At 72.2% G+C, this 55,848-nt stretch carries 53 protein-coding genes (1 of these 53 only partly in view); 31 read left to right on the top strand and 22 right to left on the bottom strand.

Annotated elements, in window-relative coordinates; all coding sequences use genetic code 11:
- On the bottom strand, window positions 1-1,186 hold the 5' portion of the coding sequence (locus tag AB0I16_RS11430) for a SulP family inorganic anion transporter (RefSeq protein ID WP_363249089.1). It extends 320 nt beyond the left edge of the window; the window shows 1,186 of its 1,506 coding nt (coding positions 1-1,186); its start codon is at window positions 1,184-1,186; the stop codon falls past the left edge of the window.
- Window positions 1,187-1,584: 398 nt separating this feature from the next.
- On the opposite strand from AB0I16_RS11430, the gene AB0I16_RS11425 reads away from it, so the two are divergent.
- Window positions 1,585-1,998 carry a MerR family transcriptional regulator gene (locus AB0I16_RS11425; protein ID WP_363249088.1) on the top strand — a complete coding sequence of 138 codons (414 nt, stop codon included), beginning with the start codon at window positions 1,585-1,587 and terminating at the stop codon, window positions 1,996-1,998.
- A gap of 56 nt (window positions 1,999-2,054) precedes the next feature.
- Here the strand turns inward: AB0I16_RS11425 and AB0I16_RS11420 are convergent, their stop codons facing one another.
- Window positions 2,055-2,939, bottom strand: a complete 885-nt coding sequence (locus AB0I16_RS11420; RefSeq protein WP_363249087.1) for a sigma-70 family RNA polymerase sigma factor — start codon at window positions 2,937-2,939, stop codon at window positions 2,055-2,057.
- Between the two features lie 86 nt (window positions 2,940-3,025).
- On the opposite strand from AB0I16_RS11420, the gene AB0I16_RS11415 reads away from it, so the two are divergent.
- Entirely contained in the window at window positions 3,026-3,484 is a 459-nt protein-coding gene (locus AB0I16_RS11415) for a carboxymuconolactone decarboxylase family protein (protein WP_363249086.1), read from the top strand.
- A 42-nt stretch (window positions 3,485-3,526) separates the two neighbouring features.
- On the opposite strand, the gene AB0I16_RS11410 is transcribed toward AB0I16_RS11415, so the two are convergent.
- Window positions 3,527-3,943 (bottom strand): DUF6011 domain-containing protein, encoded by a 417-nt coding sequence (locus tag AB0I16_RS11410; protein ID WP_363249085.1) that lies wholly within the window; start codon window positions 3,941-3,943, stop codon window positions 3,527-3,529.
- A 223-nt stretch (window positions 3,944-4,166) separates the two neighbouring features.
- Between AB0I16_RS11410 and AB0I16_RS11405 the strand changes: the two genes are divergently transcribed.
- The 8 genes from AB0I16_RS11405 (at window position 4,167) to AB0I16_RS11370 (ending at window position 13,775) form a co-directional block, all read left to right on the top strand.
- A complete protein-coding gene (locus AB0I16_RS11405; RefSeq protein WP_363249084.1) occupies window positions 4,167-4,700 on the top strand; it encodes an EF-hand domain-containing protein in 534 nt (177 codons plus the stop codon).
- A gap of 263 nt (window positions 4,701-4,963) precedes the next feature.
- Window positions 4,964-5,719: a (5-formylfuran-3-yl)methyl phosphate synthase gene (locus AB0I16_RS11400; RefSeq protein WP_363249083.1), complete on the top strand. Its 756-nt coding sequence runs from the start codon at window positions 4,964-4,966 to the stop codon at window positions 5,717-5,719.
- A 7-nt stretch (window positions 5,720-5,726) separates the two neighbouring features.
- Window positions 5,727-6,833 carry an NAD(P)-dependent alcohol dehydrogenase gene (locus AB0I16_RS11395; RefSeq protein ID WP_363249082.1) on the top strand — a complete coding sequence of 369 codons (1,107 nt, stop codon included), beginning with the start codon at window positions 5,727-5,729 and terminating at the stop codon, window positions 6,831-6,833.
- Window positions 6,834-6,883: 50 nt separating this feature from the next.
- A complete protein-coding gene (locus AB0I16_RS11390) occupies window positions 6,884-7,792 on the top strand; it encodes a class I SAM-dependent methyltransferase (RefSeq protein ID WP_363249081.1) in 909 nt (302 codons plus the stop codon).
- A 339-nt stretch (window positions 7,793-8,131) separates the two neighbouring features.
- Window positions 8,132-9,466 (top strand): extracellular solute-binding protein, encoded by a 1,335-nt coding sequence (locus tag AB0I16_RS11385; RefSeq protein ID WP_363249080.1) that lies wholly within the window; start codon window positions 8,132-8,134, stop codon window positions 9,464-9,466.
- Window positions 9,467-9,561: 95 nt separating this feature from the next.
- Window positions 9,562-10,413 (top strand): sugar ABC transporter permease, encoded by an 852-nt coding sequence (locus AB0I16_RS11380; protein ID WP_363249232.1) that lies wholly within the window; start codon window positions 9,562-9,564, stop codon window positions 10,411-10,413.
- On the top strand, window positions 10,410-11,324 hold the full coding sequence (locus AB0I16_RS11375) for a carbohydrate ABC transporter permease (RefSeq protein WP_363249079.1): 915 nt from the start codon (window positions 10,410-10,412) through the stop codon (window positions 11,322-11,324). The genes AB0I16_RS11380 and AB0I16_RS11375 overlap by 4 nt, the downstream gene beginning before the upstream one ends.
- 78 nt (window positions 11,325-11,402) lie before the next feature.
- Entirely contained in the window at window positions 11,403-13,775 is a 2,373-nt protein-coding gene (locus AB0I16_RS11370) for a glycoside hydrolase family 3 N-terminal domain-containing protein (protein ID WP_363249078.1), read from the top strand.
- Window positions 13,776-13,824: 49 nt separating this feature from the next.
- Here the strand turns inward: AB0I16_RS11370 and AB0I16_RS11365 are convergent, their stop codons facing one another.
- Window positions 13,825-14,868, bottom strand: a complete 1,044-nt coding sequence (locus AB0I16_RS11365; RefSeq protein WP_363249077.1) for a LacI family DNA-binding transcriptional regulator — start codon at window positions 14,866-14,868, stop codon at window positions 13,825-13,827.
- Between the two features lie 95 nt (window positions 14,869-14,963).
- Window positions 14,964-15,533 carry a class I SAM-dependent methyltransferase gene (locus tag AB0I16_RS11360; protein WP_363249076.1) on the bottom strand — a complete coding sequence of 190 codons (570 nt, stop codon included), beginning with the start codon at window positions 15,531-15,533 and terminating at the stop codon, window positions 14,964-14,966.
- A gap of 63 nt (window positions 15,534-15,596) precedes the next feature.
- Between AB0I16_RS11360 and AB0I16_RS11355 the strand changes: the two genes are divergently transcribed.
- Together AB0I16_RS11355 and AB0I16_RS11350 are read left to right on the top strand one after the other, a co-directional pair.
- Window positions 15,597-16,067 (top strand): pyridoxamine 5'-phosphate oxidase family protein, encoded by a 471-nt coding sequence (locus AB0I16_RS11355; RefSeq protein WP_363249075.1) that lies wholly within the window; start codon window positions 15,597-15,599, stop codon window positions 16,065-16,067.
- Between the two features lie 158 nt (window positions 16,068-16,225).
- Window positions 16,226-16,660 (top strand): hypothetical protein, encoded by a 435-nt coding sequence (locus tag AB0I16_RS11350; RefSeq protein ID WP_363249074.1) that lies wholly within the window; start codon window positions 16,226-16,228, stop codon window positions 16,658-16,660.
- Between the two features lie 55 nt (window positions 16,661-16,715).
- Here AB0I16_RS11350 and AB0I16_RS11345 read toward each other — a convergent pair whose 3' ends face one another.
- The 5 genes from AB0I16_RS11345 to AB0I16_RS11325 all read right to left on the bottom strand — a co-directional run bounded on the left by AB0I16_RS11345 (window position 16,716) and on the right by AB0I16_RS11325 (window position 24,081).
- Window positions 16,716-17,048, bottom strand: a complete 333-nt coding sequence (locus tag AB0I16_RS11345) for an urease subunit gamma (protein WP_363249073.1) — start codon at window positions 17,046-17,048, stop codon at window positions 16,716-16,718.
- Between the two features lie 243 nt (window positions 17,049-17,291).
- The gene (locus AB0I16_RS11340) at window positions 17,292-17,672 is read right to left on the bottom strand and encodes a CU044_2847 family protein (protein WP_363249072.1); all 381 of its coding nucleotides are present in this window, start codon (window positions 17,670-17,672) and stop codon (window positions 17,292-17,294) included.
- Window positions 17,673-17,697: 25 nt separating this feature from the next.
- Entirely contained in the window at window positions 17,698-21,978 is a 4,281-nt protein-coding gene (locus tag AB0I16_RS11335; protein ID WP_363249071.1) for a trypsin-like peptidase domain-containing protein, read from the bottom strand.
- A 152-nt stretch (window positions 21,979-22,130) separates the two neighbouring features.
- On the bottom strand, window positions 22,131-23,411 hold the full coding sequence (locus tag AB0I16_RS11330) for a YeeE/YedE family protein (RefSeq protein ID WP_363249070.1): 1,281 nt from the start codon (window positions 23,409-23,411) through the stop codon (window positions 22,131-22,133).
- Between the two features lie 436 nt (window positions 23,412-23,847).
- Entirely contained in the window at window positions 23,848-24,081 is a 234-nt protein-coding gene (locus AB0I16_RS11325) for a hypothetical protein (protein WP_363249069.1), read from the bottom strand.
- Window positions 24,082-24,268: 187 nt separating this feature from the next.
- On the opposite strand from AB0I16_RS11325, the gene AB0I16_RS11320 reads away from it, so the two are divergent.
- Together AB0I16_RS11320 and AB0I16_RS11315 are read left to right on the top strand one after the other, a co-directional pair.
- Window positions 24,269-24,739, top strand: coding sequence for a PaaI family thioesterase (locus tag AB0I16_RS11320; RefSeq protein ID WP_363249068.1), 471 nt, complete (start codon window positions 24,269-24,271; stop codon window positions 24,737-24,739).
- A gap of 147 nt (window positions 24,740-24,886) precedes the next feature.
- Complete coding sequence (locus AB0I16_RS11315) at window positions 24,887-25,501, top strand: class I SAM-dependent methyltransferase (RefSeq protein WP_363249067.1); 615 nt, start codon at window positions 24,887-24,889, stop codon at window positions 25,499-25,501.
- A gap of 88 nt (window positions 25,502-25,589) precedes the next feature.
- Here the strand turns inward: AB0I16_RS11315 and AB0I16_RS11310 are convergent, their stop codons facing one another.
- Window positions 25,590-26,456: an alpha/beta hydrolase gene (locus AB0I16_RS11310; protein WP_363249066.1), complete on the bottom strand. Its 867-nt coding sequence runs from the start codon at window positions 26,454-26,456 to the stop codon at window positions 25,590-25,592.
- Window positions 26,457-26,578: 122 nt separating this feature from the next.
- On the opposite strand from AB0I16_RS11310, the gene AB0I16_RS11305 reads away from it, so the two are divergent.
- Both AB0I16_RS11305 and AB0I16_RS11300 read left to right on the top strand, forming a co-directional pair.
- Window positions 26,579-27,211 (top strand): hypothetical protein, encoded by a 633-nt coding sequence (locus tag AB0I16_RS11305; RefSeq protein ID WP_363249065.1) that lies wholly within the window; start codon window positions 26,579-26,581, stop codon window positions 27,209-27,211.
- Between the two features lie 393 nt (window positions 27,212-27,604).
- On the top strand, window positions 27,605-29,002 hold the full coding sequence (locus AB0I16_RS11300) for a M64 family metallopeptidase (RefSeq protein ID WP_363249064.1): 1,398 nt from the start codon (window positions 27,605-27,607) through the stop codon (window positions 29,000-29,002).
- A 151-nt stretch (window positions 29,003-29,153) separates the two neighbouring features.
- Here AB0I16_RS11300 and AB0I16_RS11295 read toward each other — a convergent pair whose 3' ends face one another.
- Window positions 29,154-30,368, bottom strand: a complete 1,215-nt coding sequence (locus AB0I16_RS11295; RefSeq protein ID WP_363249063.1) for an MFS transporter — start codon at window positions 30,366-30,368, stop codon at window positions 29,154-29,156.
- 101 nt (window positions 30,369-30,469) lie between these two features.
- Between AB0I16_RS11295 and AB0I16_RS11290 the strand changes: the two genes are divergently transcribed.
- Window positions 30,470-31,048 carry a sugar O-acetyltransferase gene (locus AB0I16_RS11290; RefSeq protein WP_363249062.1) on the top strand — a complete coding sequence of 193 codons (579 nt, stop codon included), beginning with the start codon at window positions 30,470-30,472 and terminating at the stop codon, window positions 31,046-31,048.
- 33 nt (window positions 31,049-31,081) lie between these two features.
- Entirely contained in the window at window positions 31,082-31,630 is a 549-nt protein-coding gene (locus AB0I16_RS11285; protein WP_363249061.1) for a TetR family transcriptional regulator, read from the top strand.
- Here the strand turns inward: AB0I16_RS11285 and AB0I16_RS11280 are convergent.
- Window positions 31,627-31,968: a hypothetical protein gene (locus tag AB0I16_RS11280; protein WP_363249060.1), complete on the bottom strand. Its 342-nt coding sequence runs from the start codon at window positions 31,966-31,968 to the stop codon at window positions 31,627-31,629. The genes AB0I16_RS11285 and AB0I16_RS11280 overlap by 4 nt on opposite strands.
- 142 nt (window positions 31,969-32,110) lie before the next feature.
- Between AB0I16_RS11280 and AB0I16_RS11275 the strand changes: the two genes are divergently transcribed.
- The 3 genes from AB0I16_RS11275 (at window position 32,111) to AB0I16_RS11265 (ending at window position 33,828) form a co-directional block, all read left to right on the top strand.
- Window positions 32,111-32,608 (top strand): DinB family protein, encoded by a 498-nt coding sequence (locus AB0I16_RS11275; RefSeq protein ID WP_363249059.1) that lies wholly within the window; start codon window positions 32,111-32,113, stop codon window positions 32,606-32,608.
- A 126-nt stretch (window positions 32,609-32,734) separates the two neighbouring features.
- A complete protein-coding gene (locus AB0I16_RS11270; protein WP_363249058.1) occupies window positions 32,735-33,430 on the top strand; it encodes a hypothetical protein in 696 nt (231 codons plus the stop codon).
- 65 nt (window positions 33,431-33,495) lie between these two features.
- Window positions 33,496-33,828, top strand: coding sequence for a glyoxalase superfamily protein (locus AB0I16_RS11265; RefSeq protein WP_363249057.1), 333 nt, complete (start codon window positions 33,496-33,498; stop codon window positions 33,826-33,828).
- A gap of 94 nt (window positions 33,829-33,922) precedes the next feature.
- Here AB0I16_RS11265 and AB0I16_RS11260 read toward each other — a convergent pair whose 3' ends face one another.
- Together AB0I16_RS11260 and AB0I16_RS11255 are read right to left on the bottom strand one after the other, a co-directional pair.
- Window positions 33,923-34,801: an alpha/beta hydrolase gene (locus tag AB0I16_RS11260; RefSeq protein WP_363249056.1), complete on the bottom strand. Its 879-nt coding sequence runs from the start codon at window positions 34,799-34,801 to the stop codon at window positions 33,923-33,925.
- 81 nt (window positions 34,802-34,882) lie between these two features.
- A complete protein-coding gene (locus tag AB0I16_RS11255) occupies window positions 34,883-35,656 on the bottom strand; it encodes a TetR family transcriptional regulator (protein ID WP_363249055.1) in 774 nt (257 codons plus the stop codon).
- Window positions 35,657-35,765: 109 nt separating this feature from the next.
- Between AB0I16_RS11255 and AB0I16_RS11250 the strand changes: the two genes are divergently transcribed.
- The 5 genes from AB0I16_RS11250 (at window position 35,766) to AB0I16_RS11230 (ending at window position 42,967) form a co-directional block, all read left to right on the top strand.
- On the top strand, window positions 35,766-37,205 hold the full coding sequence (locus AB0I16_RS11250) for a cytosine permease (protein WP_363249054.1): 1,440 nt from the start codon (window positions 35,766-35,768) through the stop codon (window positions 37,203-37,205).
- Between the two features lie 74 nt (window positions 37,206-37,279).
- Window positions 37,280-39,103 (top strand): amidohydrolase family protein, encoded by a 1,824-nt coding sequence (locus tag AB0I16_RS11245; RefSeq protein ID WP_363249053.1) that lies wholly within the window; start codon window positions 37,280-37,282, stop codon window positions 39,101-39,103.
- The gene (locus AB0I16_RS11240; RefSeq protein WP_363249052.1) at window positions 39,100-40,224 is read left to right on the top strand and encodes a C45 family peptidase; all 1,125 of its coding nucleotides are present in this window, start codon (window positions 39,100-39,102) and stop codon (window positions 40,222-40,224) included. Before AB0I16_RS11245 ends, AB0I16_RS11240 begins: the two co-directional genes overlap by 4 nt.
- A gap of 277 nt (window positions 40,225-40,501) precedes the next feature.
- Window positions 40,502-41,836: a cellulase family glycosylhydrolase gene (locus AB0I16_RS11235; protein WP_363249051.1), complete on the top strand. Its 1,335-nt coding sequence runs from the start codon at window positions 40,502-40,504 to the stop codon at window positions 41,834-41,836.
- Window positions 41,837-41,947: 111 nt separating this feature from the next.
- Window positions 41,948-42,967, top strand: coding sequence for a LacI family DNA-binding transcriptional regulator (locus AB0I16_RS11230; protein WP_363249050.1), 1,020 nt, complete (start codon window positions 41,948-41,950; stop codon window positions 42,965-42,967).
- Window positions 42,968-43,010: 43 nt separating this feature from the next.
- Here the strand turns inward: AB0I16_RS11230 and AB0I16_RS11225 are convergent, their stop codons facing one another.
- Entirely contained in the window at window positions 43,011-43,634 is a 624-nt protein-coding gene (locus AB0I16_RS11225; protein ID WP_363249049.1) for a tryptophan 2,3-dioxygenase family protein, read from the bottom strand.
- Window positions 43,635-43,791: 157 nt separating this feature from the next.
- Between AB0I16_RS11225 and AB0I16_RS11220 the strand changes: the two genes are divergently transcribed.
- Entirely contained in the window at window positions 43,792-44,997 is a 1,206-nt protein-coding gene (locus AB0I16_RS11220; RefSeq protein ID WP_363249048.1) for an ABC transporter substrate-binding protein, read from the top strand.
- A gap of 34 nt (window positions 44,998-45,031) precedes the next feature.
- Here AB0I16_RS11220 and AB0I16_RS11215 read toward each other — a convergent pair whose 3' ends face one another.
- The 4 genes from AB0I16_RS11215 to AB0I16_RS11200 form a co-directional block, all read right to left on the bottom strand.
- On the bottom strand, window positions 45,032-45,781 hold the full coding sequence (locus AB0I16_RS11215) for a VOC family protein (protein ID WP_363249046.1): 750 nt from the start codon (window positions 45,779-45,781) through the stop codon (window positions 45,032-45,034).
- Window positions 45,782-45,872: 91 nt separating this feature from the next.
- Entirely contained in the window at window positions 45,873-47,609 is a 1,737-nt protein-coding gene (locus AB0I16_RS11210) for a PP2C family protein-serine/threonine phosphatase (RefSeq protein WP_363249231.1), read from the bottom strand.
- Between the two features lie 227 nt (window positions 47,610-47,836).
- On the bottom strand, window positions 47,837-48,916 hold the full coding sequence (locus tag AB0I16_RS11205; RefSeq protein WP_363249045.1) for a medium chain dehydrogenase/reductase family protein: 1,080 nt from the start codon (window positions 48,914-48,916) through the stop codon (window positions 47,837-47,839).
- A gap of 169 nt (window positions 48,917-49,085) precedes the next feature.
- Window positions 49,086-49,649 (bottom strand): TetR/AcrR family transcriptional regulator, encoded by a 564-nt coding sequence (locus AB0I16_RS11200; protein ID WP_363249044.1) that lies wholly within the window; start codon window positions 49,647-49,649, stop codon window positions 49,086-49,088.
- A gap of 236 nt (window positions 49,650-49,885) precedes the next feature.
- On the opposite strand from AB0I16_RS11200, the gene AB0I16_RS11195 reads away from it, so the two are divergent.
- A complete protein-coding gene (locus tag AB0I16_RS11195) occupies window positions 49,886-51,331 on the top strand; it encodes a Fic family protein (protein ID WP_363249043.1) in 1,446 nt (481 codons plus the stop codon).
- On the opposite strand, the gene AB0I16_RS11190 is transcribed toward AB0I16_RS11195, so the two are convergent.
- The gene (locus AB0I16_RS11190) at window positions 51,265-52,083 is read right to left on the bottom strand and encodes an isocitrate lyase/phosphoenolpyruvate mutase family protein (RefSeq protein WP_363249042.1); all 819 of its coding nucleotides are present in this window, start codon (window positions 52,081-52,083) and stop codon (window positions 51,265-51,267) included. The genes AB0I16_RS11195 and AB0I16_RS11190 overlap by 67 nt on opposite strands.
- 559 nt (window positions 52,084-52,642) lie before the next feature.
- On the opposite strand from AB0I16_RS11190, the gene AB0I16_RS11185 reads away from it, so the two are divergent.
- Both AB0I16_RS11185 and AB0I16_RS11180 read left to right on the top strand, forming a co-directional pair.
- On the top strand, window positions 52,643-54,079 hold the full coding sequence (locus AB0I16_RS11185; protein ID WP_363249041.1) for an FG-GAP and VCBS repeat-containing protein: 1,437 nt from the start codon (window positions 52,643-52,645) through the stop codon (window positions 54,077-54,079).
- Window positions 54,080-54,190: 111 nt separating this feature from the next.
- On the top strand, window positions 54,191-54,631 hold the full coding sequence (locus AB0I16_RS11180) for a VOC family protein (protein WP_363249040.1): 441 nt from the start codon (window positions 54,191-54,193) through the stop codon (window positions 54,629-54,631).
- Window positions 54,632-54,640: 9 nt separating this feature from the next.
- Here the strand turns inward: AB0I16_RS11180 and AB0I16_RS11175 are convergent, their stop codons facing one another.
- Window positions 54,641-55,219: a TetR/AcrR family transcriptional regulator gene (locus AB0I16_RS11175; protein ID WP_363249039.1), complete on the bottom strand. Its 579-nt coding sequence runs from the start codon at window positions 55,217-55,219 to the stop codon at window positions 54,641-54,643.
- Between the two features lie 91 nt (window positions 55,220-55,310).
- Here AB0I16_RS11175 and AB0I16_RS11170 point away from each other — a divergent pair, with 91 nt between their 5' ends.
- Window positions 55,311-55,757, top strand: a complete 447-nt coding sequence (locus tag AB0I16_RS11170) for a DUF1772 domain-containing protein (protein ID WP_363249038.1) — start codon at window positions 55,311-55,313, stop codon at window positions 55,755-55,757.
- Window positions 55,758-55,848: the final 91 nt, after the last annotated feature.

Genomic DNA, 55,848 nt, shown 5'->3' with positions numbered 1-55,848 from the left:
CGAAGATGACCATGGCGGTGACGGACCCGACGACCACGCCGACGGCGAGGTTGTGGCTGACGACCACGCAGGCCACCGTGATGACCATGACGGCGATCTCGCCGGCGGGCATCCGCTTCAGGGTCTTCGGCGCGATGGAGTGCCAGTCGAACGTCGCGAAGGACACCATCACCATGACGGCGACGAGGGCGGCCATCGGGATGTCGGAGACGACGGGGCCGAAGACGACGCAGAGCACCATCAGGAACGAACCCGCGAGGAAGGTCGACAGGCGGGTGCGGGCGCCGGACACCTTCACGTTGATCATCGTCTGGCCGATCATCGCGCAGCCGCCCATGCCGCCGAAGAACCCGGTGACGATGTTGGCGACGCCCTGCCCGATCGACTCGCGGGTCTTGGAGGAGCGGGTGTCGGTGATCTCGTCGACCAGCTTGGCGGTCATCAGCGACTCCATCAGACCGACCAGCGCCATCGCGAGCGCGTAGGGGGCGACGGTGGTCAGGGTGTCCACGGTGAAGGGCACGTCGGGGAGGCCGGGCACGGGCAGGGAGGAGGGCAGCTCGCCCTTGTCGCCCACGGTCGGTACGGCGATGCCGGCGGCGAGGGTGATCGCGGTGAGGACGGCGATGGAGACGAGCGGCGCGGGGACCACCTTGGTGACCCTCGGGAAGGACACCATGAGCGCGAGACCGCCGACGATCAGCGGATAGACGGCCCAGGGCACGTCGTGCATCTCGGGGACCTGCGCCATGAAGACCAGGATGGCGAGGGCGTTGACGAAACCGACCATCACGCTGCGCGGCACGAAGCGCATCAGCCTGGCGACCCCGAGCGCCCCGAGGACGATCTGGAAGACACCGGCCAGGATCACGGCGGCCACCAGGTACCCCAGCCCGTGCTCCCGGTTGAGCGGGGCGATGACCAGGGCGACCGCGCCGGTCGCCGCGGAGATCATCGCGCGGCGACCGCCGACGATCGAGATGGTCACGGCCATCGTGAACGACGCGAACAGGCCGATCGCCGGGTCGACGCCCGCGATGACCGAGAACGAGATCGCCTCGGGGATCAGCGCGAGAGCGACCACGAGGCCGCCCAGGACCTCGGTGCGCCAGACCTTCGGGTCGTGCAGCCAGTCGGGGCGCAGGCCGCGCAGGCGCGCCGCCGGGGACAGTGCGGAGGGGGACAAGGGCAGTTACCTGTCGTGCTCGGGCACGCCCCACCATGGGCGGGGGCGTGCGTAAGGGCACGGAAGGGCCGGGGCGGCCGTCCGTGGGGCCCGGATGCGGCGGGTCGAAGTTCGGGGGCGCAGCAGGCGGCGGGCGCTGCGTCAGCGGTGCGGGATCACGGCGGGCAGGCGGCGGCGCCGGGCACGGGGGGCATGCGCACGCTCTCTCCTGCGGACGTCGGTCTCCACTGCGGGGGCTCCGTCGGCCCCGGCACGGCTGACAGGCGCGGAAGCGGGCCCGCACCAGGGGAGCGGGGCGGCACGGAACAACCCCGACGAACCCGTACTCTACCCTAACGTTAGAGTAGAGATCGGCATGGCCGCCCGCAGGCCCTGACGATCACGAGAAAGGGCCCCACGTGAGCAGCGAGCACATGCAGATCGGCGAGGTCGCCGCACGGACCGAGCTGTCGCTGCGCACCATCCGGCACTACGAGGAGACGGGCCTCGTGATCCCCTCCGCGCGCTCGCAGGGCGGCTTCCGCCTCTACACCGAGGCCGACGTGGCCCGCCTGATGGTCGTCCGCCGGATGAAACCGCTCGGCTTCACCCTGGACCAGATGCGCGACCTGCTGGAGGCCACCGGCCGCCTCGACTCCGGCGACGGACTTCCCGCCGAGGAGCGGGAGCAACTCCTGCGGCGGGTGCGCGAGTACGAGCGGGCCGCCGTCCGCAAGATCGACGAACTCCGGGTCCAACTGGGGCGCGCCGAGGAATTCGCCGCCACGCTGCGCGCCCGCCTCAAGCCCGCGGAGCCCGGGCCGCGGACCTGACAGCATCTTCCGGCCGAGTCCCTGACCGACTGCCGGGGCCCTGGTTCCGGGCCGGGTCACGCGGGGCCGGGCAGCCCCATGCGAGCGAGTTCTGCCGGGTCGACGACCGCGGTGATCCCGGTGATACGGCCTTCGGCGACCGTGAAGGCGAGCAGGGCGCGCGGGGTTCCGTCCGCGTGCCAGGAGAGGACGCCGGGGCGGCCGTCGACGGTCGCCGCGTGCCCGTGCGCCGAGCCGCCGGCCAGGCGCGCACGGCCGGCGACCTCGGTGGCCCCGATCGTGACGAACCGGCCGTTCGGCGTGTGGACGGTGAACTCCACCTCCGGATGGAGAACCCGCAGCAAGTCCTCGAACCGGCCCTCACCGGCCGCGGCCAGGAAGGCCCGCACCACCTCGCGCTGCTCACGCGCGCCGCTCGCGGGCTGCCGCGCGGCCCGCACCTTCCTGCGGGCGCGGCTCGTGAGCATCTTCGTGGCGTCGGCGGACTTGCCGAGGATCGCGCCTGTCTCCGCGTGGGGCACGGCGAACACGTCGTGCAGCACGAACGCGAGCCGCTCCTCGGGCCGCAGCGAGTCGAGGACCGTGAGGAGCGCGAGGCCGACGGAGTCCCCGAGCGCCACGAGTTCCTCAGGGGCGGGAGCGTCGTCGAGCGTCACGGTGAACTCCGGCAGCCGGTCGTCGAGGGCGACTTCGGGGCGGGCCCGGCCCGACCGCAGGACGTCGAGGCTGATGCGGCCGACCACGGTGGTCAGCCAGCCGCCGAGGTTGTCGATGGTGTCGGTGTCCTGGCGGGAGAGCCGCAGCCACGCCTCCTGTACGACGTCCTCCGCGTCGGCGTGCGAGCCGAGCACGCGGTAGGCGACGGCGCGGAGCCGGTCGCGGTGGGTCTCGAAGGCATCGGCGACCGGGCCGACCGGCTCCGCGGGGTGGATCTCGGGCATGTCGTTACCTCTCTGGAAGCTGCTCCGTCATAGGGGTGACGGGCACCAGCCCCGGAACGTAACCCCGACCAAGGAGAACACTCCTCATGGAGAACAGGCTCAAGAACAAGAACACCGGCAACCCCGATGTGTGGACGGCGATCCAGCACCTGCACAAGGCGATCGCCGCCGGGGGTGTCGACCCGAAGCTCCTCGCGCTCGTCCACCTCCGCGTCAGCCAGATCAACGCCTGCTCCGCGTGTGTCCACGCCGGTGCCGCCGGGGGCAAGAAGGCAGGCGACACCGACGAGCGGCTGCACAACGTGGCGGCGTGGCGCGAGGCGCCGTTCTACACCGACGCGGAACGCGCGGCCCTGGCGCTCGCCGAGGGCGCCACCCGGCTGCAGGACGGCGCGGAAGGTGTCACCGACGCGATCTGGGCGGAGGTCGACGCCCACTTCACCGAGGAGGAGATCGGCGCGATCAACCTGGAGATCGCGCTGACCAACTTCTTCAACCGGATCAACCGCACCATCAAGGAGCCGGCAGGCCGGGTCTGGGGCTGAGGGCAGACCGGTCCGCGGTGAACTCCCCTCGCCGCAACACACTCACAGGAGCAGGAGGCGGGCGCAGGTCGGTCCGTACCCGGCCTGACGGGACAGCTCGTCCGTGAGGGGGCGCCCGCACTCCCGGCACGTCGTGGACGGGCCCCCGTCGGCCGGCGTACACGACGGCGGCGGTGGTGACGGCGACATGCCGAGATCGGCCGGCCGGTCGTCGTCGCGCGCGGAGGCGAGCAGGGAGGTGACGGCGACCGTCGTGACGATCGGCACGACGGCCGTGACGACCGGCATGACGTGCGGGCGGGCGGCAAGGGCGGCCTTGACGGCCCGCTCACGGACGCGATGGGCGGCCAGCGACGCGGCGCTCCGCATACGGGCCCCGCGGCTCTGCTCGCCACCCTCGACCGCACCGGCCGGGGCGTCGCGGGGCGTCCGCTGCTGGTGCGGGGAAGCGTCATCCATGGTGCGGTCCTCCGGGGCCCGATGATCGGTCAGAGGTATTGTGCACCGGATCAGGAGCCGGGCGTGGCGTTCCCGTCGGACTCCACGGAGGCCGCTCAACCCTCGCACATTTCCCCGAAGTTGCCCGTTCGCGTGAATGCCGCGCACGCGAAGAGCCGACTGGCCGTATTTCCATAAAGTGAAGAGAGACAGTCTCAGTTGGTTGGGGAAAGGCGAGGTATTGATGCGGACAGAAGCGGTCGACCGGGTCCGATTGGTATTCACCCTGTTCGACGCCGACGGCAACGGCTTCATCGAGGCCGAGGATTTCGAGCTGATGGCCGGACGGGTCGCCGAGGCGGTGCCGGAGGCCGCCGACGCGAAGCGCAGCGCGATGCTGGCCGGCTTCCGGGCCTTCTGGGCGGCTCTGGCCGGCGAGTTGGACACCAACCGCGACGGCAGGATCGACTTCGAGGAGTTCAAGGCGGTCGTCCTCGCGCCGGAGCGGTTCGACGCCGCGATCGGCGAGTTCGCCGAGGGGCTCACGGCCCTGGCGGACCCGGACGGTGACGGGCTGATCGACCGACCGACGTTCGTGAAGGCCATGACGGCCATCGGCTTCGCACCGCCGAACATCCACGCGCTGTTCGACGCCCTGGAACCGACGGCCGCCGACCAGGTGGCCGTGTCGGCCTGGAATGAGGCCATCAAGGACTACTACCGCCCCGACCTCGCGGGTATCGCGGGAGACCGCCTGGTCGGGAGCCCCACCGGCTGAGCCGGCTGAGACAGGTGGCCGGTCGGCGACCACCTGTCTCACCCCGCCGATCGGCCGCGGTCGCCCTCACGGTCAGGAGGAGTCCCCGCGTGCGAACCGGCGCACACGGCGCACAGGGATTCCTCGTGACCACACCCGTTCACACTCCATGCGCCCTACCGGTCGCAAGGGGCCGCCTTGATGATGAACCGACCGCGAGGAACCCAGGCGACTCCACACATTCGCTTCCCCGCCGGGCGGACATGTGGTGGAAGGAGTGCAGTTTGTTACTTCTCATATCCCCGGACGGCGTCGAAGAGGCCCGCGACTGCGCGAAGGCCGCAGAACACCTCGACATCGTCGACGTCAAAAAGCCCGACGAGGGCTCGCTCGGCGCCAACTTCCCGTGGGTCATCAAGGAAATCCGCGAGACGATCCCGGCGAACAAGCCGGTCTCCGCCACGGTGGGCGACGTACCGTACAAGCCGGGCACGGTGGCCCAGGCGGCGCTCGGCGCCGCTGTCTCGGGAGCCACGTACATCAAAGTCGGCCTCTACGGCTGCACCACCCCGGACCAGGCCGTCGACGTCATGCGCGGGGTCGTCCGGGCGGTGAAGGACCACCGCCCGGACGCCCTCGTGGTCGCATCGGGGTACGCCGACGCCCACCGGATCGGCTGTGTGAACCCGCTGGCCCTGCCCGACATCGCCCACCGCTCCGGCGCCGACGCGGCCATGCTCGACACAGCGGTCAAGGACGGGACGCGGTTGTTCGACCACCTCACACAAGAGGTCTGCGCGCGGTTCGTCCGACTGGCCCACGAGGCGGACCTGCTCGCCGCGCTCGCGGGCAGCGTGCGGACGGCCGACCTCGGTGCGCTGACCCGCATCGGCACGGACATCGTGGGGGTGCGGGGTGCCGTCTGCGGGGGAGGAGACCGCAATACGGGGCGCATCCAACCGCACCTGGTGGCGGCCTTCCGGGCGGAGATGGACCGGCACGCCGGAGACCGCACGACGACTACCGCCGCCGCGAACTGACCCGACGATGAGGTTCCGCGCGGCGGTACTGCGCTCCTACGAGAGCCGCTTCGAGGTCGAGGAGGTCGACCTGAGATCGGGCCCTGCCGACGGTGAAGTCCTCGTCAGGATCGCGGGCTGCGGGATGTGCCGGACCGACCTCGCCGTGCGGCACTCGGCGGGACGCTCGCCGCTGCCTGCGGTGCTCGGGCACGAGGGGGCCGGGGTCGTGGAGGAGGTGGGCGGCCCGCACACCGGACTGGGCCGAGGCGACCACGTCGTGCTCAGCTTCGACTCCTGCGGACAGTGCGAGAGCTGCTCGGCCGCCGCCCCCGCCTACTGCGACTCCTTCGCCTCCCTCAACCTCTTCGGCGGGCGCACGGCGGACGCCGCGCGGTTCACCGACGCGGCCGGGAGCGGACTGGCCCCCCGGTGGTTCGGGCAGTCCTCGTTCGCCGAGTACGCGGTGGTCCCGGCCCGCAACACCGTCCGGACCGATCCCTCACTCCCCGTCGAACTGCTCGGACCGCTCGGCTGCGGCTTCCTCACCGGTGCCGGAGCGGTCCTGAACTCCTTCGGCGCCGGGCCAGGCGACACCCTCGTGGTCTTCGGCGCGGGTGCGGTGGGTCTGGCCGCGGTGATGGCGGCCACCGCCTCCGGAGCGGTGACCGTGGCCGTCGACCGGTTCCCGGAACGGCTGGCCCTGGCCGAACGGTTCGGCGCCACCGCGCTGCCCGCCGCCTCCGCCGACCTGCCCGGCCGCATCCGGCGACTGACCGACGGCGGCGCACACTACGCACTCGACACCACCGCCTCCGCCCGGCTCATCAACGACGCGCTCCGGGCCCTGCGCCCGACCGGCCACCTCGGCCTCGTGGCGCGCCTCCGCACCGCACTGGCCCTCGAACCCGGCGTACTGGACCGGGGCAGGAAGATCTCCCATCTCTGCGAGGGGGACGCCGTGCCGGCGCTGCTGATCCCGCGGCTGATCCGCCTGTGGCGGGCCGGGCGGTTCCCCTTCGACGAGCTGATCCGTACGTACCCACTGAGCGCCATCAACGACGCCGAACGCGACTGCGAGGCCGGCCGCGTGGTCAAACCCGTCCTGATTCCGGAGCACCCCGCGCCCGTATGACGCGCACACGCGTGTACGGACACAGGGACTCAACCCCGAGGGAGAACCGCGTGGTCGGCACAGCGCCCCGAAACACCGGCATGGAAGGCGTGCGGGGAGGTGTCGGCGTGACCGCCCTCCTGGTCGCCGCGGCACGGGCGATCGAGACCCACCGCCACGACTCCCTGGCACAGGACGACTACGCGGAACACTTCGTACGCGCCGCACCCGCGTCCGCCGACTGGCCGGTCCGCATCCAGCAGGCACCGGGCGGGGACGCGAACCCCCTGTGGGGGCGCTTCGCGCGCTACTTCGGCCTGCGGACCAGGGTCTTCGACGACTTCCTCCTCAAGGCGGCGCACACGGGCGGGGCCCGGCAGATCGTCCTGCTCGGGGCGGGGCTGGACTCGCGGGCGTTCCGGCTCGACTGGCCCGCGGGCTGTGTGATCTTCGAGGTCGACCAGGGAGACGTGCTGACGTTCAAGCACACGGTGCTCGACGGGCTGTCGGCACGTCCCCGGGCGGCACGCACGACCGTTCCGGCCGATCTGCGCGGCGACTGGGCCGGAGCACTGGCCGACGCCGGCTTCGACACCCGCGCACCGAGCGTCTGGCTGGCCGAGGGGCTGCTGTTCTACCTGCCCGCTGCCGCCGAGACGCGGCTCATCGGCACGGTGGACCGGCTGAGCACCGCGGGCGGCGCTCTGGCATACGAGGTCAAACTCGACAAGGACCTGAGGGAATACCGCGACAGTCCGCTCTACACCGCGACGACGCACCAGATCGGCATCGATCTGCTGAATCTCTTCGTCCACGAGCCGCGCCCCGACTCGGCCGCCGCCCTGGAAGACATGGGCTGGACCACGTCGGTGCACACCCCGTTCGACTTCACGAGCCTGCACGGACGTGGACCACTGCCCGAACGGAACGACGCGCTGGCGGGCAACCGGTGGGTCTTCGCGCACAGGACCCGCCCCTGAAGCGGCTGCTACCAGATCCACATCCCGCCGAGGACCGAGGCCCGCCCGAGGGGGTCGCTCGGGGAGCGCGACACCGGCCCGTCGACTGATGCCAAAGACGTCCCCCGGCTCGGCCGGGCCACACGTACGAACTCCCATGCCCCCGAAAGTCTTTCGTAACCGGGGCGATTCCCCTCCTTGTCCCGGCCGCGAAACCCATGTCAGTGTCCCGGTTCATCAGGCATGCCGTTGCAGTCGGGCGTGCCCGAAAACCTTTCGTGACGACGGGCGTCGGACGACGGCCATCTGCCTGGCGACGGCAGGGGCACGCCGGCCGGGGGCAGAGAAGAGGGGCAGACCATGCACGGGTTCCGGGGATACGACGGTGACGCGGGGAGCCGCGTCCTTCCGGCGAGGCGACGCGTGATGGCCGCCCTGGCCGCGGCCGCGACCGCGCTCAGCCTCGCGGCATGCGGTTCCTCGGGGCCGTCCGCGGCCTCCTCGGGGAAGGGGCTGACGATGTGGGTGCTGAACGACCAGACGACCATCAAGGAGTCCGTCGACGCCTACAACAAGGACCACCCGGACGCCCGGATCACCCTGCGCATGTTCGCCAACGACGACTACAAGCAGAAGCTGCGGGTGGCGTTCGGCGCGGACCAGGCACCGGACATCTTCTTCAACTGGGGCGGCGGTGCCCTGGAGGACTACGTCGAGGCGGGGAAGGTCGACGCCCTCGACGGCGCCGAGGTCGATCTGCCGCGCTTCATGCCCAGCGTGCTGAAGAGCGCCGAACTCGACGGCAAGACCTACGGAGTGCCCGCCAACGGCATCACACCGGTCGTCCTCTTCTACAACAAGGAGGTCCTGGCCGAAGCCGGGGCCGAGCCGCCGAAGACGTACGACGAGCTGCTGACGGCCGTGAAGAAGCTCAAGGGCGAAGGAGTCACCCCGATCTCCCTCGCCGCCAACTCCAAGTGGCCGACGCTGATGCACCTGGAGTACCTGCTCGACCGCGAGGGCGGCCACAAGGTGTTCGAGAAGATCGCCGCCGGAGACTCGAAGGCATGGAAGGACCCGGCGGTCACCAAGGCCAACAGCCGCCTCCAGGAGCTGGCCGGGGCCGGCGCGTTCGGTGACAACGCCTCGTCCGTCGGCTATGACCAGGGCGCCGCCACGGCCCTGCTCCACACCGGCAAGGCCGGCATGGAGCTGATGGGCACCTGGGAATACGCCAACCTGGCCGAGGCAGCCCCCGACTTCGTGAAGAAGAACCTGGGCTACGTGCCCTTCCCGGTGCTTCCCCAGGGCAAGGGCGACCCGACGAACATCGTGGGCAACCCCTCCAACTTCCTCTCCCTGAACGCGAGGACCAAGAACAAGTCCGCGGCGCTGACGTACCTGAAGGACTACGTCATGAACGACGCGCAGATCGACGCCTTCCTCGCGACCGGCAGCGTGCCACCGGTCGACAAGCTCGACTCGAAGCTCGCCTCGGTGAAGTCGGCTGACACCAAGAAGTGGCTGACCTTCGTCTACGAGCTGGTGCGGGACGCCGGCAACTTCCAGCTCTCCTGGGACCAGGACCTGCCGTCGGACCAGGCCGACCCGCTGCTGACCAACGTGGACAAGTCGTTCCTGCGGCAGATCGACCCCGAGCAGTTCGGTGTGAACATGAGCAAGGCGGCGAAGTAATGGCCGTGGTCGCTCGTCCGCCGCGCCCCGCCACCGCCCCGAAGGCACGGCCGGCCGCGGCACCCGGCGGACACCAGGGCCTGAGCGGGCTGCTCATGGCCGCCCCCGCGCTGCTCCTGTTCACCCTGTTCGGGCTCGTCCCCCTCGGTGGCGTGGCGGTGCTCAGCCTCACCAGCTGGGACGGCCTCGGGTCCATCGGGTGGGCCGGGCTCGGCAACTGGAGCGGGGTCCTGACCGACGGCGCCACCTGGCAGGCGCTCTGGCTCACCTGCAAGGTCATGGTGATCAGCTGGCTGGTCCAGACTCCGGTGGCCCTGGCGCTCGGCCTCTTCCAGGCACCGGCGGGCCGCACACGCGCCTTCCTCGCCGTCCTGTGGTTCCTGCCCCTCCTGCTGTCCGCGGTCGCGATCGGTCTGACCTGGCAGGCCCTGCTCGACCCGTCCTTCGGGATCGGCGCGACCCCCGGCCTGCACTGGCTGGCCGAGCCGCTGCTCGGCTCGCCCGATCTGGCGCTCTACACGGTGATCGCCGTGATCGCCTGGCAGTTCGTGCCCTTCCACGCGCTGCTGTACCAGTCGGGCATCCGGCAGATCCCCGTCTCCCTGTACGAGGCCGCCGCCATCGACGGTGCCGGGCCCGTGACGCGGCTGCTGAGGATCACGCTTCCGCAGCTGAAGTACACCTTCGTCACGTCGAGCACCCTCATGCTGGTGGGTTCGCTGACCTACTTCGACCTGATCTTCGTCCTGTCGGGGGGAACGGGCGGCCCGGGCACCGCGACCCGGGTACTGCCCCTGGCCATGTACATCACCGGCTTCCAGTCGCACGACATGGGCCGTGCCAGCGCGGTCGCCACCCTGCTGGTCGTGTTCGGCCTCGGCCTGTCGCTGTTCACCACCCGTCTGTCCGGCTTCACCCGGATGGAGAGCCAGCAGGAGGGCCTGTGAGTACCGCCGTGACCAGAGAGCGCACCGGCCCCGGGCGGCAGCGCGCCGTCCGGCCCGAGTCACCCGCGGGCGCCCGCCGCGGGCAGCGGATCAGCGGCGCACCGCGCCGTGCCCTCACCGGCGGGGCCGCGCTGGTGTGGACCGCGCTCGTCGTCGTCCCCGTGTACTGGCTGGTCGTGACCAGCCTGCGCAGCCGCACCGACTTCACCACCGACAACCCGCTGGCCCCGCCGGGCCACCCCACCCTGGACAACTACAAGACCGTCCTGGACGGCGACTTCGCGACCTACCTCCTCAACAGCGTCGTCGTCACCGTCGGAGCCGTCGTGCTCACCGTGGCCGCCGCCCTGATGGCCTCCTTCTCCATCGTCAGGTACACCAACTCCTGGTCCCGCCTCTCCTTCCGGATGTACCTGCTGGGCCTGGCCATCCCGCTCCAGGCGGTGATCATCCCGGTCTACCTGCTGATCATCCGCATGGAGATGTACGACAGCCTGCTCGCCATCGTGCTGCCCTCGGCGGCGTTCGCCCTGCCGATCACGGTGATGATCCTGGTCAGCTTTCTGCGGGACATCCCCAAGTCGCTGTTCGAGGCGATGATCGTCGACGGCGCGGGGGACTGGCGCATGCTGTTCTCCCTGGTGGCGCCGATGGCGCGGCCCGCCCTCATGACGGTCGCCGTCTACGACGGCCTCCAGGTCTGGAACGGCTTCCTCTTCCCCCTGATCCTCACCCAGAGCGGCGACAAGGCCGTACTGCCACTGGCCCTGACCCTCTACCGCGGCCAGTTCGGCATCGACGTGCCCGCCACCATGGCCGCCGTGGTGCTCTCCACCCTCCCCATGCTGGCGGTGTTCCTCCTCGCCAAGCGGCAGTTGGTCGCCGGACTGACCGCCGGATTCTCCAAGTAACGCGGCTGCCGCAGCCGAGGCCGGGCCGACCGCGCCCAGCCCGGCCGGCATGCCCGAAAACCTCACGAGGAGTCGTGCATGACGACCACCACCACCCCGGAATCCAACCTCCCGGACCCCGAGGCCACCCCCCGGGCCGACGGCGACCGGCCGTGGAACGACCCGGCCCTGCCCCTCGACGAACGCGTCGACGCGCTGCTCGCCCGCCTCACCCTCCAGGAGAAGGTCGCCCAGCTCGGCAGCGGCTGGGAGGACGTCGAACCCGCGGGCCCCGAAGTCGCCCCGGGCACCAGCCTCTTCGCCCCCGTCGGCGACCTCACCCTGACCGCCCGCCACGGCCTCGGCCAGCTCACCCGGCCCTACGGCACCGTGCCCCGCCCCGCCCTGGAGCACGCCCGCGTCCTGGCCGCACGCCAGCGGCAGATCGTCGCGCAGAGCAGGTTCGGCATCCCGGCCATGGCGCACGACGAGTGCCTGACCGGCTTCACCGCCTACGGGGCCACCATCTATCCCACCTCCCTGGCCATGGCCGCCACCTTCGACCCCGCACTGATCCGCCGGGTCGGGTCCGCGATCGGCGCCGACATGGCGGCCGCCGGCGTCCACCAGGGCCTCGCCCCGGTCGTCGACGTCATCCGCGACTACCGCTGGGGCCGCTGCGAGGAGACCTACGGGGAGGACCCGCACCTCGTCGGCGAGATGGGCGAGGCATACGCCCGCGGCCTCCAGGACGCGGGCGTGTACGCCACCCTGAAGCACTTCGCCGGCTACTCCACCTCCATGGGCGGCCGCAACCACGCACCCGCCCGACTCGGCCGCCGAGAACTGGCCGACGTGATCCTGCCGCCCTTCGAGCGGTGCGTCGCCGCCGGAGTGGGCTCGGTGATGAACTCGTACGCCGAGATCGACGGCGAGGCACCCGCCGCCAGCCGCTGGCTGCTGACCACCGTCCTGCGCGAGCGGTGGGGCTTCGAGGGCACCGTCGTCTCCGACTACTGGGCGCTGCCCTTTCTCGCCGACGCGCACCGGGTGGCGGCCGACCTGCCCGCCGCCGGCGTACTGGCCCTCAAGGCAGGCATGGACGTCGAACTGCCCGACCAGCGCGCCTACGGAGAGAGCCTGGTGGCCGCCGTGCGTGACGGACGGGTCGACGAGGGCGACGTCGACCGGTCGGTGCGCCGCATCCTGCGCCAGAAGGCCGCACTCGGCCTCCTCGACGCCGACTGGGACCCGGAGCCGCCCGCGCTGCGCACCGGCGGACTCGACCTGGACGGACCGGCCGGCCGCGCCCTGGCCCACGCCGTGGCCCGGTCGAGCGCCGTGCTCCTCTCCAACAAGGGGGCGCTGCCGCTGCCCTCCACCGGCCGGATCGCCCTGATCGGCCCGTGCGCCGACGACGTACGCACCATGTTCGGCTGCTACAGCTTCCCCAACCACGTCCTCTCCGACCGCGACGACCTCGGCAACGGTGTCGACGCGATGTCGCTGCGCGAGGCACTGGCCACCGAAGTGCCGGGCGTGGAGTGGGAGTTCACGCCCGGCTGCCCGATCAGGGAGCCCGACCGTTCGGGCATCGAGGCCGCGGTGCGGGCGGGCGCGGCGGCCGATCTCGCCGTCGTGGTCGTCGGCGACAGGCCCGGCATGTTCGGCATCGGCACCTCGGGCGAGGGCTGCGACGTGGAGGACCTGCGCCTGCCCGGTGTCCAGGAGGAGCTGGTGGAGGCCGTGCTCGCCACCGGCACGCCGGTCGTCCTGGTGGTCAACAGCGGCCGCCCGTACGCGGTGGGCCGGTTCGCCCCCGAGGCGGCGGCCATGGTGCAGGTCTTCCTGCCGGGCGAGGAGGGCGGTCGCGCGGTCGCCGAACTGCTGGCCGGGAAGGGCAACTTCAGCGGCAAGCTGCCCGTGCAGATACCGGCATCGCCCGCGGGTCAGCCCTACACCTACCTCCACCCGCCACTGGGCGACCGGCAGAGCCGGCTCTCCAACCTCGACCCCACGCCCGCCTTCCCCTTCGGGCACGGCCTTTCCTACACCACGTTCGAGGTGGACGCGCTGTCCGTGGACCGCGACCGCGTGCCCACCGACGAGGGGTTCACGGCTTCGGTGCGCGTACGCAACACCGGCGCTCTCCCCGGAGCCGAAACGGTGCAGCTGTACTTCACCGACCCGGTCGCGCAGGTCACCCGGCCGATCAGGGCCCTGCTCGGCTTCGCCAAGGTGAGCCTCCAGCCGGGCGAGGAGGCCACGGTCCGCTTCGACGTCCACACCGACCGCCTGGCCTTCACCGGCCTGAGAGGGCACCGGATCGTCGAACCCGGCCGGATACTCCTGTACGCCGGCTCGTCGAGCACCGACACCCCGGCCCGCACGGCGGTGGACCTGGTGGGTGACGAACGGCAGGTGCCCCTCATCCGGCACCACAGCGTGCCGGTGACCCTCGACCGGGGCTGAACCGGCCCCCGGCGGAGAGCGACCGGCCCCCGTGGCCGGCGCCCTCCGTTCAGGGCTCGCGGAGGTCCTTCGCGGGCGCCGCCGTCGAAGTCCTCAGGACCAGCTCCGTCACCAGCTCGATGCGCGGCGACGCGGGCGGGAAGCCGTCGGCCATCTGCAGGAGCACGCGCGTGGCCTCCCGCCCCAACTCCTCGATCGGCTGGCGGACCGCGCTCAGCGGCGGGCTCGCCATGGCCGCCACCACCGTGTCGTCGAACGACATCACCGCCAGATCGTCCGGGACGCGCAGCCCTCGCTGCCTGGCCGACTCCAGCACCCCCAGGGCCTGGGCGTCACTGGCCGCGAACACGGCCGTCGGGGGCCGCTCGATCCCCAGGAGGTGGGAGGTGGCCGCCAGCGCCTCCTCGTAGTCGAAGTCGGTCGAGCGCACGAGCGCGGGATCGTAGGCGATGCCCGCCTCCTCAAGGGCGGCCCGGTAACCGTGCAGCCGGGCCGCGCCGGCCAGCGAGTGGGCCCGCCCCGCGACCATCGCGATCCGGGTGTGACCCAGACCGACGAGGTGGTGCACCGCGTCCTTGGCCCCGCTCCAGTTCGTCACCCCGATACTCGGAATGTCCAGCGTCGGAGCGCTCAGCGGGTCCACGAGGACCACCGGCATCCGCTGGTCGACGATGAGCCGCTGATCCTCCTCCGCCAGCATCGAGATCACGACGATCAGCCCGACGGCGCCCAGCGCCGCGGCCTCCTTCAGCCACTGCGGGACGGACCGCCTGCCCGCGGTGCCGGTCACCACGTGGATACCCAGCTCACCGGCCGCGTCCACGATGCCCCTTGCCACCTCCAGGGTGTACGGGCCCGACAGATCACGGAAGATCGCGATGATCTGCCGCGGCGTCTCGGGGTCCCGCTCCCAGGGGCGGACATAGCCGTGCCGCACCAGCAGCTCCTCGACCCGGGCCCGGGTCGCGGCCCCTACGTCACGGCGCCGGTGCACCACCTTCGAGACGGTACTGAGCGATACGCCTGCCTCCCGGGCGATGCCCGTCAGCATCCCGTACTGCGCCTGCGGTCGTCCGCTGTCGTCGACAGTCACTGCCCTGCCCTCTTCACCGGCTCGGCACCGGCGTCCCGCCGTCAGCCAACAGCAGCGGACACCGGCGGACAAGCGTCCGGCACTGACACATTCGACTAGCGGGGCCCGTGCAGAACGAGAACGACCAGCCCCTCGGCATCGTGCCGCTCCGCGGCCGTCCACCGGCTCCGCAGACGTACGAGTTCGTCCTCGTCGAGAGCGATACCGCGCCGCTCGGCCGGGGTGGCGGCGGCGAGCGGCGTGATCACGACGAGGGCACCGTCCGGCCGGAGCCGGCGGCCCAGCGAGCCGAGGGTGCGGTCGCGGGCGCCGAGGAACGGAGCGACGAACCGCAGGGTGATCAGGTCGTAGCCGTCGACGTGGAGTGCGTCCCCGTCGTCCTCCTCCACCTCCTCCACGTCGAGGCGGAGCCATCGAGCGGCGTCACCGTAGCGGGCGCCGGCTTCGGCGAGGGCCGTCTCGGACCAGTCGACGGCGTCCACGGTGTAGCCGGACGAGGACAGGTGCGCGGCCAGCTCACCGGTCCCGCACCCGACATCGAGTGCCCTGCTCCCGGCCACCGGCGCCAGTCGCGTGGCGAGCAGCGAACGTTCGGCGTCGCCGAGCGGGCGGTAGCGACGCCCTTCGACGTAGCCGCGGTCCCATTCCTCCTGCGTGGTGAACATGTGGGCAAGCATGCCCTTCCCGTGGATGACGCCGGAAGGGCCGCCTAAGTAGGGTCGGCCCTCATGGAGAACTCGGACAGCGCGGGAACCGGTCGTCGCCGGCCGGCGGAACGTGTGCGCGACGCGTTGGGGCGGCTCGCCGCCGAGCGGGACGTATGGGTGTCGACGGCCCACCCCGAGCACGGGCCGCACCACGTGCCGCTGTGGTTCATGTGGGACGGGCAAGCGGTGTGGATGTGCACGAGCGCCACGGCCGCGACCGCGCGGAACATCCGCAAGGAACCGCGCGTGCGCCTGGCGTTGCCGGACACCTTCGACGTGGTGCTCCTCCAGGGTGAGGCGGAGTGCATCCCGGACCAGGCGGTGCCGGGAGAGGCGGCGGAGGCGTTCGCCCGGAAATTCGGCTGGGACCCTCGCGCGGAAGAGGGGGCCTTCGTCTATATACGCGTGGTTCCGAGCACCGTACGCGCTTGGCGCGGCGAACCAGAACTACGGGGGAGAGTCATCATGCGCGACGGAATGTGGCTGGGATAGTGACTGGTGACTGGTGACTGGTGACTGGTGACTGGTGACTGGTGACTGGTGACTGGCGGCCAGTGGCCGGCGGCTTGTGGCCTCCCTCGCTACCGCTACGCGCAAAGCTGCCCCGCATATCCCCGTATAGGTCGGCGGCCTGTGGGAACCTCTTCGGCATGAACCACCACGACGGGCCGGACCGAGGCCACCAGCGACCCGAAGGCGTCAGCGACGAGACAGTCGAAGCCCTCGGGTCCCTCTCCAAAGCACTGGAAATCACCGAACGCGCCCGTGGGTACCTCTACGATTTCCATCAGCTGACGGGCCGCGCCGACCTGGAGTTGGACCGGGCCGTGGAACTCCTCAGGAAGGCCGGTCACGCGGAATGGGCCGACCGCGTCCAGAATGAAATCGTTGGCCGCAACGTCATTCCCGGGCATTGGACGTTCCAGATCGTCGAAGGGTACAACAGCACGTATTACGAGCCCTTCAAGAAAGTGGAACGGCAGGCAGTCGACGAACTGGCGGACGGGCGCGACCATCTCTACGAAGCCGAGATGAAGGAAGCGCGCCGCAGTAAGGGACACCCCGATCACACCGCTCGCCCGTAAGAACCGCCGACCGGGAAGCAAGCCGCCGCGCGTACGCCGGCCTCGTCGCACGTCCTCAGGGCCCGCGTCGATCACCGCGGGCGCGGTGCCCGAAGGGGGCATGGATCGTCACCAGCTTCGTCCCGTCCGGGAACACCGCTTCGACCTGTACGTTGCCGATCAACTCCGGGACGCCCGCCATCACCTCGTCCCGTGTCAGCACACGGCGGCCGGACTCCATCACCGCGTCCACCGTCTCACCGGCCCGCGCCTCCTCGAAGACGTGCGCCGTCAGCAACGCCATGGCCTCCGGGTAATTCAGCCGCAGGCCCCGCTCACGGCGCCGCCGGGCCACGTCCGCCGCCGTGTGGACCAGCAGACGCTCCTGCTCGTGCGGAGTCAGACGCATACGCGCTCCTCCTTCCCGTTGTCATCGGTCGATCGGTGCGGCGGCCCGTACCCCGAGGAACAGGAACAGCACAGGGGCCCCGGAGCCGCCGCCACCGATCTTCGAGCCGTCAGGCGCCGGAACCGGCGCAACGGCCGCTACTCCCACCGATGGAGTGGAACGGGAGCATGCGCGACGCAGGGGGCGCGCTCACGTCAGCACCGCGACGATCCTCCCCACCTGCCTCCCGGCCCCACGGCCAGCTCAGCGCGTCGAGCCCTGCGCCCCGCCGTCCGCCCGCTCCGGACGCCACGTGGCCGCCACCGTCAGATGGGCCTGACCGCTGCCGTTCACGATGCCGAGCTTGAGGTCCTGTCCGACCTGCACCCCGAAGGTGACGGTGATCTCGTCGGGTGGTGTCGGTGCGGCGCTCACCGCGTCATGCACCTCCTGGACGAGCGGACCGAGCGGCTTGAGTGTGGTGCGCAAGGCGTCGGCGGCGAGCGGGGCGAGGCTCCGCCCGCGCCGGGACACGGGTACGGCGGGACCCATGCCGTTGGTGACGGGCCCTGCCGCCTCCGACAGGATGAACCGGACCGTGGTCCCGTCGTCCAGGCCGAGCTGCGTCTGCTGATGTTCGGTCACGTCGGCTCCTCGCCTGCGTACGCGGTCAGGGACATGGTGGCCCGTCGGGTGTTCCCTCGGGCAACAGCTTGCGTTCGGCGTCGGTGTAGTCCCGCCCGGCGGCTTCGCAGAGATGACGGAACTGCGCCTCGGGCCGCAGGTCGAACTTCTGCCGTACGGCCCCCGAATCGACGACCAACTGGTCCCCGTCGGCGTGGATCACGCCCTTCATGACGGGAACCGCGAGGTTGTTCCCTTCGTGGCCCGGATCGACGAAGTGGAGCTGCCCGCCACGCAACACCATCACCCGACCGTCCCGTGTCGGGCCGACGAGACCGTCCTTGCCGTCCGTCCAAGGAATGCCGGGCGGGAGCTGCTTCCCGCGCGGTACGTCCCAGAGCCGGGCCTGGGCGTCGTCATTGACGACCGCGAGGTACCTGCCCGCGGGGTCGAACGCGGCGAGGGCGGAGTAGACGCCGGCCGGCCCGTAACTGACGGGGGCGCCGCGCAGCACGGCGACACGCCTCGGCGCCCGCAGATCCCACAACAGGATCGCGCCGCTTCTGTCGTGGACCGCGACCTGACCGGCGTGTTCCGGCCTCGCCACGAGCTGGGCCCCGACGTAGCTTCCCTCCGGTGCCTGCCGCGCCCCGGCGCCCCGGTAGACGGAGAAGGGACGTGTCGTCACCCTTCCGTCGGCAGCGTCGACGCGCGCGAGCCGGCTCCGCGAAAGCACCGCCACCTCGCTGCCGCCGACAGCGACCACGCCCTGGGCCGGGTCGAAGCCCGGCAACGTGCCGTCCAGGGCCACGGGGCGGGAACCGAGGTCGTCCGCCGCGTACGACCGGTTCAGTCCGTCCCTGCCGCTCCACAGCACGAGCCGCCGGGAGTCGGCGGTCCACATCACCGTGTGGTCGGCGGCCGGTTCGGGAAGCGGGGTCGACCGCAGCCTCCTGCGGGAGGCGTCGAGGACCGCGAGCCGGCCCTCGAAGATCCGGGCGAACAGCTGCCCGTCCGGCGACAGGACCTCACCGTCCGCCGCCAGAGCCTCGGACCGCAGCTGCTTGCCGCCGACCGGCTCGGCCCGTGTCTCGACCAGATCCGAGCCCACGGCCGCGAAGACCCTCAGCCCGCCCCCCTTCCTCGGCAGGGCCGCGACGGTGGCCGGGACCACGGACGCGTCACCCGAGGCCGGGACGCGGGTGTGGAAGGAGCGCCCGGTACGCACATCCACCAGTACGTGTTCGACGTAGCGTTGTCCCGTGCTCACCGGATCGCGCGGTTCGGTGGACCGGAGTTCGTACCGGGTGGTGGCGTCGGTGAGGAAGAACTCCTTGCGGGCGGGGACGCGGTACGAGCGCCCCGGCGTCCGGCCGAGCTCCAGCGCCCGTCCGTCGTCCTGGACGGCGACCTCCCCGCCCGCCAGCAGCGAGACCGGGGTGGCCATGCGCCGGGAGTAGAGCCGGCGCCCGGTCCTGAGGTCCCGCACATCGACGGTGTCCCTGACCGACGTGGCGGAGCGCAGCGTCGCCACCGAGTCCGCGTCGGCCGTGAAGGCGACGTCGTCCATGCCGGCCGGCAGCTCGATGCGGCCGGTCACGTGCCCCCGGCCGCCGATGTCCGTGTCCCACACGTCCACGAAGGCCGGACCGCACTTCTTCGTCACATCGGTGTCGCACCCTTCGCGGGGATGGAAGAGCAGCAGTCGCCCGCCGTCGCCGCTGAAGTCCAGAATCGCCCTGGAACCCTTCTTCCGCAGCGTGTGCGGGCCGGACTCCAGCGTCTTGGGGTGCTTCGTACCGCCTCTGCCCGTCCGCCACAGGCGGACCTCGCCCCGTCCGGCGGTGACCGCGACCTGGCGCCCGTCGGGGCTCACCGCCGTGGCCAGGTCACCGTCGGGGACGCCGCTGAGCCGCCGCGCGCGGGGCCTCCCTTCGGAAGCACCCGTGACCACGGTGAGCGCCGAGCGTCCGCCACCCGGTGGCTTCGACCGCACCACGAGCACCCGGCCGTCCTCGCTCGCGGTCAGCGCGTCGACGCCGCCGTGCCACAGGGACGGGTGGGCGCCCGTGACGAACTGTCCCCGCACGTACTGGTTCATCAGCGCCTGCCGGGCCCGGGGGGTGGGCTTCGCGTGCCATGCGGCGAGGGCCAGTTGCAGAGCCGTGGCCGGGTCGCTCGCCGGGCGCTCGTCCGCGGTCCGGGCGATGAGGTCGGCGGCCTGGGTACGGAGCTGGTCCTCGGTCCGCCGCAGACTCTGATAGGTGGTGAACGCCAGGACGACCGCGAGGACGGTCAGCACGCCGAGCACCGCCACCGCGGCCCGGCGCAACCGGGAACCGCGCCGCGCGTGCCTCCGGCTGAGGTCGATGTACTCGCGTTCGGCCGCCGAGATGTCGCCCGCTTCCGTGTGCGCGCCCAGTCGGCGCTCCGCCTCCGTCAGGTCCGTGCCGCCGAGCAGGCGGGAGTGCTCACGCTCCTGGGACCGCCAGCGGTCCAGGTCGGCGCGCACCTGTTCCTGCCAGACACGGAAGTCGCGGGAGTCGACGAGCCACTGCCGCAGGCGGGGCCAGTGGGTGGTCAGGGCCTCGTGCGCGAGGTCGACGAACTCCTCGTGCTCGTCGCTGCCCGGTGCGTGGGAGAGGACGACGAGCTTGTCCCTCGCGAGTTTCCGCGCGCACGCGACCACTTCGGGGGCGAGGTCGGTCGTGCGGGCCGGTCTGCGGGTGAAGGTGTCGCCGTCGCCCGGGCGCGCGAGCTGGACGAGAAGCCGCCGCGCCAGGACCCGGTCGGCCTCGGACAGCTGTCCGTAGGCATGGTCCGCGTAGCCGACGAGTGCGCCCGCGACACCGCCCAGTTCGTCGTATGCGGCGTGCGTGAGCATGGCCCGGCTGCGCAGCCGCCACAGCTCGGTCAGCGCGAACTGGACGAGCGGCATACGGCCGGGTTCGTCGCCCGCGTCCGCGACGATGCGCTCCGGCAGGCCCGCCTCGAACCACAGCCCGGGCACGGTGTCGATCGGCGCCGTCACCGCCTGCGCGAGGTTCTCGGTGGCGAGGGGCGCGAGGAACTGGACGGCATCGCTGACGAGGTCGGACGTGCCGGCCGTGACCAGGCTGTCGAGCGAGTCGGGCCGTGCGGTGGCGATGACCCGCAGGCCCTCGCCCGCCAGCTCGGCCAGCAGCCCGAGGAGCGTACGGGCGGCGGCCGGTTCGCCCGCCACGTACTCCTCGAACTGGTCCACGAAGAGGACGCGCCGGGAGCCGTCGCTCCGGCTCAGCACCCGGTCGCGCAGCTCGGAGGCGATACCGCGGCCCGCGTCGAGCAGGCCGGCCAGCTCCTCCGCTCGGACCAGGCGCTCGATCTCGCCGAGGTCCGGTTCGAGCACCCCGGCCAGTGCCCGCGCGACGACGGCGGCCGGAGGCACCCCCGGCACGGGCCGCAGTTCCGTCACGTCGGCCCCGGAAGCCCGCAGCCGGGGAAGCAGCCCGGCACGCGCGAGGGAGGACTTCCCGCACCCCGACGGCCCCGCCACCAGGGTCAGGGCACGCGTGCGGACGGCGGTGAGCAGCCGTTCGGTGTCGGCGTCCCGGCCGTGGAAGAACCTGGCACCGTCCTCGGTGAACGCGGCCAGGCCCTGATACGGGCAGCAGGGCTCAAGCACCGTCTCGTCGACCAGTTCGGCCGACGGCAACAGGTAGGCGGTGGGCTCGCCCAGGTGGGCGGCGACCGTCATCCCGACGACGCCGTTCTGCGTGTGGTCCCAGACCGGTGCCCCGCTGAAGCCCTCCGTGACGCGGGGGCCCGGCTCGTCGGTGTCCATCTGCACCCAGCCGGTCCCCTGCTCACCCCGCAGCGTCCCGTAAGCCCATACGCCCTGACCGGCACCGGCCGGAAAACCCATCGTCCGAAAGGTGTGCCCCCACACCTCCGTCCCGTCCACCAGCGGTGCGGGCCGGGCTCCCTCGACCGGTCCACTGAGCCGCAGCAGCGCCACATCGGCATCGCGCGTACGCCACGACACGACCGCGGCGCGGGCGCGGGGGCGGCCGGGGAGGAGCGGGAAGTCGAGGTCGAGGGCCCCGGGGGGAGCCTCCCCGGCCCCGTTCGCGTTCTCGGTCCCGTTCTCGGCCCAGCCCTCGGCCCCGGTTCCGTCCCCGGCCTGGTCCCCGGTCTCCCGCGCCCCCAGCGCCCTGACGACGACATGCGCACAGGTGCACACCACGTCGTCGGCGACCAGGAAGCCCGCCCCGACCACCTCTCCGTCGGCCGAGTACACCCGCGCCTGCGACGCCGCCAGGACATCGCTCTTCCGTACAGCGGCCATGGTCAGCCCCCGGGTCCCCCGTCTGAAGTCACGTCACGCCATGACGGCAGCCTTTCTCTGGCGTCACTCTACGCACAACGCCCTTGCGGGGCAGCGTCCTTCAGCCGGGCGCCCGTCTCCTCGAACGGTCCGTGCCCGGGGCCGACGGGCCGTCAGCAGACGCTGTCCGTCGGCTTCGGGTTGCCCAGGCCGAACAGCGGTCGCAGCCGCAGTCCGGCCCAGGTGCCGAGGAGGGCCACGGCGGCCCAGACCCAGCCGTGGAGGGACCCCGACGCGATGCCGGCGAGGTAGGCGCCGATGTTGCAGCCACCGGCGAGGCGGGCGCCGACGCCCATCAGGACGCCGCCGACGACGGCGGCGAGCGCCGTGCGGGCGGGGATGCCGCCGTGCAGCTTCCACACGCCGCCGGCGGCCGCGGCGACGGCGGCGCCGACCATGATGCCGATGTCGGTGAGGCTGGTCTTGTCGGCGAGCACCGGCTGGGACAGCTGGGCCGCGCTGCCGGGCTGCTGCCAGTACGCCCAGGTCTCCGGCGAGCCGCCGAGCGCGTCCACGACCTTGGTGCCCCACAGGGCGAACGCGCTCGTCACGCCCCAGGCGCCGCCCGAGACGAGCAGTACGCCGGCGCCCAGTACCGCGAGCACCAGGGCGCCCGCGGCCAGCGGCCAGGAACCCCGCACCGTACGGCGGAGCGCGCCGCGCGCCGACGGCGGAGTGCCGATTGGCGGGGGAGTGCGGCGGGCCTGGATGGCGCGGGCGGCGAACCAGACGGCGGCGAGCACGGCGATCGTCACCGCCCAGGAGCCGAACAGGCCGACGTGGTCCGACATCACGTACGGGGCGAGCGCGGGCAGGTCGTTCCAGAGGCCGAACTGCCAGGCGGCGAGGGTGGAGCCGGTGATGAAGCCGAGGAGGGTGAGCACGATGGTGCCCTGGCCGGAACCCACGGCGAAGAGGGTCCCGGAGGCGCAGGCGCCGCCGAGCTGCATGCCGACGGCGAAGAGGAAGGCACCGATGAGCAGGGCCACGCCGATCGGTCCCGCGCTGGGCGTGGGCACGGAGCCGAACAGGCCGCTGCCGGTCCCGATGATCAGGGCGAAGAGCGTCGCGGTGCTGCCGAGCAGCAGGGTGTGCGCACGCAGACCGGTGCCGTTGCCGACGGCCACGAGCTGCCGCCAGGCGGAGGTGAAGCCGAACCGGGAGTGGAACAGGGCGACGCCGAGTCCGATGCCGAGCAGCAGCAGGACGCCGGGCTTGGCCCCGTGCGCGGCGAAGACGTAGCCGGTGAGTGCCGAGCCGATGACACCGGCGACCGCCGGCGGCAGCCGCCGGACGGGCGGCAGGGCCTCGGGCCGAGGGGCGGGGACGGAGGTGGGGGCGGGATCGAGCAGGGCGGTACGGGGCGGCGCACCGGCCTCGGGAGCGGTGGTCAAGACGGTCTCCGGACGGAGTGGGGGGGGCTGACGGAGTGGGGGTGCCGATGAGGTGCCGACTGGGCCAGGCGTCAGCGACGGGACGCGTCAGTGGCCCAGGGAAGCGGGGCCCACCGGCGGTGCGTCAGCGGGGGGCGTGCGTCAGTTGGGGCGTGCGTCAGCGGCGACAGAGCGCGTCGTCGACGCTCCACGCCGTGGCGGCGAAGAGCGCGAGGGCGAGCTGACGAGCGGGTCCGAACATGCGCACCACCATAGACATCCTGCTCAGATCGCGAAATGCCGTCTCACATGGAGAACACTTGAATGAGACGGAACTCCGCAGCTCTCAGCCCTCCATGGTCACGTGCTCCGGCGGACGGATCGGGTCGGAACCCAGCACGAGCGGGCGGCGACGGCCAGCGCGACCCCATGGCCGGCGAACGCGGCCATGCCGATCTCATGCACGGTCGAGTGCGGCACGGACACGGTCGAGACCCTCCACTCGCCAGTGGGCCCGGTCGGGCAGCTGGTCGTCGCGGCGCCGGCGCCAGGCCGAGAACATGGCCCAGTTCAGGGCGCGGCACCGGTGAAGCAGCTCGTGATCGGCCCCCGCGTAGTGCCGTCCCACTTCCTCGGGCGCATGGGCGAGGTCGAACTCGACCGGCCCGCGACAGCAGGTGGCGAGGTCCACGAAGAGCGGCCCTATCCCGGTGCTACGGGTGCGGCAATCGCCCCCTACGGGCCCCCGCAGCGATGCCATGATGATCGCCGTGGGCACTATCCTGCTGGCGGAACGCCGGCTGAGGTACCCGCCCCGCACCGTCCGATACGGACTCCGTCCTGCTCCACCCGATACGGACTCGAAGGAGAGCACGTACGTGGAAGACCAGATACGGCAGGAACTGGCGAGCCTCGCCGTCCGCAAGCGCGTCCAGGAGAGCTTCGACCGCCAGGGCCTCATGACCCACCTCGGCGCGCGCATCACCCACATCGGCCCCGGCAGCGTACACATCGTGCTTCCGGCCCGCCCCGAGGTGACCCAGCAGCACGGCTACATCCACGCCGGCGCCACCAGTGCCATCGCGGACACCGCCGGCGGCTACGCGGCCCTCACGCTGTTCGACGAGGACTCCGACGTCCTCACCGTCGAGTACAAGATCAACCTCCTCGCCCCCGCCGCGGGCGACCGCCTCGAAGCGGTCGGCACCGTCCTGAAGTCCGGACGCACCCTGACCGTATGCCAGTTGGAGGTGTACGGCGTCCACGGCGACGGCGCGGCGGACGGCGCCAGGAAGCTCATCGCCAACGGTCAGCAGACGCTGATCCGCCTGAGCAGACCGGACCGGTGAACCGGCCGCCGGCGCGCTCGCCCGGCCGGTGCGACACGAGACCGGCACCGGCGGGGCCGGTCGGCGGTCCCTGCCGATGCGATCGCCCGGGAGCCGGCCTCCGCCGGGAAAGATCCAGAAGCGTGGGTCCCGCCTATCCTGGGTGGCATGAGTCGTTGGGAAGAGCTGACCGGCGGGACGTCGGGCGAGGACTATGCCGCCCGGTTCGCGGCCCTGGCCGACAGCGGCAAGGACATGCACGGCGAGGCACGGCTGTGCGCCGCGCTGGTGCCCGCCGGGGCGCGGGTGCTGGACGCCGGATGCGGCACCGGCCGGGTCATGATCCGGTTGGCGGAGCTCGGGTACGAGTGCGTCGGGGTCGACCGTGACGCGTCCATGCTGGCGGTGGCGCGCAGGCAGGCGCCGCGACTGCCCTGGGCCCAGGCCGACCTGGCCACGCTCGACCTGGCCGAGCTGCGGATCGCCGCGGACTTCGACCTCGTGGTGGCCGCCGGCAACATCTTCCCGCTCCTCGCCCCGGGCACCGAGGCCATGGTGGTCAAGCGCCTGACGGCGGCCCTGCGTCCGGGCGGTCTCCTGGTCGCCGGATTCGGCCTGGACGCGGCCCACCTGCCGGTCCCGCCCACCATCACCCTCTCCGAGTACGACGCCCACTGCGACGCGGCCGGCCTGGCCCTGGTCGACCGCTTCGCGACGTGGGACGCCGACCCCTATGAGGGCGGGGGCTACGCCGTCAGCGTCCACCGGGCGCACCGCGGCTGAAGGTCTCCGCGGGACCGTGCCCCGCCGCGTTGCCGCCGACGGCGTCAGCGGTCCCAGAACCTCAGCTCAACGGTCCCACAATCCCAGCTCAACGGCCCCAGAACCCCCGCAGAGCGGTGACGAGCGCCTCGGGTGCCTCCTCGGCGATGTGGTGTCCGGAGTCGATAGGGCCGCCCGTGGGCCGGTCGTCCGCCCAGTCACGCCAGACGCTCAGCACGTCGCCGTAGAGGTCGGGCATGTCGTCACGGGTGGCCCACAGCACCTGCAGCGGGCAGCCGATGCGTCGGCCGGCGTGCCGGTCGGCATCGTCGTGCTCCCTGTCGACCCCGAGACCGGCCCGGTAGTCCTCGCACATGGCGTGCACGGTGGCCGGGTCGTGGATCGCGCGCCGGTAGTCCTCGTACGCCTCCGCGCCCATCTGCTCCGGAGTGGCGCGGTACCAGGCGTCGGGGTCGGCGTTGATGACGCGTTCGGCGGGCTTGTCGGTCTGTCCGAGGAAGAACCAGTGCCACCAGCTCGCGGCGAAGGCCGCGTCGCAGCGTCGTAGTGCCTCCCCGACGGGAACGGCGTCCAGGACACTGAGGGCGGACACGGCTTCCGGGTGGTCGAGGGCGAGCCGCGTGGCCACGTACGCGCCCCGGTCGTGTCCGACCACCGCGAACCGGTCGTGCCCGAGGCGACGCATGACGGCCAGGCAGTCACCGGCCATGGCGCGCTTGGAGTACGGGCTGTGGCGCTCGTCGGTCGGTGGCTTGTCGGACTCGCCGTAGCCGCGCAGATCCGGGCAGACCACCGTGTGACCCGCCGCGGCGAGCAGCGGGGCGACGCGGTGCCAGGTCGCGTGCGTGCGCGGATGGCCGTGCAGGAGCAGTACCGCGGGGCCGCGCCCGCCGTACCGCACTCGCAGGTGAGCACCGTCTCCCTCACACCGAGTCAACTCGAAGCCGTCGAACACGCGAGCCTCCTACGCCTTGGTCATCGCGGGGCACCTGCCCCATGACGCTCCGCCTACGCCCCCCACGTGCCGGCTCCGCACTGCCGTGCCGCCCGCACGGCGGCGCACGTAGGATGCCCGCCATGGGACAACGGGGGCGCACGATCAAGGTGACAGCCGTACTGGTGCTGTCGGCACTGGCTCTGACGGGCTTCGTGCCCGAGCGGGGCCGCGGCGGAGGCAGCCGCAGCGGTGGGGACGGCGGGGGCGGTGGAGGCGGCTGCAGCAGCTCCAGCCAGGATCACGACAGTTCGTCGTCGGACCGCTCCGGTTCGTCCGGCTCAGGGACTTCCGGGTCGTATGACGACGACGATGACGACGCGTACGGCGGCAGTGGCGAGGGAAGGCGCGGCGGCGACGGTGGTCACCACCGGCGGCCGAACGGCCGATCCACCGCTTCCGCTTCTCCCGGCGACGGCGACGGCGACGGCGGGCGGCAGGAGCCGGAAGCCAAGGCCGAGCTGGTGCGCTGCGCGACCAGGACCACTCCGTACGCGACCGTCAAGGTGACCAACAGCGATGACCGCAAGGGCCGCTTCTGGGTCTCGGTCACCTTCGTGGACGCGGCCGGCATCACCATCATCGAGGAGAGCGAGAAGGTGACGGTGCGGCGGAAGAGCCACCGGACCGTGCGGGTGGAGCTGAGCGGTGGGGGTCTGCAGAACTCGGTGGACCACTGCGAAGTCGAGCCGCGAGCCCTCTCCGTGTCCGGTTGACCGGGAAGGGCCTCCTCGTCCGAAGGGCGCCGTGCAGCGAGTCACCGGCGCACCAGCGGGACGACAGCGAAACGTGAGCGCTCCCCCTCAGGGTGGAGGCAGAACGTCGTAGCGGGGGTCATGCCTCGACAGCGGTGAGCCGTCCCGCCCGCCGTGCGTTCGGTGATCTGTCCGCGACGGCGTGTCCCGGGGGTTCGTCACCACTTCTGTCCGTCGGCCGACGGACACCTTGCTTTGTCATGCCCGCGTGGACCGCTGCCTGCCGCCAGGCCGACGCACGCGTGTCCGTACACATCCCTTCACTCGCACACATCAATTCGCTATTCGCTCACCCGCCGTGACCCGGCGGACATGGAGAGGACCCTCATGAGGAGACGTCAGCCCGGTATATCGATGCCCGGCACATCAGCGCCCGGCGCGTCGGTGCGGACACGGCAGGGTGGGGGCGGCCGGACCGGACGCACCCGCCTGCAGGTCACCGTCGCCACCGGCGTGGCCGTCGCGGCGAGCCTCGCCGGGGTCGGCGGCGCCATGGCCGCGGACACCACCCCCGCCGCCGGTTCCGGCACCAAGCAGTCCGCCGAGACCTCGCGCTCCACGGGACCCCAGCAGCACGTCGAGTACTTCACTTCCCCCGACGGCCACCCGAGGCACACCGAGGTTCCCGTCCCCGCCCCGCTGAATGCCAGACAGCGTTCGGCCATCGCAGGGGACGGGAAAGTCGTCCCGCTCGTGAAGAACGGTTCGGTCGGCTCCAAGGCCGACGTGGTGTTCATCGGCGACGGCTACACCAAGTCCCAGCAGGACGACTTCCTGGCCGACGTACGCAGGAAGTGGAAGGAGGTCTCGGCGGTCGAGCCGTACCGCACGTACAAGAAGCAGTTCAACGTCTGGGCCGTGGAGGCCCACTCGCCGCAGTCCGGTGTCGGAGGCGATCCGGACTACGGCACGAGCAAGCGGACCGCGCTCGGTTCGTCGTTCTGGTGCGACGACGTCGAGCGCCTGCTGTGCGTCAACCACGAGAAGGTCGAGGCGTACGCGAGCAAGGCCGCCGACGCCGACCTGGTGATCGTCCTCGCCAACTCCACCAAGTACGGCGGCGCGGGCTACAACGACATCACGTCGCCCTCGGGCTACGACGGCATAGCCACCGCCTCCTCGGACAACCCCGACTCCACCCAGATCATCGTCCACGAGACCGGCCACTCCCTGGGGAAGCTGGCCGACGAGTACTGGTACGACGAGTACGGCACCTACGGCGGCGAGGAGCCGTGGGAGTCGAACATCAGCAAGCTCAAGGCCGCCCAGCTGACCGCGCAGAAGAAGAAGTGGTACCGCTGGATCGGCGAGACGTCCCCGGACGGCGGCAAGGTCGGCGCGTACCGGGGCGGCGGCTACTACCCCCGCGGCATCTACCGGCCCACCGACGACTCGATCATGCGGACCCTGGGCAACGAGTTCAACCTGCCCGGACGCGAGGCGATGATCGCGGGCTTCCACCGGCACTCGTCGGTGATCAGCGCCACGCCCGGCACCAGCACGAAGGTGCGCCGCACGCAGAGCGTCACCGTCAAGGCCGGCAAGGGCATCCAGCTGCGCTGGTACGTCGACGGACGCATGACCGACAAGGGCCGGGACGAGGCGAGCATGACGCCGCGCGCCCTGGGTGTACCGGCCGACGGCCGCGCGCACACCATCTCGGTGCGGGGCACGGACCCCACCAAGGCGGTCCGCGACCCGGCGCTGCGCAAGCTCCTGACCAAGAAGCTCACCTGGCGCGTCGCGAACTGACGAGAAGCGGCCCGCCGCCCACGCACCCGCCGTGCGTGGGCGGCGGTGCCGCCCGGGTGGCCGGGCTCGGGTCGCCGCCCCGGGCGCCGAGGAACCGGGCCGCAGCGGTGGCTGGGCCGGAAGGACTGGCGGCACGGGGGAAGCGTTGAGGTCAGGCCGGGCTGGTCTGTGCCGCCTCCGCCTCCGCCTCGGCCCGGCGGTCGGAGCCGAGTACTCCGGCCAGCGCGGAAGCGGCGGTCAGCAGGACGAGGACGACCGTCATCGTCAGGCGGAGCCCGATGTGGTCGGCGAGGAAGCCGAGGGCGGGCGGGCCGACGAGGAAGGCGACGTACCCCGCGGTGGCCACCGCGCCGACCCGCTCCGCCGCGTCGTGCGGGTGGTCGCCCGCCGCCGACAGGGTGACGGGGAAGCCGAGCGATGTGCCCAGCCCCCACAGGACCGTGGCGGCGCCCGCCATCAGCGGGCTGGGGGAGACGATGACCACCACCAGACCGAGGGCGGCGGTCGCGGCGCTGATCCGGACCACCAGGGTCCGGCCGAAGCGCTCCAGGAGGGGCCCGCCGGCGAACCGGCCCAGCGTCATCGACGAGGCGAAGGCCAGGAAGGTCAGCGATCCCGCGGTGGCGCTGACGTGGTAGCCGTCCACCATGAGCAGCGGCAGCCAGTCATTGGCGGCCCCCTCCGCGAAGGCCATGGCCAGCACGATCACCCCGATGAGGACGAGCCGCCGGTCACGCCACACGCGCAGTCGTCCTGGCCGGCCGCCGGCCCGGGGTGAGTCGTCGGCGGCCTTCTTGCCCGTGCCGTGGGGGAGGGAGAGGACGGCCCGTACGGCGACGGCGGCGATGAGGGCCGCGACGGCCGTGAGATGCCACCCCACGGGAAACCCGGCGGCGGTCAGCGCCATGCCCAGCAGCGCCCCGACGACGGTGCCCAGGCTGAAGCAGCCGTGCAGCACCGGCAGGACGGGCCGGCCGATGAGGCTCTCGACGGCCGCTCCCTCGATGTTGAACGCGACCTCCGCGATCCCCAGCCCGCCGCCGAACAGCGCGAGTCCGCAGAAGACGCCGACCGCCAGCGACAGGCTCGCGCCGGCGGCGACGACCAGCAGCCCCGCGACGACGAGCGCCGCACCGGCGCTGATCGTGACGCGGCCCCCATATCGGCGTACGAGCGGCCCTGAGGCCGTGACCCCGGCCATCGAGCCGGTCGAGAGACCGAAAAGCACCAGGCCCAGCACGCCGGTGGACACGTCGAGACCGTCCCTGACCGCGGGGGTGCGCGCCACCCACGAGGCCATGCCGGTACCGGCGGCGAGCATGAAGAGGAACAGGGCGGCACGCCAGCGGCGTATAGCGGCATCCATGGCAGCGGGGCCTCAGCAGACGGATCGGGAACGGGCAGCAGGAGCGTACGAACGTACACCAGGAGCGTACGAACGTACGCTAGGAGTGTACGATCGTACGCATGAAGGACCACTTCGCGGGAGACCCCCGCACGAACCACGAGCGGATGCTCGCCGGAGACCTCTACATCGCCGACGATCCCGCCATCGCGGAGGCCCAGCGGCGTGCCGTGCGCCTCACCGCCCGGTACCAGGCGGCCTACACCGAGGACCCCGACGCGGCCCGGCCCGTCGTCGCCGAACTCCTCGGGAGCCTCGGCGCCGGGGCGCACATCCGGCCGCCGTTGTTCGTGGACTACGGCTCGTACATCACGGTCGGCGAGGACACGTTCATCAACTACAACCTCACCGCGCTGGACGTGGCGCCCATCACCATCGGCCGCGACTGCCAGATCGGGCCGAACGTCCAGCTGCTCACGCCCACCCACCCGGTGGAGCCGGAGCCGCGCAGGGACAAGCTGGAGGCCGCCGGGCCGATCACGATCGGCGACAATGTCTGGCTGGGTGGTGGCGCGATCGTGCTGGCCGGGGTGACCATCGGGGACAACAGCGTCATCGGCGCCGGAGCCGTCGTCACCAAGGACGTACCCGCCGATGTGGTCGCGGTCGGCAACCCGGCCCGGGTGATCCGCTCGATCTAGCCGTTTCTCGACAGAAGGAAGCAAGGAAGCACCGTGGCGACCGGACAGAACGACCCCGAGCGGCGGGAACGCATCATCACCGCCGCGCTCGACCTCATCGCGGAGGTGGGCGTCGCCGGGATCTCACACCGCAAGGTCGCCGCGCGTGCCGGTGTGCCGCTCGGCTCCATGACGTACCACTTCGGCGGCATGGCGGAACTGCTGCGCGAGGCGTTCACCCGCTTCTCCAGCGGCATCGTCGCCGTGTTCGAGGAACACCTCGGCGCGGCCTCCACCGCCGACGAGGCCCGGGCGGCGGTCGCCGATCTGGTCCACCACCTGTCCGGCGGCAACCAGCGCGAGCTGATCCTCACCCACGAGCTGTACACGCTCGCCGCGCGCGAACCCGCCTACCGCGAGCTGACCCGGGAGTGGATGCGGCGCAGCCGCGTCGCCCTGGAACGGCACTTCGATCCCGCGACGGCCCGCCAGCTCGACGCCCTGATCGAGGGCCTCTCCATCCACCGTGCCCTGGAGACCGAACCCCACGACCGGGCCCTGACCGTCGAGGCGATCGACCGCGTCACCCGGAGGGACGGCTAGAGACGCCGGTTCAGGACCGCGGTGAGCCCCGACATCGCCACGGCGGCCAGAGCGAAGCAGCCGCAGACGAGGCTCACGGTGTGCACCCATGCGGCGGGCCCGCCGTACAGCAGGACGGTGAACTCGGACGCCGCGCCGAACGCCCCCGCTCCCGCGGCGAGCAGCCAAGTGCCGGGCGTGCAGGCGGCCCACGCGTCACCTGCGGCCGCGGAGCGGGCGATGCGCAGCACGGCCCGCCCGGCGAGCACGACGCAGGCGATCGGGGCGGTGGCGGCCACTCCGAAGAGGAACACCACGGGCAGAACCCAGACACCGGCATCTTCGGACGAGAGGATCATGCCTGCATGACCGCCGGAGCAGCGGGATGGTTGCCCTGACCAGGGCATCGCGCTGGTGCGGTGGCAGGCCCGCGTGCCTTTCGAGGCGGCAGCGGCTCCGTACGGACGGGCTGGTGTCAGACCCGGCTGCTACGTTCCGCCCATGATCAGACCTGTGCCGTTCACCGGCAGCGAGAAGCAGAGCCTGCACGCCAGTCTCGACCGGCACCGCGACGCGGTCCTCTGGAAGCTCGACGGACTGGACGACGAGGCGTTGCGGCGGCCGATGACACCGTCGGGGACGAACCTGCTGGGCCTGGTGAAACACCTGGCGACCGTCGAGTACGGCTGGTTCTGCACGACGTTCGGCCGCGAGACCGAGCCGTTCTGGTTCGACCCCGCCACCGAGGACATGGTCGTGGCCCCGAGCGAGACCACCACCAGCATCAAGGAGTTCTACGGACGGGCGCGGGCAGCCGCCGACGCGACGGTGGCCGAGCTGGACCTCGACGACCTGGGAACGTCCTGGAACGGCAACAGGGTGTCCCTGCGCTGGGTACTCATCCACATGCTGGAGGACACCATCAGGCACGCGGGCCACATGGACATCGTGCGTGAACTCCTCGACGGTTCGACCGGAGACCACCCGCGGACGCCGTGAGCACGGCCACCTCGGCGTGACCCCGTCGGGCACGCCGGTACCCTCACCGCATGGACCACCTCAACCCGCCGACGACGCGAGGCACTTGCGCGCCACCGGGCTTCCCGACCGCTCAGGTGGCCCCTCGTGGATGAGCCGCATCCGCTCCTCGCCTACTTCATGGACGCCGCCGACGACCGCTTCCCGCCGGTCGACGGCCGCGTGACCGTGCTGCCGCCCCTGCCCGGGGGCCTCGAATGCTCGGTCGCCTTCACGGGGCACGCCGTCGTGGCCACTGCCATGACCGAGGAGGCCGTGCATGCCCGGGGTCCGGACGGCTTCGGCGAGTCGCTGTCCGCGGACTTCCTGCGCCACCTCGCCGGGCCCACGGGCTGGATCGACGTCACCGACGCCACGCTCACGGCACGCGGGACCGGCGGCCCGCCACGCCTTGCGGAGCTGACGGACGCGGACGACCACCCACGTGTCCGTCACGCCCGGTGGCTGCGGACCGGCGTCCAGGTCCACGGCGACGAACGCGGTCTCGTCACCGTGGCCGACGGCCTTGCCGGACGGCGTGAGCTGAGCATCGAACTGCACCGCACCCAGCACAGCGGCCGAGGGTACGGCCGGTCGCTCCTCTCCGATGCCCTTTCGCTGGTCCCGGAAGGCGAACCGGTCTTCGCCGCCGTCGCCCCGGGCAACGCCCGCTCCCTGCGCGCCTTCCTCGCCTGCGGCTTCACCCCGATCGGCAGCGAGGTGCTGCTGCGTCCCGAGCGGCGGAGGCAGCCGGCCCCGGCGAGCGGCCCTCTCACCCGGGGCGATCAGGTGTCCTCTGCGTGACGCGTTCCGCGGTGTTCGTCGCCCTGGGCGGTGTGTCGGCCCGGGCCGTCTGCGACGATGGCGCCATGGACGAGGAAGTCATTCCCATTCTCCGCGTCGAGGACGCCGCGGCGGCTGTCGCGTGGTACGAGCGACTGGGCTTCACCCAGCAGTGGGAACACCGCTTCGAACCGGGACTTCCGGCGTTCGTCGAGGTCGCCCGGGGTGAGGTGCGGTTGTTCTTGTCGGAACACGAGGGCGACGCCCGCCCCGACACCCTGGTCTACCTCCGCATCCGTGATGTCGAGGCCGTCGCCTCCGAGTTCGGAGCGCGCGTCGAGAACGCTCCATGGGCGAGGGAGATCGAACTGCGCGACCCCGACGGCAACAGGCTCCGGATCGGCACACCGACCCACTGACCGCGGCCCGTCCCCCCCAGCAGATCGAGGGCGCCCGCGGCCGTGCCGCGGGCGCCCGACGGCGTGGAGCCGGCTCGGACGCTGACCGCGATCCTTACGAGGCGCCGTCAAGGACCTCGCGCAGCCGGTGCGCGAACTCGTCCGGCTTTCCCGGGTAGCCGAACTCCCCGTCGCAGAACCCGCCGTGATGGCTCGGGAACACGGTCACCCGCTGCCCGAGCAGTTCGGCGGTGGCGACGGAGGTGCGTCCGGTCAGCAGGTTCTCGGACTCCTCGCCCACAGCGATCACGACGCGGGTCGGCGCAGCCGTGATCGCGTCGGCGTCCGGTCGGTAGCCGCTGACCGCCCAGGACCGGTCGGAGAGCAGCGGATCGTCACGTGAGCCGTCATCCTCCGTCGGCATCCCGAACGCGGCGGGGTCGGCATCCGGCTGCGCGAAGTACGCGTCGGTGAACTCTCCCTCCCACGAGGTCATGGCCACGAACGCGGCCATCCCGGCTCCCCAGCCGCGCTTCTCGTAGGCGTCCCGGACTCCGGCCCGCGCCCGTACGGCCGCCGGGCCGTCCGGCGTGAGGGTGATGAGCGGCGGCTCGTGCGCGACCAGAGTGGTCACGTCGGCGGGGTACTTCGCGACGGTCGCGAGCGCGGTGATCGCTCCACCGCTGCTGGCGAACATCTCGACCGGCCCGGCCCCGAGCGACTCGATGACGGCGTGCACGTCATCGGCCTGGGTCTGCGGCGTGTGGTCGACCCGCCCGTCCTTGCGGGTGCTGCGGCCGAGCCCGCGCGGGTCATACGTGACCACGGTCCGCTCCGGGAAGCGCGCGGCGAGCGCGGCGAAGCCGGCGGCGTCCATGGGCTGCCCGACCATGAACAACGGCGGGCGTCCATCAGCGGTCGGCAGCGGCCCGCGAACGTCGTGGACGAGGTCGGCGCCGGCGGTCTTGAGTGTGCGGGTCTCATGAGTCTTCATGTACGTGCAGACCGGCCCCGTCACTGAAACTCATCGGTGCGGCAGGCGGGCAGGCAGGCGGGCAGGCCGCCGGGGCGGCGATTACGACCGGGCGCGGACGGTGGTGCCGTCGGTGGTGCCGCCGGTGGCCCCGACTTGGGCGCGGAGGGTGCCGGGGGACAGCCCGAGGCGTGTCTCGGCCGTCTCGATCGCCACGTCGCGCATGTCCAGGCCCAGACCCAGGTCCGGGCCCAAGTCTGGGCCCGGGTCTCCCGGGGCCGCCCGGTCGTCGGCGCCGGCGCCGGGGCCGGCACCTGCGTGGGCGTCGGCACAGGCGTCATTATCGTTGGCGTAGGCGCCGAGCCCGTCGACGGCGACGAGGATGTGCAGGGCCGTCCGCACGCTGTCGTCCGTCGTGAACTGTCCCGCCCTGACGCCCTCGTCGATCAGGGCGACGAGCGCGGCGCGGGTCCTCGACTCCTGTGCGCGCACCGCGAGGCGCAGGGGCGTCTTGAACCTGCTCAGATGCCGGGCGTTGAGCCAGAGACGGCTGAGGCCCACGTAGTCGCCGTCGGCGAGCCCCACGAGGAACCGGGCGAGCCGGTCGACGGGCTCCTTCTCCGCTTCGTGCGGCGGCAGGAGCGACTCGCGTTCCCGCGTCGTGGCGTGGGTGAACGCCTCGGCGAGCAGTTCGTCCGCGGCCGGGAAGTAGTGGCCGATGAGGCCGGGGCGGACCTCCAGGTCCTGGGCGACCCGCCGGAGCGTGATCAGTTCGAGCCCTTCCTCCAGCGCGATGTGCGCGGCCGCCCCCACGATCTCGGCGCGGCGCTCATGCGGTGGTTTGCGGGTGTGTTTCGGCTGGGGCCTTGACGTCATGGGCCAAAGGTTATTGGGTTGGCGCCCAACAGGCAGTTGGTCACGTGCCCAATAAGCGGCGGCGTCGCCGTGACAGCGGCAGCGTCGCCGTGACATCCGAAAGGCCCCGATGACGAGCCACCCCACCACCAGACCCGCTGATGAAGCCCACGCCGGGCACGGCCCCGAGCGTGCGGGGCATCCGGAGACCCGCGGCATCGACCTGGTTCCCGACGCCGAAAGGACCGGCCGCCCGCGCCAGCTCTTCGCGGTGTGGGCGGTGCCGAACGTCAGCTACCTGAGCTTCGCGGTCGGGGGCACGCTCATCCTGACGGGGCTCACGCTGCCGCAGGCGATCGGGGTGATCCTGGCCGGAAACCTGCTGTGGGCCTGTACGGGTGCCATCGCGGCGAGCGGCCCGGTCGCCGGCACCAGCGGCTCGGTGATATCCCGGGCGTACTACGGGGTCCTGGGCAACAAGGCCGTGCTCGTCGTCACCGGCTGGCTCATCGCGGCGGCCTACCTCGCCCTGAACTGGTCGGCCGCCTCGGTCGCAGGCATCGGCCTGGCGGTGCGGGCGGGGCTGCCGGACAGCTCCGCCGTGCACGCGTCCGTGATCTGCCTCATCGCGGGTGCCACCCTGCTGATCGCGGTCTACGGCTACGCGACGATCGTCCGCCTCTACTCCGCGCTCAGTGTCCTGCTGACCGTGGTCTTCATCGTGGTGACGGGGTACGTGCTCGCCGAGGCCGACTGGTCCTACGCCCCGGCGGAACCGCTGCGCGGCGGCGCGCTGGTCGCCGCGCTCGGCGTCGCGTTCACCATCGTCGCCTCCACCCCGCTGTCCTACAGCAACAGCCCCGACCTGGCCCGCTACCTGCCGCGCGGCAGCAGCTCCGCCGCGATCGCCGGATGGACCGCCCTGGGCGCCTACCTGCCGAGCGTCGTCTTCACCTCCGTCGGGGCGCTGGCGGCCACCAGCCTCGACATGAGCGACCCCCAGGCGGCCCTGGAGAGCATCCTGCCGGGCTGGTTCATCCCCGTCTTCGTCATCTCGGTCGTCCTCAACACCCTGACCAACAACGGCATGACGGCGTACAGCGCCGGCCTGTCGATCCAGTCGGTCGGGGTCCGTATCGCGCGCATCCCCGCGGTCCTGGTCATCGGTGTCCTCGGCACGGGCATGACGTTGTACGCGATCCTCGTCCGGGACTTCCTGACGAGCGTCAACACGATGCTCCAGCTCGTGGTCGTCGTGACCGGCCCGGCCATGGCGGTGGCCGTGACCGATCTCCTGATGCGGCGCAACCGCTACGACGGGCCCAGCCTCCTCCAGCAGGAGCGCGGCGGGCCGTTCTGGTACCACGGGGGCGTCCACGTCGCCGGTGTCCTCGCGCTCCTCGCGGGCGCGTCCGCCTCCCTGATGTGCGTGACCACCAGCTTCTGGGCGGGCCCCGTCGCCGAAGCCGCGGGCGGCGTCGATCTGGCCATCCCCTCCGGCATGGCCGTCGCCGCCGCCGTCTACTGGACGACCGCCCGGGCCGTCGGGTCGGTCCCGCGCCGCCCCTGACCCGCCCCACCCGCGTCCGCGTACGCCGGACCACACCCCCCCCCGTCGAAGAACATCCGGAAGAGGAACACCCCGTGCACGCAGACACCCTCCTGCTGGCCGCCCATGTGGAGAACCCGGCCGAGGAACCGCCCCACCCACCGACGATCGAGCCCAGGAACCCACGGCCGAGCCCCGCGGCGCACACGCCGACGACCACGCGGGCGACCACGCCGACGACCACGGCGGCGGCCCCGATAGCGAACCCAACAGCGAATCCGACGGCGAACCCAACAGCGAGCCCGACGGTGACCGCGGAGGCGGACCCCGCGGCGACCGAGGTCGCGAACCCGTCGGCGACCGCCGTGGCGATCGCCGGCGGCCGCGTGATCGCCGTCGGCGACAGCGCCGCTCTCGACGCCTTGCGCGGTCCGGACACCGCCGTCCACAGCTTCCCCGGAGCCACGATCCTCCCCGGGCTCGTCGACGCGCACGCCCACCCCGTGTGGGGCTCGATCGAGATCGGCCGCGGCGTGGACCTCTCCGGCGCCGCCACGCTCGAACAGGTCTGCGCGCGCCTGGCCGACGCCGCGCACGGACTGCCGGCCGACGAGTGGATCACCGGCTTCGACCTCGACGTCAACGTCTTCGACGGCGATCCGGCCGGCGCCGTGTTCGGGGAGCGCTTCCCGGGACGGCCCATCTCCCTGATGACCAGGGACGCGCACGCCCTCGTCGTCAGCCCGCGCGCAGGGGAACTCGCCGGCCTGACCGGCCGGGAGACGTTCACCGACGCCTCCACCGTCGTGGTGGGCGCCGACGGCCGCCCCACCGGGTACGTCGTCGAACTCCAAGCGATGGACTTGGTGTTCGACCACTACCCCGAGGTGCCGGTGGCCACCGCCGCCGCCCACGTGCTGCGCCAACTGCGCACCCTCGCCCGCGGCGGCCTGACCGGTCTGCACGCCCTTGACTTCACCGATCCGTCGGAAGCCGTGTACCGGCACATCGAGGAGCGCGGCGAGCTGCCGCTGCGCATCCGCTGCTCGCCCCTGGTCCCCGCGGACTCCGCTCCCGCCGTCTGGCGGGACATCGCCGGGCTCCAGGGGCGCCGCGGACGCCGCTGGCACGTCGAGGGGGCGAAGTTCATGCTCGACGGTACGGCGGACAACGGCACCGCCTGGTTCGACCGGCCCGACACCCACGGGGAGAACCGGGAGCCGCTCTGGCGCGATCTCGACGCCTACCGTGCCGCGATGCGGTTCTTCGCCGGACGGGGCATCCCCACCGCCACCCACGCCATCGGCGACCAGGCCGTCCGCTTCGCCCTCGACGTCATCGAGGAGATCGGCCCGGTCGAGCGCGGACCGCACCGCATCGAGCACATCGAGTCCCTGCCCGACGACCTCCTGGACCGTTTCGCCGCCCTCGGCGTCGTCGCGGGACTACAGCCCGTGCACGGCACCCGGCACACGCGCGCCGACGGTACCGACAAGTGGTCCCTGCGCATCGGCCCCGACCGGGCCGCCCGCGGCTGGCGCACCCGCGACCTGCTGGACCACGGCGCCGTCGTGGCGCTCGGCTCGGACTGGCCGATCGGCCCCGGCGACCCGCGCATCGGCCTCGCCGACTGCCAGCTGCGCCGCCCGGTGGAAGAACCGCACACGCCGCCCGTCCAGCCCGGACAGGCGCTGACCGCCCGTGAGGCGTACGCCGGCATGACGGCGGCCGCCGCCCGTGCCGCGGGGGCGGCGGCCGAACTCGGCGAGGTCGCGCCCGGCTACCTCGCCGACCTCACCGTGTTCGCGGCCAACCCCCTCGACCTGCCCCCCGAAGAACAGCCCGGCAACCCCGTCCTCGCGACGGTCGTCGGGGGCACCGTCCAGCTCCACCCGCACAGCACCGAAGGAACCCCGTGACCACCACCTCTCCGCTCCCTCCCGCCCCCCGGCCGCACATCGAGGCCACCGCGGCGGACCCGTACGACCGCGGTGCCGCGCGTGGCCGGCAGCTGCGCGAGGGCATCCCCGCCGCGGCGGAGGTCTACGACCGGCTGTTCGCCCTCGGCGGCATCACGCCCGCCCGCGTGGCGGAGGACGCCGCGCGCGCCCTGGAGGACATCGCCCGGTTCCGTCCGGCGGCCCGTGCCGAGATCGCGGGAATCGCCCACGGAGCCGGCGTCGACGAATGGCGGGTCGCCGCTCTCAACGCCCGCACCGAGATCCTCGCCCGCAGCGCCGCCGTACCGCCCGGGGAGTGCACCACGATCGTGCGCCGCGTGCCCGGCGAGGACGGCGCCGCGCGCACCTTCGGCGTCCAGACGTGGGACTGGCACATCGAACTGGGCGCCCTCTGGCACACCCTGGAGTCACGCGGCGGCCGGCACGACTTCGTCGGCCTCACGGAGAACGGCATCCTCGCCAAGATGGGCGTCAACAGCGCGGGGCTGGCCCTGCACTTCAACATCCTCGGCCACCGGCGCGACGGTGTCGGCGGTGTCCCCGTGCACGTGCTCGCGGCCGTCGTCCTGGAGGAGGCGGGCAGTGTCGCCGAGGCCGTGGAGATCGTCCGCGGCGCGCCGCTCGCCTCCTCCGGATCGTTCGCGCTGTTCGACGAGACGGACGCCGTACTGCTGGACCTGAGCCCCGTCGGGGTCTTCGAGGTGCCGTCCGAGCACGGCACGTTCGTCCGCACCAACCACTTCCTCACGCCGGTCCCCGCCGCCGAGGAGAAGAGCCGGCTCTACCAGCCGGACTCGGGTGAACGCCGCGCGTTCGTCCTCGACCGCCTCGCCGACAGGCGGCCCACGGCCCTCGGCGAGCTGCCGGAACTCCTCGTGACCGGCCCCGGCGAGCCGCCGGTGACCTGCCTGCCCGACCCGGACAAACCCCTGGGCCAGCGCTGGGCCAGCCTCGCGACGATCACCCTCGAACCCTCGACCCGCACCGCCGCCGTCCTCGACGGCACCCCCGCCGACATCGGCACCCGCGAGTGGCGCGTCCTCACCGCGGGCCGGCACGGGGAAACGCGGACCACTTAACCGGTTCCGTGCAATCCATTGTGCTCCCGAATCCCGCCCCTTAGGGTCGAGGCCGTCGCCCCCCGGCGTACCGCTGCCCGGCGTACCGCTGCCCGGCGTGCCGTGCCGCGGCACCCGGGCAGCGGCCGGCCGGGCGCGGAAATACCGTGCCGCCCCGGCCTGCCGCGTCCGCCGCCACGTGGGCGCGACCGCACCGCCCCTGACGACGCGTCGTACCCGGACCGCTGATACCGGCTGCCCGAGGACAGGCGTGTCCCCATCGACCCAGGAGCACGTGATGAGACGAACACGAGCCGCCGTCGCGACAGGCACCCTCCTCGCCGCCTGCGCCGCGCTCCTCGCCGCCCCTCCGTCCGCCCAGGCCGCGGACACCCCCGGATTCCACATCCGGGACGGCCGGCTGCTGGACGCCGCCGACGAGGACTTCGTGATGCGCGGGGTGAACCACGCGCACACCTGGTACCCCGACAGGACGGACCGGGCCCTGAAGGACATCAAGGCCAAGGGCGCCAACACCGTGCGCGTGGTCCTCGGCACGGGGGACCAGTGGGCCAAGAACGACACCGCCGACGTCGCCCGGGTCGTCTCCGAGTGCAAGGAGAACCGGCTCATCTGCGTCCTGGAGGCCCACAACACCACCGGATACGGCGAGTCGGGCGCCGCCGTGCCGCTGTCCAGGGCCGTCGACTACTGGATCGGCGTCAAGGACGCCCTCGTCGGCCAGGAGAAGTACGTCCTGGTCAACATCGGCAACGAGCCGTACGGCAACACCGGCTACACCGCCTGGACGGGCGACACCAAGACCGCCATCGGCCGGCTGCGGGCCGCGGGCCTGGACCACACCCTCATGGTCGACGCCCCCAACTGGGGCCAGGACTGGTCCTTCACCATGCGCGACGACGCCGCCGACGTCCTGGCCGCCGACCCCGACCGCAACGTCCTGTTCGACATCCACATGTACGGGGTCTACGACACCCCGGCCGAGGTCCGCGACTACCTCAACCGGTTCGCCGCCGCCGAACTGCCCATCGTGGTCGGCGAGTTCGGCGACATGCACTCCGACGGCAACCCGGACGAAGACGCCATCATGAGCACCGCCCAATCCCTCGGCATCGGCTACCTGGGCTGGTCCTGGAGCGGCAACGGCGGTGGCGTCGAATACCTCGACCTGGTACGGGACTTCGACGCGAACCGACTCTCCGACTGGGGCAAGCGACTCTTCGACGGCGCCAACGGCATCAAGGCCACCGCGAAGGAGTCCGGCGTCTTCGGCGGCACGGGCCCCGGACAGGGCGGCGCATGCCACGTCACCTACCGCCTGAGTGACTGGGGCGGCACGTTCAACGCGGACGTCACCATCCGCAACACCTCGGGCGAGAAGGTCGAGGGCTGGAAGCTGGACTTCTCCTTCCCGGGACAGCAGAAGCTCAACGCGGTGTGGAACGCCAAGGCGACCCAGACCGGGTCCGACGTCCACGTCACCCCCGAGCCGTGGACCGGCTCCATCCCCGCGAACGGCACGGTGAGCTTCGGGTTCAACGGCTCCTCCACCGGCACGAACGCCGCGCCGAGGACCTTCACCCTCGACGGCAGGACCTGCGCCACCACCTGACCCAGGGACCCGGCGCCGGCGCGGCGAGCGCGGCGACCGGGTGAGCGCACCGCGGCGGCCACCCGGTAAGGTCGGCCGCCGCGGCGGGGAACCGGTACGGCGGGAGGACGCATGAAACGGCCGACGATCACGGACATCGCACGCCGTGCGGGCGTCTCCAAGGTCGCGGTCTCCTACGCGCTCAACGACCAGCCGGGCGTGTCCGAACGGACCCGGGCGAGGATCAAGGCCATCGCCGAAGAGGTCGGCTGGCGCCCCAGCAGCGCCGCCCGCGCACTCAACGGGGCGCGGGCCCGGGCCGTGGGCCTGGCCGTGTGCCGGCCCGCCCGCACACTGAGCGTCGAGCCGTTCTTCATGGAGCTGATCGGCGGCATCGAGTCCGAACTGGCGCCGCGGTCCATCGCGCTGATGCTCCAGACCGTCACCAGTCACGACGACGAGACGGAGCTGTACCGGCGCTGGTGGGGCGAGGGCCGGGTGGACGGGGCGCTCCTGGTCGACCTGAACGACGACGACGTACGCGTGCCCGCTCTCGCGGCCCTGGGCCTGCCGATGGTGGCCCTGGGGCCGCCGCGGGCCGCCGGTCCCGTACCCGCCGTGTGGTCCGACGACGGAGCCGGTATCCAGGAGATCGTCGCCCATCTGGCCGCGCTGGGGCACCGCACCGTCGCGCGGGTGGCGGGGCTGCCGAAGCTCGCGCACACCAGCGTGCGCGACGCCGCCTTCGCGGCGGGCTGCCGTGAGGCGGGGCTGCCCGCGCCCGCCATGGTGCACACCGACTACTCCGGCGAGGAGGGCGCACGCGCCACCCGTCGACTCCTCGGCACCGCGCCGCGCCCGACCGCCATCGTCTACGACAACGACATCATGGCCGTCGCGGGCCTTTCGGTGGCGCAGGAGCTCGACCTGGACGTTCCCGGCGACCTGTCCCTGGTGGCCTGGGCCGACTCGCCCGTCACCCAGGCGGTACGCCCGCAGCTCACCTCACTGACACGGGACGTCCCCGCGTACGGGGCCTGCGCCGCGCAGACCCTGCTCGCCGCCATCGACAAGGAACCGGTCGAACACCTCCAGGTGGCCACCGCCCGGCTGGTGCCCCGCGCGAGCACCAGTCCGCCCCGCCCGCGCTGAGGCGCGGGACCGGTCGGTGTGTCACCTGTGCGGGCGGCGGCCCTCACTCGTGCGGCGGCAGGTCGATCCGGGACCGCAGATACGCGAGGCCGGAGGTTCCGCCGGTCCCGGGCAGGTCGCCGATCATCCGCTCGACGAGCAGCAGATGGCGTGTTCGCCAGCGGGTCGCCGCGGCCCGCAGGGCCCACAGCGCGTCGGCCGCCTCCCGGTGTTCCGCCTCGCCCGCTCCACCGGCACGGGCATCGGCACCGGCGTCCGCGGGGTTCGTCGCGCACGCCGGAAGGCAGTCCGGTGAGGCGATGTGCCGGAACAGCTCCGCGAACTGGCTCGACTGCGCCGCGCTGGCGTCTCCGAGCAGCGGGCGGAAGGAGGCGAAGGCGTCGGGGGTGAGGCGTTCGAGCAGCGCCAGGTGGGCCTCAAGGACGTCCACGACCGCCGTGACCCGGCGCAGGGCACGGGCCGCAGCGGCCTGCCCGCCGGAACGCGCGAGTCGCGGCACCTCCCGCAGATCCACCAGGGCCTGGCTCACCAGCAACTCGGCGGACTGGTGCACCGTGATGAAGAAGTGCTCGTCCGCCCACTGCCCCGACTGCCTGTCGGGCGTACGCGGCCGTTGGAGGCCGAGGAGATCGGCGAGGCGTAGGTAGCGGGCGTAGGGCGTCTCCATGAGTTCGATCATGGACGCTGGGGGCGACCGCCACCGGTGTCGCGCCCCGGAGCGCGCCCGGATCACTCGATCGGCGCTCTTGCGTCCCCGGCCCGTGGGGGAGCCATAGCTGTGCGCCAGTGGCGGTCTCTGCCCCAGAGCCCTCGTAGGGAGCACGATGAGCGAGTTCAGCGTCGGGCGGGAACGCGTGCTCACGGTGGGTGTGGCCGTCGCCCGCTCGGGGCGGTTGGCGAACCTCGGGGACCCCCTGGACTTCGCCATGACCCTCATGGCGGAGAAACTGGCCGGGGCCGGCCCTGCCGGGTACCGGATTCGGCTGGCGGGCCGGGACACCCGCTCCAGTGCCGAGGGCGCCCGGCAGGCGGTGGACGAGCTGGTCGCGGACGAGGACGCCAAGATCGTCCTGACGCTGGCCGGGACCCAGGTGCTGCCGGCGGTCGCGGACGCCTGCGAGGCGGCCGGGGTGCCCTGCCTGTCGAGCGCCTTCCCCTGGCAGGTCTACTACTACGGCCGCGGGGCGGACGAGAACCGCCCCTTCGACTGGACCTACCACTTCTGCTGGGGCCTCGACGACATCGCGGACACCTTCGCCGACCTCTGGGAACGCGTGGACGGCCGCGAGCACACGGTGGGCTGCCTGTGGAACGACGGCCCGCAGGGCGCCTGGTCCCGGCATCCGGAGCACGGCTTCGCGCCGGCGGCAGGCGCCCGCGGACACGACCTCCTGCGACCGGAGCCATATCGCGAACCGGCCACGGCCATGGCACTCGACGCCCATGTCGCGGCGTTCCGTGACGCTCAGGTCGACATCGTCACCAGCGCCGCCACGGGCCAGGACCTCGCTCTGTTCCGCTCCCGGGCCGCCGAGGGCGGCTGGCGGCCCCGCCTGATCACCTGTTCGCGGTGGCTGGCCTATCCGCCGTCGGTCACGAGCGCCGGCGGCCGGCCGGCCCAGGCAGGTGTGGCGACGCTCGCCTACTGGACGCCGGCCCACCCCTACGTCTCGTCCCTCGACGGCATGACCGCGGCCGGCCTTGCCGAGGCGTACGAGCAGCGCACCGGCCGCCAGTGGCTGCAACCCCTCGGGTTGGCGTACGCCTTGTTCGAAGTGGCCGCGCACGCGCTGACCACCGCCGGCGATCCCACCGACCGCCGTTCCGTCGCCGTCGCCGTGGGCGAGAGCCGGGTGCGGACCATCGCCGGTGTACTCGACTGGACCGCGGGCCCGGTACCCAACATCGCCACTGTTCCGCTGGCGGGCGGACAGTGGCAGCCGGGCACGCGCCACGACTACGAACTCACCGTGGTCACCAGCGGGCAGGTCGACGGCCTCCCGGCCGCCGGAGACCTCATCCCCACCTGACCGGGCCTTCGGCCACCGGGGGTTGCCGCGCGCGTCAGCCGCGCGCCTCCGGGGCCAGGTCTCCCGCCAGCTCCTCCGCCAAGGTCAGACTGTCGGCGAGGCGTCGGCGCTCGCCCTCCTCCAGGGGGATGGCGCGCACGCGGGCGAGCAGGGCCCGGGCTCGCTCGGGCTCGGCCTGGCGCAGGGCGAGTTCCGCGCGGTAGACGAGGGCTTCGACGAGGTCCACGGGGAGCGCGGTCGCCTCCTCCCTGGCCAGGTTCGCGTCGAGGACCTTGACGGCCTGGGCGGTGTCGCCCTTGGAGTCTCCCAGGACGACGGCGTTCTCCAGTGCCACGGCCAGTCTGCCCGTCGGGGCCGGCGCGGCCTCCGGTGCGGCCTCCGGTGCCGACTTCTCCACGGCGTTGAAGACCCGTATCCAGTTGCCACCCGGGTCGATCATGGTGAACCCCGTCCGGCGGCCGTCGTTCTTGCGCCTCCGGGGCGTGGTCAGCCTCGGAATCCCCCGGACGGGCACCTTTCCGTAGACCGAGCGCAGTCCGTCCGCGAAGGCGCGGTGCAGAGCGCCGGTGTCGGGGACGTAGAGCGCGCATGCGCCGTAGCAGTCGGAGGGATCGAAGCCCTCGATGGCGAAGAAGTGCATTTCGAGGTCTTCGCGGCGCAGGGCCACGTAAGGATTCGGGCGGGTCTGCCGGTAGGTCGTACGGAACCCGAGCGCCTCGTAGAACGTGGTGATCTCGTCGATGGAACGGCAGGGCAGTTGGGGGACGGCCACCTCGTCGGCCATGAGCCCTCCTCGCTAGTCCAAGTTGACTAGTGCCAGCGTACCGCCCGCCCGAAGGCGGGACCAGGGTTCGGGCCCCTGCCGCGTGGAGGCGTCACGCCGTGATGTGCCGGAGAGCGAGAAGCGTGGCGTCGTCGGAGCGGTGCGGGCTGTCGAGCAGGCGTACGACGCGCTGGGTGAACGCCTGGAGTGCGGCGTGGCCCGGCCCCGGGGCCCCTTCCGGGCAGGCGGCTTCGACGGCGTCGAGAAGGCGGGCGGTGTCCAGGTCGGGGTCGCTGTCACGGCGTTCGACCAGGCCGTCGGAGTAGAACAGCACGATGTCGCCCGGTGCGAGTGGTGTCTCGGCGGCGGTGTACGCGATGTGGGACAGCACTCCCAGCGCGGGTCCCGATCCGCCGGGCGGTGCGGGCAGCTGGGTGGCCCGGCCCTCGCGCAGCAGGACGGGGCACGGGTGGCCGGCGCAGGTCCAGCGCAGCAGGGCGCGTTCGGGGTGGTAGCGGGCGATGATCGAGGTGGCCGTCGACTCGATGCCGTCGTCGCAGGCCACCTCGTTGAGCCACTGGGTGAGCTGCTCGACGGACTGTTCGGTGTAGGCCAGCCCGGCCAGGGCGTAGCGGAGCTTGGCCATCAGGGTGACGGCGTCCAGGCCGTGGCCGCGGGCGTCCCCCACGCCGACGAGGAGTCTGCCGTCCGGCAGCCTGCGGGCCTTGTACCAGTCGCCCCCCACTCCTGCCCCGGTGGCATCGGGCAGGTACACGACGGCGGCTTCGAGTCCGGAGGGGGCCAACTCACCCTGGAAGTGGGGGAGTACCGCCTCGCGCAGTACGTCGGCGACCTCCGCGACCGTCTCGGCGCGCTGGCGCTGCCGCCGCGCCTCGCGCTCGGCGTGTTCGGCGGCCGTACGGCGGTGCCACTGGGAGGTGACGTCGATGAGCACCGCGCGAACGGCCCACACCAGAGCGCCGGGTGCCACCTGCTCGGGCTCGGCGACCATGCGGATCACCCGGTCGGACTCCGTCGCCGTGCCGGTGCGCAGGTGCAGTTCGCACTCGGCCGTGTGCTTGCGCAGGATGACGTCGTACAACATCTGGTACAGCGCGCCGAGACTGTCCCGGGTGACCAGGGTCGCCAGATCGAACAGGCCGGGCAGCGGCGCGGCCTCGTCAAGGCCGAGCACGTCGCGGAAGCCGCGTGAGGGCTGGATGCCGGAGTCGCCGAGGTTCCACTCGGCCCAGCACGTCTTGACCAGCTTCTGCGCGGCCAGGGCCATGCGCAGGGGGTCTCCGTGCTCCCAGGTGATCAGCAGGTGCCGCCCGCACGGGATCACTCGCATCAAGATGTTGGACCGCGCGGGGCCGTCCGGAGTACCGCGGAACCACGCGATGCTCTCCGGGCCCTGGACGACCCCGTCGTGGCACGCACGCTCCAGCATCCCGGGCAGCGCGGTGTCCCTCAGGGCGGGGAACCGGACGAACAACGGCGCCGGACCACTCCACTCGGACAGGCTGCTGCTCGCGGACTGGCCCTCGCCCGGGTGGGCACGCGCGGCAGCGTTGTGCCCCACGTGCACGAAGTCCTCGATCCCCCCTTCGTGGTGGAGAACGGGGGCGACCAGGAGCGCCGGGATCGGCATGGCTTCGAGCAGATCGTGCCCCGACGGCGACGGCGGCAGATCCTGCGGCGCGGGCGGAGCGGACGCCCGCGCCGGTGCCGGAGTGTGCTGTTCGGCGTAGACCCGCACGCGCTCGTGCTGGGCCTCCAGCAACTCGTGCACGGCCCGCAGCTCCAGACGCGACCGTGCCGGCTCGTGCCCGGGCGGAAGGGGGACCATCACGGGAGAGGCTCTCAGCGTAGGGAGCGGCGGATCAGAACAGTATCCGCGCGGTGCCACTGGATCACCCGGCGACATACCGCAGGCGCCCACGAAGAGTGGCGGATGCGTGCACGTGGGCCTCGACGCGGTGGAGGACGTCTGCACCGCCGATGAGCAGCGGGTATGGGACACCGCCCGGTTGTACGAACAGCGCCTCGGCAAAGCCGTCGTCAGCGCCGGCCGAGCTACGGCGTGGGCGCCGCTGCGTGCCGTGGGGGAGCGAACGGCACCAGGATGACCTTGCCGACCACCGTGCCGGACTCGGCGAGTCGTACCGCCTCGCCGACCTCGGTGAGCGGGACGCGTGCGGCGACCTGCGGGACGAGGGCGCCGTCGGCCAGCAGTGCGAAGACCTCGGTCAGGTCGGCACGCAGCCGGGTGCGGAAGGCGTCGAGCCTGCGGCGTCCCGCCCAGATGTTGTAGAAGTGGGCGCCCTTGCCGTTGGGCAGCGCGTTCCAGAGCGTCAGACGGGCGAGCAGCTTGAGGACCGGGGCCCTGGACGAGCCCTGGACGTCGCGGGTCGACGCGGTGCCGTAGGAGACGAGGGTGCCCTTGGCGGCAAGCAGGTGGTAGGAGGTGACGATGCCCTCGCCGCCCACGTGGTCGAAGACCGCGTCGTATCCCCGCGGGGCCTGGGAGCGCAGCCGCTCGGACAGGTCGGGTGCCCGGTAGTCGACGGGGACGGCGCCCAGTGCCCTGACGGCGTCGTGGTGCTTGGCCGATGCCGTGCCGACGACCCGGGCACCGGCGACGCGGGCGAGTTGTACGAGGGTGGAGCCGACGCCGCCGTTCGCGCCGTGCACGAGGACGGTGTGGCCGGGGCGGACCTTCGCGAGGCGGTGGAGCATCTGCCAGGCCGTGATGCCGTTGACCACGAAGGTCTCCGCGTCGGCGGGGTCGACCGTGCCGGGCACCTCGGTGAGGTCGCCCGCGTCGACGGTGACGTGGCTGGCCCAGGCACCCGTCTTGGTCAGCACCGCGAACCGCCGCCCCAGCAGGTCGCCCGATACGCCCTCGCCGACGTCGACGGCCCGCCCGACGAGGTCGTAACCGGGGACGAAGGGGTAGGGCGGCTGGTCGAAGTACTTGCCGCGGCGCATCTGCTGCTCGGCGAAGGAGACACCGGCGGCCTCCATCGCGAGCACCACCTGCCCGGGGCCGGCCGGACGGCAGGGCCGGGTGCGCACCTGGATGCCCTCCGGACCGACGATGCCGGGCAGCACCGCTTCGGTGACGGAGGTGGGGCGGACCTGGGACTCGTACATGGCAATGCTCCTCGTCAGATGTGGGGCAAGGGGTGCGTGGTGGGGGGAGTAGCGGGAGTAGGGGAGTCGGTGAGGCGGGGAGTATGTGTGGTTGACCACTCACTACGGACGACGAAAAAAGGACGGCCGCTGGGTCCGCGGACGTGCGGCCGCCCGTCCGGAAGGTGGGTCAGTAGTGCGTGATCCCGGCGGCCAGGGTGCGGGTCCAGGGCGCCGAGACCGCCTCGGCGTCGATGGAGACCAGCAGGTGGCAGAGCATGCCGGTGGCGAAGAACTGCTGTACCTGCTCGTCGCTGCCTCCCGAGGCGCCGCGGACGTACTCGACCGTGCGGGCGTACCCCGCCCGGACCGCCTCCCTGATCGCCGGCTCGGACACCGCGGCGGCCTGGGCGTGCAGCTGGACAAGCATGAGGTCGTTGTCGCTGATGAGGCGGGCGTAGGCGTCGCCCATCGAGGCGAGCACCGCCTCGGGGGCGCTGCTCTCGGCCTTCGCCGCGCCGCCTTCGAGAGCGGCGCGGACCCGGACGAAGCAGTGCTCAACGACCGCGCCGAAGAGGACTTCCTTGTTCGGGAAGAGGCGGTAGACGTAGGCCTGCGAGATGCCGGCGGCCTTGGCGACCTCCGTGGTGGTGGTACCGAAGTACCCCCGCGCCGCGAAGGCTCCGATGGCGGTGCGCAGCACCGTCTCGCGCCGTTCCTCGGCCGTGGACAGTTGCCGGTGGTGCGTCGTCATGTGAGTACTCAACCACTCACTCTTTTTCGCGTCAAGCGGGGCCGGGGTGAGCGGGGGCTTCCGTGCCGGATGCCTGACCGCGCGGGGCAGTGGCCTCCGGTGCCGGTGGTGGCTCAGTGTCCGCAAAGGGAGAATTCGCGTTCCCGCATGAGCTGTTCGCGGTACTCCTTGGCCTGGGTGGTGGGCCCGGGGAAACCACTTGTGGGGGAGCCGGGTGGGCATGGCAGGCTTGCGCGGTGATCGTTGAACTGGCGCCTCGGTTCCTGAGCTGGGACGAGGTGGACCCCGCGCGTCATCGGTTCGACGGCGCGTCGGCAGCGCGGGTGGTGCACTCGCTCGGACCGGCCACATGTGTTCCGCGCCGCCCGGACGTCCCCGTCGCCGACCCGGCGATGAGCGCCTGGAGCCACGGCGAGGCCGGGTCGTGGGCCGACGCCATGTCGCAGGCCCTCGTCGAGCACTACGGACGCTGGACGCTGGGCTGGCGCTGGGCGCACGACAAAGGGGACTTCGACGGCGGGCCGGTGGGGAGCTGGTGCTGCCCGCGCGACTCGGTCACCACCCCGGACGAGACGCTCGCCCGAGTGGTCGCCGCCCTGTGCGAGTGGCGCGGCTGGCTGGAGAGCCTGGCCGGGTGGTTCGACGCGTACCCGCTGGAGCCGGCCGACATCGGGGACCAGCGCATCCTGTGGGAACGCGCCGCCCGGAACCTGATCCTCCAGGTGACCGACCGTACGGGCTGCGGCAGCGGCTGGTACGGGCACTGCCACCAGGTCCTCACGTGGTTCCTCAGCCACTGGGGGTTCGCACCCGACACCGCGCGGGACCTGGTCGACCAGGCGATCGGCGGACGGTTCCTGAGCTGGACGGGCCCGGACATCGTGCTGGTCGACGACGTCGCGGAGCGGCTCTCGCTGTCGTTGCGGCCCGACGACGGCATACGGTCCGCCGAGCCCCCGGCGGACCATCTGGAGCGCTGGCTCACGGTGCGCGGGAACGTGCCGTGGCGCCAGGCCCCCGACAGCGGCGCCGACACACCCGTGACCCCGTCACGCGACGGTGCCGTGGAGGACATCCGCGCCTTCGACGGCGCCGTGGACCCCGCCCGCGCCAGGGGCCTGCTCGCCGCTCTGGAACTGATGCGGTCCGACGCGGCGCGCGGCGCCACGCTCGACTTCGACCTGCTCAGCGGCTGGCAGCAGCACATCCTGGACACACCGCGACGGCCGCTGTTCCGCACTGCGCCCGCCTTCGCCAAGGGCGGCCGCGAGCGCTACGGCATCGGCCCCGACACCCGCGCCCGTCTCGATGCCTGCCTGGCCGAGAGCGCGCCGGACGGTGAGCGGCCCCTTCCCCTGACCGCACGTGCCGCCCGCGCCCATCTCGACGTCTGCTTCTTCCACCCCTTCGACGACGGCAACGCCAGGTCCGCCTTCCTCGCCCTGCTCTTCGTCCTCGCCCGGGAGGGCATCACGCTCGACGGAGTCGCCCTGCTGCGCCGCGTCACCTTCGAGGCGGGAAACGCCGATGACCCGCTGATCCTCGCCCGCTACATCAGTCGCCACCTCGCCGATACCCGGCGCACCGCTGCCGGGCGTGACCGCGAGGAGGCCGCTCAGCGGGGTCCGGACAGCAGGGCGTTGAGTTCGGGGAAGGCGATGCCCTGGGTGAGGGAGTCGTAGCCGCCGGTGCCGAACATGTCCTGCGCGGCGCGGCGGGCGGCGGCGTAGGCGGCCTGGGCCACGCCCGAGCCGAGGCTGACGCGGGCCACACCGAGGGCACCGAGTTCGGCGACGCCGGGGGCGCCGGGGCCGGCCATGACGTTCAGGGGTACGGAGATGTCCTCGGCCAGCGCGGCGATGGTGGCGGCGTCGGTGACTCCGGGCACGAAGATGCCGTCCGCGCCCGCGTCGACGTACAGATGTGCCCGGGTCAGGGTTTCCTTCAGCCGGGTGCGCGGGTCGCCGAGCCCGAAGAGGAAGGTGTCGACACGGGCGTTGAGGAACAGGTCCGCGCCCGCCAGGTCGGCACTCCGCCGGGCCGCGGCCAGCCGCGCCGCGAGCTCCGCCGGAGGGCGGGTGCCGTCCTCCACGTTGACGCCGACGGCGCCCGCCGCGAGCACCCCGGTGACGGTCTCGGCGACATCCGCGGCGTCCTCCCCGTACCCGCCCTCGATGTCAGCGGTGACGGGCACCTCGACGGCGGCGGCGATCCGGGCGATCAGCCCCAGCGCCCGGTCGCGGGTGAGGACGTCACCGTCCGGTGCCCCCAGCGACCAGGCGACACCGGCACTGGTGGTCGCGATCGCGGGTGCGCCCGCGGCCTCGATGACGCGGGCGCTCGCGACATCCCAGGCGTTGGCGAGTGCGAGAGGGGCGGCGGGGGTGTGCAGGGAGCGGAAGAGGCGGGCGTTGTCCGACTGCGTCGTGGTCATGGACGCAGTCAAACACCTGCCGCCGGCCGTCTTCCGGCAGGAATCCGACATGGACGTCGACCTCACGACCGACGCAGCCGTCCCCGCCCGGACGCGATCGTCCCCGCCCGGACGCAGTCGTCCCCGGCCGACGCAACCGACCCCCGGCCGTACGCGATCGTCTCCGCCCGGATGCAACCGACCCTCGCCCGGCGCAGCAGTCCCCGCCCGGACGCGATCGTCCCCGCCCGGACGCAGTCGTCCCCGGCCGACGCAACCGACCCCCGGCCGTACGCGATCGTCTCCGCCCGGATGCAACCGACCCTCGCCCGACGCAGCAGTCCCCGCCCGGACGCGATCGTCCCCGCCCCGACGCAACCGACCCCGACCGGTCGCCGACGTCGGCCTCGCGGCCGGTCGCACGGGGCACACCGGTCACAACGGGCCGATCCGATTCTCCCGCGTGCACCCGCGCGCACCCCCGCGCACCGGGAAGTGGTGCCAATACCCGTACAACCGTTCCCGTACCCCAAGGGTCTTGAAGGCGTATTTTCGATCAAACTCATAGGGGGTAACGGACGTGCGACGCCACATCCGTCACGCCATCGCGATCGCCGCGGCGGCCACCACACTCACCGGAGGCATGCTCGCCTCCACCGGCACGCAGGCGGAGGCCGCCACCGCGGGTCCCGCGCCCAGCCGCTACTCCGACGACTTCAACGGCGACGGCTACCACGACCTGGCCATCGGCTCCCCGGACGCCGGCGTGAACGTCACCGGCGCGGACGGGACCGCCACGACCGTGTGGAGCGCGGGCTACGTCACCGTGTCCTACGGCGGCAAGTACGGCGCCCAGAAGACCGGCCTGAAGGTCGTCACCCAGGACACCCCGGGAGTGCCGGGCGACCCGGTGCAGAGCGGGCGGTTCGGGCAGGTCCTCACCAGCGGCGACTTCAACGCCGACGGTTACGCGGACCTCGCCGTGGGCGCCCGGGGCCAGATCAGTCTGCTCTGGGGCAGCCGCACCGGCCTCCAGGGCGGCACCCTGATGGCCGACCCCATGAACTGGTCCGACATCGGCACGGTGCTGAAGGCCGGTGACTTCACCGGCGACGGGAAGACCGACCTGGTCGTCGGCTATTCCACCTCGCTCCGCCTCTTCAAGGGCCCCTTCAAGGCGGACGGCACGCCCGTCTCGACACAGAAGGTGGACACCGGTCGCAACTACCCCGTCTACACGGGGGCGCAGGACCGTATCGCCGTGGGCCGCATCAACAAGGGGTCGATCGACGACCTCGTCGTCCTCGGGGAGGAGCGCAAGCGGGGCCGCGTACTCCTCGGCGGGGCCTCCGGACTGCGCCAGACCCCGGCGACCATCCGCGGCGGCAACAGCGTCGCCATCGCGGACTTCGACAAGGACGGCTACGGCGACATAGCCGTGGGTGACGCGCAGTCCACGCTCGACACGGAATACGCCGCGGGCGTGGTCCGGGTCAACTACGGCTCGTCCAACGGCGCCGACGAGGACCGCAGCACGCGGGTGTTCACGGAGGACACCGCCGGCATCCCGGGCGGCGTGGAGCGGGGCGACCGCTTCGGTGCCTCCGTCGCCGCCGCCGACCTCAACCGCGACGGCTACGCCGAGCTGGTCGTGGGCGCCACCGGTGAGCGCAAGTCCACCTGCGAGCACTGCTACGTCACCGGTGGCGGCTTCTACGTCCTGAAGAGCTCGTCCAGGGGCGTCACCGGCACCGGCGCCGCGTTCTACGCCTACAACGCGTCCGGCCTGCCCCGCCCCACGGGCACGTACCGCATCCCCTCGCACCTCAAGACCACCGACCTGAACAACGACAAGCAGCCCGAGATCACCATCCCGGTCCGGGCGACGGAGCCGCAGGTCTGGTCGGTCGGCACGAAGAGCGGCAAGGTCGCGGGTACCTCGCCCACCCGCGTCGTGAAGCAGCCGGTCGACTCCCGGGTCGGCAAGGGCTTGGAGTTCGGCGTGCTCGCCAACTGACGGGTCGAGGGGGTTCTGGTCCCCCGGACCCACTGGGTACTCTCCTCACCCCTCGGCCCGGTCGCTCGGGCCGAGGGGTGAGCCATGGGCCCGGCACAGGAGGAGACCAGCATGGCCATTCAGCGGATGGACAACGTCGGCATCGTCGTCGGGGACCTCGACGCCGCCATCGCGTTCTTCGTGGAACTCGGTATGGAGCTTGAGGGGAGGACGGAGGTGAAGGGCCGCGTCGCCGACCAGTGCACGGGACTCGACGGAGTCCACTGCGACATCGCGATGGTCCGGACGCCGGACGGCCACAGCCGGCTCGAACTGGCGAAGTACCGCAGCCCCGCGGCGGCCGGCGCCGGTCCGCGCGACCAACCGCACAACGTCCTCGGCACCCACCGCGTCATGTTCGCCGTCGACGACATCGAGGACACCGTTGCGCGCCTGCGCCCGCACGGCGCCGAACTCGTCGGCGAGATCGCCCGGTTCGAGGACAGCTGTCTGCTCTGCTACGTCCGCGGCCCGGAGGGCATCATCGTCGGCCTGGCCGAACAACTGCGCTGAGACGGCGCGTCAGAGTACGGCGAGCCGGTCGACCAGCAGCGCCACGCGCCGCTCGGCGTCCGGCGCCGGCAGCCGCCCCGTCCGGGTCAGGGTCGCCATCCCGTGCAGGGCGGCCCAGAACACCTCGGTGAACAGCCCCGGGTGCACACCGTCCCCGGCCACCTCGTCGAGGCTCTCCAGCAACGCGGAGAAGGCGTCCTTCAGCGGCTCCGGTGTGTCCTCGACGGCGAACGCGAGGCCGCCGTCGAGCTGGAACATGGCGTCGTATACCGCCGGGTTGCGCGCGGCGAAGTCGAGGTAGGCGCGGGCGAGGGCGGTGACCCGGGCGCGCGGGCCGTCCGCGGCGGCGGTCGCGGCCCGCAGCGCCGCGGCCATCTCGGTGGCGCCTTCGAGGGCGACGGCGCCGATGATCTCCCGCTTGCCGCGGAAGTGGCTGTAGAGGACGGGCTGGCTGTACTCGATGCGCTCGCTCAGGCGGCGGGTGGTGACCGCGTCCCAGCCCTGCCCCTCGGCGATCTCGCGGGCGGTCGCCAAGATGAGGCGTTCGCGGGCCGCCCGTTCGCGCTCCTTGCGTTCCTGTACCGACATGCTCCGATCCTAGCACTGCTAGACAACCGAGCGGCAGTAGGGCTAGCGTCGCATCAACAGCTAGCGGCGCTAGATCTCAGAGGGGCTCATCATGCTCAACGCACTTCAGGTCCTCACCACCGTGGTCGTCGGCGTGATGGTGGGGGTGGAGTTCTCCGTGGCCTTCGTCATCAACCGCATCCTCGACGCGCTCCCGGACGACAGCAATCAACTCGGCCGTGCCCACGGGGGCCGGATGCTCGGTGCCGTGATGCCGTTCTGGTACATCGGCTCGCTCGTGCTCGCCGCGGTCTGGGCCGTCGCCGACTGGGGCGGCTCCGGCGCCTGGCTCGTCGTCACCGCCGACGCACTGCTCGTCGTCAGCGTGGTCATGTCGATCCTGCTCCTGGTCCCGATCAACAACCGGGGCAAGACCTGGACCCCGGACAACCGGCCCGCCGACTGGAAGCGGCAGATGAACCGCTGGGACCGCTACCACTACGTCCGCGTCGCCGTCATCATCGCCGCCTTCGCCCTGCTGGCCGCCGCCCTGGCCTGAGAGCCTGTCTTTGAACCCCCGTCGTCCGCGCGGAGCGCGGGCGCAGCGGCGGTCGGTGCGTGCGATCGGCGTGCGGCGTCCCCGGTCATGT

The sequence above is a fragment of the Streptomyces sp. NPDC050703 genome (genome assembly GCF_040654435.1).
Taxonomy (GTDB): Bacteria; Actinomycetota; Actinomycetes; order Streptomycetales; family Streptomycetaceae; genus Streptomyces.
This window is presented reverse-complemented; position numbering and strand designations above follow the sequence as displayed.

Excerpts from the sequence above, each read along its gene's own strand:
- AB0I16_RS11230 (WP_363249050.1), top strand. The coding sequence starts at position 41,948 with ATGAAACGGCCGACGATCACGGACATCGCACGCCGTGCGGGCGTCTCC.
- AB0I16_RS11345 (WP_363249073.1), bottom strand. The coding sequence starts at position 17,048 with ATGCGTCTGACTCCGCACGAGCAGGAGCGTCTGCTGGTCCACACGGCG.
- AB0I16_RS11405 (WP_363249084.1), top strand. The coding sequence starts at position 4,167 with ATGCGGACAGAAGCGGTCGACCGGGTCCGATTGGTATTCACCCTGTTC.
- AB0I16_RS11260 (WP_363249056.1), bottom strand. The coding sequence starts at position 34,801 with ATGAAGACTCATGAGACCCGCACACTCAAGACCGCCGGCGCCGACCTC.
- AB0I16_RS11275 (WP_363249059.1), top strand. The coding sequence starts at position 32,111 with ATGATCAGACCTGTGCCGTTCACCGGCAGCGAGAAGCAGAGCCTGCAC.
- AB0I16_RS11300 (WP_363249064.1), top strand. The coding sequence starts at position 27,605 with ATGCCCGGCACATCAGCGCCCGGCGCGTCGGTGCGGACACGGCAGGGT.
- AB0I16_RS11295 (WP_363249063.1), bottom strand. The coding sequence starts at position 30,368 with ATGGATGCCGCTATACGCCGCTGGCGTGCCGCCCTGTTCCTCTTCATG.
- AB0I16_RS11410 (WP_363249085.1), bottom strand. The coding sequence starts at position 3,943 with ATGGATGACGCTTCCCCGCACCAGCAGCGGACGCCCCGCGACGCCCCG.
- AB0I16_RS11305 (WP_363249065.1), top strand. The coding sequence starts at position 26,579 with ATGGGACAACGGGGGCGCACGATCAAGGTGACAGCCGTACTGGTGCTG.
- AB0I16_RS11360 (WP_363249076.1), bottom strand. The coding sequence starts at position 15,533 with ATGTTCACCACGCAGGAGGAATGGGACCGCGGCTACGTCGAAGGGCGT.
- AB0I16_RS11215 (WP_363249046.1), bottom strand. The coding sequence starts at position 45,781 with ATGGCCGACGAGGTGGCCGTCCCCCAACTGCCCTGCCGTTCCATCGAC.
- AB0I16_RS11385 (WP_363249080.1), top strand. The coding sequence starts at position 8,132 with ATGCACGGGTTCCGGGGATACGACGGTGACGCGGGGAGCCGCGTCCTT.
- AB0I16_RS11335 (WP_363249071.1), bottom strand. The coding sequence starts at position 21,978 with ATGGCCGCTGTACGGAAGAGCGATGTCCTGGCGGCGTCGCAGGCGCGG.
- AB0I16_RS11220 (WP_363249048.1), top strand. The coding sequence starts at position 43,792 with ATGAGCGAGTTCAGCGTCGGGCGGGAACGCGTGCTCACGGTGGGTGTG.
- AB0I16_RS11175 (WP_363249039.1), bottom strand. The coding sequence starts at position 55,219 with ATGTCGGTACAGGAACGCAAGGAGCGCGAACGGGCGGCCCGCGAACGC.
- AB0I16_RS11290 (WP_363249062.1), top strand. The coding sequence starts at position 30,470 with ATGAAGGACCACTTCGCGGGAGACCCCCGCACGAACCACGAGCGGATG.
- AB0I16_RS11265 (WP_363249057.1), top strand. The coding sequence starts at position 33,496 with ATGGACGAGGAAGTCATTCCCATTCTCCGCGTCGAGGACGCCGCGGCG.
- AB0I16_RS11200 (WP_363249044.1), bottom strand. The coding sequence starts at position 49,649 with ATGACGACGCACCACCGGCAACTGTCCACGGCCGAGGAACGGCGCGAG.
- AB0I16_RS11280 (WP_363249060.1), bottom strand. The coding sequence starts at position 31,968 with ATGATCCTCTCGTCCGAAGATGCCGGTGTCTGGGTTCTGCCCGTGGTG.
- AB0I16_RS11350 (WP_363249074.1), top strand. The coding sequence starts at position 16,226 with ATGAACCACCACGACGGGCCGGACCGAGGCCACCAGCGACCCGAAGGC.
- AB0I16_RS11355 (WP_363249075.1), top strand. The coding sequence starts at position 15,597 with ATGGAGAACTCGGACAGCGCGGGAACCGGTCGTCGCCGGCCGGCGGAA.
- AB0I16_RS11395 (WP_363249082.1), top strand. The coding sequence starts at position 5,727 with ATGAGGTTCCGCGCGGCGGTACTGCGCTCCTACGAGAGCCGCTTCGAG.
- AB0I16_RS11415 (WP_363249086.1), top strand. The coding sequence starts at position 3,026 with ATGGAGAACAGGCTCAAGAACAAGAACACCGGCAACCCCGATGTGTGG.
- AB0I16_RS11235 (WP_363249051.1), top strand. The coding sequence starts at position 40,502 with ATGAGACGAACACGAGCCGCCGTCGCGACAGGCACCCTCCTCGCCGCC.
- AB0I16_RS11225 (WP_363249049.1), bottom strand. The coding sequence starts at position 43,634 with ATGGAGACGCCCTACGCCCGCTACCTACGCCTCGCCGATCTCCTCGGC.
- AB0I16_RS11370 (WP_363249078.1), top strand. The coding sequence starts at position 11,403 with ATGACGACCACCACCACCCCGGAATCCAACCTCCCGGACCCCGAGGCC.
- AB0I16_RS11315 (WP_363249067.1), top strand. The coding sequence starts at position 24,887 with ATGAGTCGTTGGGAAGAGCTGACCGGCGGGACGTCGGGCGAGGACTAT.
- AB0I16_RS11420 (WP_363249087.1), bottom strand. The coding sequence starts at position 2,939 with ATGCCCGAGATCCACCCCGCGGAGCCGGTCGGCCCGGTCGCCGATGCC.
- AB0I16_RS11250 (WP_363249054.1), top strand. The coding sequence starts at position 35,766 with ATGACGAGCCACCCCACCACCAGACCCGCTGATGAAGCCCACGCCGGG.
- AB0I16_RS11190 (WP_363249042.1), bottom strand. The coding sequence starts at position 52,083 with ATGACCACGACGCAGTCGGACAACGCCCGCCTCTTCCGCTCCCTGCAC.
- AB0I16_RS11380 (WP_363249232.1), top strand. The coding sequence starts at position 9,562 with ATGGCCGCCCCCGCGCTGCTCCTGTTCACCCTGTTCGGGCTCGTCCCC.
- AB0I16_RS11255 (WP_363249055.1), bottom strand. The coding sequence starts at position 35,656 with ATGACGTCAAGGCCCCAGCCGAAACACACCCGCAAACCACCGCATGAG.
- AB0I16_RS11210 (WP_363249231.1), bottom strand. The coding sequence starts at position 47,609 with ATGGTCCCCCTTCCGCCCGGGCACGAGCCGGCACGGTCGCGTCTGGAG.
- AB0I16_RS11170 (WP_363249038.1), top strand. The coding sequence starts at position 55,311 with ATGCTCAACGCACTTCAGGTCCTCACCACCGTGGTCGTCGGCGTGATG.
- AB0I16_RS11180 (WP_363249040.1), top strand. The coding sequence starts at position 54,191 with ATGGCCATTCAGCGGATGGACAACGTCGGCATCGTCGTCGGGGACCTC.
- AB0I16_RS11205 (WP_363249045.1), bottom strand. The coding sequence starts at position 48,916 with ATGTACGAGTCCCAGGTCCGCCCCACCTCCGTCACCGAAGCGGTGCTG.